This window comes from Acidisarcina polymorpha (assembly GCF_003330725.1).
Classification (GTDB): domain Bacteria; phylum Acidobacteriota; class Terriglobia; order Terriglobales; family Acidobacteriaceae; genus Acidisarcina; species Acidisarcina polymorpha.
Window position 1 is genome coordinate 3,225,382 of the sequence record NZ_CP030840.1, and the last position, 56,326, is coordinate 3,281,707.

General features: G+C 54.8%; 56 protein-coding genes and 2 pseudogenes (1 of these 58 cut by a window edge). 24 read left to right on the plus strand and 34 right to left on the minus strand.

From position 1 onward, the window contains the following. Positions 1–136 carry the final stretch of a TetR/AcrR family transcriptional regulator gene (locus ACPOL_RS13855; protein ID WP_114207575.1) on the plus strand. The gene continues 494 nt to the left of window position 1, outside the view, so the window shows 136 of its 630 coding nt (coding positions 495–630); its start codon lies beyond the left edge, outside the window; it ends in the stop codon at positions 134–136. Positions 137–257: 121 nt separating this feature from the next. Next, a complete protein-coding gene (locus ACPOL_RS13860) occupies positions 258–953 on the plus strand; it encodes a Crp/Fnr family transcriptional regulator (protein WP_114207576.1) in 696 nt (231 codons plus the stop codon). 119 nt (positions 954–1,072) lie between these two features. On the opposite strand, the gene ACPOL_RS13865 is transcribed toward ACPOL_RS13860, so the two are convergent. Then, a complete protein-coding gene (locus tag ACPOL_RS13865) occupies positions 1,073–1,735 on the minus strand; it encodes a TetR/AcrR family transcriptional regulator (RefSeq protein ID WP_114207577.1) in 663 nt (220 codons plus the stop codon). A 200-nt stretch (positions 1,736–1,935) separates the two neighbouring features. Between ACPOL_RS13865 and ACPOL_RS36255 the strand changes: the two genes are divergently transcribed. Continuing rightward, entirely contained in the window at positions 1,936–2,313 is a 378-nt protein-coding gene (locus tag ACPOL_RS36255; protein ID WP_114207578.1) for a winged helix-turn-helix transcriptional regulator, read from the plus strand. Positions 2,314–2,343: 30 nt separating this feature from the next. Here ACPOL_RS36255 and ACPOL_RS36840 read toward each other — a convergent pair whose 3' ends face one another. The 4 genes and pseudogenes from ACPOL_RS36840 to ACPOL_RS13890 all read right to left on the minus strand — a co-directional run bounded on the left by ACPOL_RS36840 (position 2,344) and on the right by ACPOL_RS13890 (position 5,566). Continuing rightward, positions 2,344–2,535, minus strand: a complete 192-nt coding sequence (locus ACPOL_RS36840; protein ID WP_114207579.1) for a sensor histidine kinase — start codon at positions 2,533–2,535, stop codon at positions 2,344–2,346. Continuing rightward, positions 2,511–3,551: pseudogene (locus ACPOL_RS36260) on the minus strand (sensor histidine kinase); the annotation flags it as partial. The pseudogene ACPOL_RS36260 and the gene ACPOL_RS36840, both read right to left, overlap by 25 nt. A 93-nt stretch (positions 3,552–3,644) precedes the next feature. Beyond that, positions 3,645–5,150, minus strand: coding sequence for a DUF7125 family protein (locus tag ACPOL_RS13885; protein ID WP_114207580.1), 1,506 nt, complete (start codon positions 5,148–5,150; stop codon positions 3,645–3,647). Then, complete coding sequence (locus tag ACPOL_RS13890) at positions 5,147–5,566, minus strand: hypothetical protein (RefSeq protein ID WP_114207581.1); 420 nt, start codon at positions 5,564–5,566, stop codon at positions 5,147–5,149. Before ACPOL_RS13890 ends, ACPOL_RS13885 begins: the two co-directional genes overlap by 4 nt. 356 nt (positions 5,567–5,922) lie before the next feature. Between ACPOL_RS13890 and ACPOL_RS13895 the strand changes: the two genes are divergently transcribed. Further along, on the plus strand, positions 5,923–6,603 hold the full coding sequence (locus ACPOL_RS13895) for a hypothetical protein (protein ID WP_114207582.1): 681 nt from the start codon (positions 5,923–5,925) through the stop codon (positions 6,601–6,603). A gap of 1 nt (position 6,604) precedes the next feature. Here the strand turns inward: ACPOL_RS13895 and ACPOL_RS13900 are convergent, their stop codons facing one another. The 7 genes from ACPOL_RS13900 to ACPOL_RS13930 form a co-directional block, all read right to left on the minus strand. Further along, positions 6,605–7,630: an alpha/beta fold hydrolase gene (locus ACPOL_RS13900; RefSeq protein ID WP_114207583.1), complete on the minus strand. Its 1,026-nt coding sequence runs from the start codon at positions 7,628–7,630 to the stop codon at positions 6,605–6,607. 23 nt (positions 7,631–7,653) lie between these two features. After that, entirely contained in the window at positions 7,654–8,613 is a 960-nt protein-coding gene (locus tag ACPOL_RS13905; RefSeq protein WP_114207584.1) for a YncE family protein, read from the minus strand. A gap of 66 nt (positions 8,614–8,679) precedes the next feature. Further along, positions 8,680–9,894 carry a cupin domain-containing protein gene (locus ACPOL_RS13910; protein WP_201759228.1) on the minus strand — a complete coding sequence of 405 codons (1,215 nt, stop codon included), beginning with the start codon at positions 9,892–9,894 and terminating at the stop codon, positions 8,680–8,682. 26 nt (positions 9,895–9,920) lie between these two features. Further along, positions 9,921–10,433: a VOC family protein gene (locus ACPOL_RS13915; RefSeq protein ID WP_161557354.1), complete on the minus strand. Its 513-nt coding sequence runs from the start codon at positions 10,431–10,433 to the stop codon at positions 9,921–9,923. Positions 10,434–10,458: 25 nt separating this feature from the next. After that, a complete protein-coding gene (locus ACPOL_RS13920; RefSeq protein WP_114207586.1) occupies positions 10,459–10,623 on the minus strand; it encodes a DUF1427 family protein in 165 nt (54 codons plus the stop codon). Beyond that, positions 10,620–11,483, minus strand: coding sequence for an alpha/beta fold hydrolase (locus tag ACPOL_RS13925; RefSeq protein WP_114207587.1), 864 nt, complete (start codon positions 11,481–11,483; stop codon positions 10,620–10,622). The genes ACPOL_RS13920 and ACPOL_RS13925 overlap by 4 nt, the downstream gene beginning before the upstream one ends. Before the next feature lie 154 nt (positions 11,484–11,637). Continuing rightward, positions 11,638–12,396: a nuclear transport factor 2 family protein gene (locus ACPOL_RS13930; protein WP_114207588.1), complete on the minus strand. Its 759-nt coding sequence runs from the start codon at positions 12,394–12,396 to the stop codon at positions 11,638–11,640. A 362-nt stretch (positions 12,397–12,758) separates the two neighbouring features. On the opposite strand from ACPOL_RS13930, the gene ACPOL_RS34140 reads away from it, so the two are divergent. Then, positions 12,759–13,400, plus strand: a complete 642-nt coding sequence (locus tag ACPOL_RS34140) for an NADP-dependent oxidoreductase (RefSeq protein ID WP_201759229.1) — start codon at positions 12,759–12,761, stop codon at positions 13,398–13,400. After that, positions 13,375–13,719, plus strand: a complete 345-nt coding sequence (locus ACPOL_RS34145; RefSeq protein ID WP_236657538.1) for a zinc-binding dehydrogenase — start codon at positions 13,375–13,377, stop codon at positions 13,717–13,719. Before ACPOL_RS34140 ends, ACPOL_RS34145 begins: the two co-directional genes overlap by 26 nt. Positions 13,720–13,804: 85 nt before the next feature. Here the strand turns inward: ACPOL_RS34145 and ACPOL_RS13940 are convergent, their stop codons facing one another. The 10 genes from ACPOL_RS13940 to ACPOL_RS13990 all read right to left on the minus strand — a co-directional run bounded on the left by ACPOL_RS13940 (position 13,805) and on the right by ACPOL_RS13990 (position 23,877). Then, entirely contained in the window at positions 13,805–14,716 is a 912-nt protein-coding gene (locus ACPOL_RS13940) for a SphA family protein (protein WP_161557355.1), read from the minus strand. A 126-nt stretch (positions 14,717–14,842) separates the two neighbouring features. Then, a complete protein-coding gene (locus ACPOL_RS13945; RefSeq protein ID WP_150132999.1) occupies positions 14,843–15,274 on the minus strand; it encodes a putative quinol monooxygenase in 432 nt (143 codons plus the stop codon). After that, complete coding sequence (locus tag ACPOL_RS13950; protein ID WP_114207591.1) at positions 15,271–16,212, minus strand: amidohydrolase family protein; 942 nt, start codon at positions 16,210–16,212, stop codon at positions 15,271–15,273. The genes ACPOL_RS13945 and ACPOL_RS13950 overlap by 4 nt, the downstream gene beginning before the upstream one ends. 247 nt (positions 16,213–16,459) lie before the next feature. After that, the gene (locus tag ACPOL_RS13955) at positions 16,460–17,074 is read right to left on the minus strand and encodes a thiamine pyrophosphate-dependent enzyme (RefSeq protein WP_236657466.1); all 615 of its coding nucleotides are present in this window, start codon (positions 17,072–17,074) and stop codon (positions 16,460–16,462) included. A 138-nt stretch (positions 17,075–17,212) separates the two neighbouring features. Further along, the gene (locus ACPOL_RS13960) at positions 17,213–17,821 is read right to left on the minus strand and encodes a M61 family metallopeptidase (RefSeq protein WP_150133000.1); all 609 of its coding nucleotides are present in this window, start codon (positions 17,819–17,821) and stop codon (positions 17,213–17,215) included. 299 nt (positions 17,822–18,120) lie between these two features. After that, positions 18,121–19,200 carry an ABC transporter substrate-binding protein gene (locus tag ACPOL_RS13965; RefSeq protein ID WP_114207593.1) on the minus strand — a complete coding sequence of 360 codons (1,080 nt, stop codon included), beginning with the start codon at positions 19,198–19,200 and terminating at the stop codon, positions 18,121–18,123. 825 nt (positions 19,201–20,025) lie between these two features. Then, positions 20,026–21,765, minus strand: a complete 1,740-nt coding sequence (locus ACPOL_RS13975) for a DUF885 domain-containing protein (RefSeq protein WP_114207595.1) — start codon at positions 21,763–21,765, stop codon at positions 20,026–20,028. 236 nt (positions 21,766–22,001) lie between these two features. Beyond that, the gene (locus tag ACPOL_RS13980) at positions 22,002–22,553 is read right to left on the minus strand and encodes an NADPH-dependent FMN reductase (protein WP_114207596.1); all 552 of its coding nucleotides are present in this window, start codon (positions 22,551–22,553) and stop codon (positions 22,002–22,004) included. Between the two features lie 204 nt (positions 22,554–22,757). Further along, positions 22,758–23,339 carry a KdsC family phosphatase gene (locus tag ACPOL_RS13985; protein WP_114207597.1) on the minus strand — a complete coding sequence of 194 codons (582 nt, stop codon included), beginning with the start codon at positions 23,337–23,339 and terminating at the stop codon, positions 22,758–22,760. 85 nt (positions 23,340–23,424) lie between these two features. Then, positions 23,425–23,877 carry a low affinity iron permease family protein gene (locus tag ACPOL_RS13990; RefSeq protein WP_236657467.1) on the minus strand — a complete coding sequence of 151 codons (453 nt, stop codon included), beginning with the start codon at positions 23,875–23,877 and terminating at the stop codon, positions 23,425–23,427. Positions 23,878–25,158: 1,281 nt separating this feature from the next. Here ACPOL_RS13990 and ACPOL_RS14000 point away from each other — a divergent pair. Continuing rightward, positions 25,159–25,881: a TetR/AcrR family transcriptional regulator gene (locus ACPOL_RS14000; protein WP_161557356.1), complete on the plus strand. Its 723-nt coding sequence runs from the start codon at positions 25,159–25,161 to the stop codon at positions 25,879–25,881. Between the two features lie 21 nt (positions 25,882–25,902). Here the strand turns inward: ACPOL_RS14000 and ACPOL_RS14005 are convergent, their stop codons facing one another. Then, positions 25,903–26,280, minus strand: a complete 378-nt coding sequence (locus ACPOL_RS14005) for a response regulator (protein ID WP_114207600.1) — start codon at positions 26,278–26,280, stop codon at positions 25,903–25,905. Positions 26,281–26,666: 386 nt separating this feature from the next. Continuing rightward, positions 26,667–28,334, minus strand: a complete 1,668-nt coding sequence (locus ACPOL_RS14010; protein ID WP_114207601.1) for an alpha-amylase family protein — start codon at positions 28,332–28,334, stop codon at positions 26,667–26,669. 654 nt (positions 28,335–28,988) lie between these two features. Between ACPOL_RS14010 and ACPOL_RS14015 the strand changes: the two genes are divergently transcribed. Further along, on the plus strand, positions 28,989–30,455 hold the full coding sequence (locus tag ACPOL_RS14015) for an FAD-dependent monooxygenase (RefSeq protein ID WP_114207602.1): 1,467 nt from the start codon (positions 28,989–28,991) through the stop codon (positions 30,453–30,455). Between the two features lie 77 nt (positions 30,456–30,532). Beyond that, entirely contained in the window at positions 30,533–30,802 is a 270-nt protein-coding gene (locus ACPOL_RS14020; protein WP_114207603.1) for a hypothetical protein, read from the plus strand. Positions 30,803–30,975: 173 nt separating this feature from the next. On the opposite strand, the gene ACPOL_RS14025 is transcribed toward ACPOL_RS14020, so the two are convergent. Beyond that, the gene (locus tag ACPOL_RS14025) at positions 30,976–32,064 is read right to left on the minus strand and encodes a carboxypeptidase-like regulatory domain-containing protein (protein ID WP_114207604.1); all 1,089 of its coding nucleotides are present in this window, start codon (positions 32,062–32,064) and stop codon (positions 30,976–30,978) included. 256 nt (positions 32,065–32,320) lie between these two features. Here ACPOL_RS14025 and ACPOL_RS14030 point away from each other — a divergent pair, with 256 nt between their 5' ends. Then, positions 32,321–32,716, plus strand: a complete 396-nt coding sequence (locus tag ACPOL_RS14030; protein ID WP_201759230.1) for a hypothetical protein — start codon at positions 32,321–32,323, stop codon at positions 32,714–32,716. A 373-nt stretch (positions 32,717–33,089) separates the two neighbouring features. Here the strand turns inward: ACPOL_RS14030 and ACPOL_RS14035 are convergent, their stop codons facing one another. Together ACPOL_RS14035 and ACPOL_RS36265 are read right to left on the minus strand one after the other, a co-directional pair. Next, entirely contained in the window at positions 33,090–33,428 is a 339-nt protein-coding gene (locus tag ACPOL_RS14035; protein WP_414633349.1) for an amidohydrolase family protein, read from the minus strand. Positions 33,429–33,435: 7 nt separating this feature from the next. After that, entirely contained in the window at positions 33,436–33,636 is a 201-nt protein-coding gene (locus tag ACPOL_RS36265) for a hypothetical protein (protein WP_414633350.1), read from the minus strand. A 408-nt stretch (positions 33,637–34,044) separates the two neighbouring features. Here ACPOL_RS36265 and ACPOL_RS14045 point away from each other — a divergent pair, with 408 nt between their 5' ends. After that, positions 34,045–34,302, plus strand: coding sequence for an antibiotic biosynthesis monooxygenase (locus ACPOL_RS14045; protein WP_114207606.1), 258 nt, complete (start codon positions 34,045–34,047; stop codon positions 34,300–34,302). A gap of 195 nt (positions 34,303–34,497) precedes the next feature. On the opposite strand, the gene ACPOL_RS14050 is transcribed toward ACPOL_RS14045, so the two are convergent. After that, complete coding sequence (locus tag ACPOL_RS14050; protein ID WP_161557357.1) at positions 34,498–35,154, minus strand: TetR/AcrR family transcriptional regulator; 657 nt, start codon at positions 35,152–35,154, stop codon at positions 34,498–34,500. Between the two features lie 231 nt (positions 35,155–35,385). Here ACPOL_RS14050 and ACPOL_RS14055 point away from each other — a divergent pair, with 231 nt between their 5' ends. From ACPOL_RS14055 to ACPOL_RS14080, 6 genes are all read left to right on the plus strand, one after another. Then, complete coding sequence (locus ACPOL_RS14055; protein WP_114207608.1) at positions 35,386–36,978, plus strand: DHA2 family efflux MFS transporter permease subunit; 1,593 nt, start codon at positions 35,386–35,388, stop codon at positions 36,976–36,978. 12 nt (positions 36,979–36,990) lie between these two features. Continuing rightward, positions 36,991–38,556 (plus strand): TolC family protein, encoded by a 1,566-nt coding sequence (locus tag ACPOL_RS14060; RefSeq protein ID WP_114207609.1) that lies wholly within the window; start codon positions 36,991–36,993, stop codon positions 38,554–38,556. Positions 38,557–38,558: 2 nt separating this feature from the next. Next, entirely contained in the window at positions 38,559–39,860 is a 1,302-nt protein-coding gene (locus ACPOL_RS14065) for an HlyD family secretion protein (RefSeq protein WP_114207610.1), read from the plus strand. Positions 39,861–39,951: 91 nt separating this feature from the next. Beyond that, positions 39,952–40,983 carry an amidohydrolase family protein gene (locus ACPOL_RS14070; protein WP_114207611.1) on the plus strand — a complete coding sequence of 344 codons (1,032 nt, stop codon included), beginning with the start codon at positions 39,952–39,954 and terminating at the stop codon, positions 40,981–40,983. 258 nt (positions 40,984–41,241) lie between these two features. Next, the gene (locus ACPOL_RS36270) at positions 41,242–41,331 is read left to right on the plus strand and encodes an SDR family oxidoreductase (protein ID WP_114207612.1); all 90 of its coding nucleotides are present in this window, start codon (positions 41,242–41,244) and stop codon (positions 41,329–41,331) included. Between the two features lie 53 nt (positions 41,332–41,384). Beyond that, positions 41,385–42,371: a beta propeller repeat protein gene (locus ACPOL_RS14080; RefSeq protein ID WP_114207613.1), complete on the plus strand. Its 987-nt coding sequence runs from the start codon at positions 41,385–41,387 to the stop codon at positions 42,369–42,371. Between the two features lie 63 nt (positions 42,372–42,434). Here ACPOL_RS14080 and ACPOL_RS14085 read toward each other — a convergent pair whose 3' ends face one another. Then, the gene (locus ACPOL_RS14085) at positions 42,435–43,325 is read right to left on the minus strand and encodes a helix-turn-helix transcriptional regulator (protein ID WP_338026793.1); all 891 of its coding nucleotides are present in this window, start codon (positions 43,323–43,325) and stop codon (positions 42,435–42,437) included. Positions 43,326–43,353: 28 nt separating this feature from the next. On the opposite strand from ACPOL_RS14085, the gene ACPOL_RS34765 reads away from it, so the two are divergent. The 6 genes and pseudogenes from ACPOL_RS34765 (at position 43,354) to ACPOL_RS14115 (ending at position 48,790) form a co-directional block, all read left to right on the plus strand. Then, entirely contained in the window at positions 43,354–43,722 is a 369-nt protein-coding gene (locus tag ACPOL_RS34765; RefSeq protein WP_236657468.1) for an NAD-dependent epimerase/dehydratase family protein, read from the plus strand. Beyond that, positions 43,713–44,243 (plus strand): Rossmann-fold NAD(P)-binding domain-containing protein, encoded by a 531-nt coding sequence (locus tag ACPOL_RS34770; RefSeq protein ID WP_236657469.1) that lies wholly within the window; start codon positions 43,713–43,715, stop codon positions 44,241–44,243. The genes ACPOL_RS34765 and ACPOL_RS34770 overlap by 10 nt, the downstream gene beginning before the upstream one ends. Before the next feature lie 678 nt (positions 44,244–44,921). Beyond that, positions 44,922–46,247, plus strand: a complete 1,326-nt coding sequence (ltrA, locus tag ACPOL_RS14100) for a group II intron reverse transcriptase/maturase (RefSeq protein WP_114207509.1) — start codon at positions 44,922–44,924, stop codon at positions 46,245–46,247. Between the two features lie 208 nt (positions 46,248–46,455). After that, positions 46,456–47,476: pseudogene (locus tag ACPOL_RS14105) on the plus strand (IS110 family RNA-guided transposase). A gap of 379 nt (positions 47,477–47,855) precedes the next feature. Further along, on the plus strand, positions 47,856–48,401 hold the full coding sequence (locus ACPOL_RS14110) for an alpha/beta fold hydrolase (protein ID WP_114207615.1): 546 nt from the start codon (positions 47,856–47,858) through the stop codon (positions 48,399–48,401). Between the two features lie 11 nt (positions 48,402–48,412). Further along, positions 48,413–48,790, plus strand: coding sequence for an alpha/beta fold hydrolase (locus ACPOL_RS14115; protein ID WP_114207616.1), 378 nt, complete (start codon positions 48,413–48,415; stop codon positions 48,788–48,790). Positions 48,791–49,417: 627 nt separating this feature from the next. Here ACPOL_RS14115 and tnpB read toward each other — a convergent pair. Further along, positions 49,418–49,735, minus strand: a complete 318-nt coding sequence (gene tnpB, locus ACPOL_RS14125; protein ID WP_114207618.1) for an IS66 family insertion sequence element accessory protein TnpB — start codon at positions 49,733–49,735, stop codon at positions 49,418–49,420. A 290-nt stretch (positions 49,736–50,025) separates the two neighbouring features. Continuing rightward, on the minus strand, positions 50,026–52,419 hold the full coding sequence (locus ACPOL_RS14130; RefSeq protein WP_114207619.1) for a phosphoketolase family protein: 2,394 nt from the start codon (positions 52,417–52,419) through the stop codon (positions 50,026–50,028). A 117-nt stretch (positions 52,420–52,536) separates the two neighbouring features. Here ACPOL_RS14130 and ACPOL_RS14135 point away from each other — a divergent pair, with 117 nt between their 5' ends. Beyond that, positions 52,537–53,115, plus strand: coding sequence for a Dps family protein (locus ACPOL_RS14135; protein ID WP_114207620.1), 579 nt, complete (start codon positions 52,537–52,539; stop codon positions 53,113–53,115). Positions 53,116–53,424: 309 nt separating this feature from the next. Here ACPOL_RS14135 and ACPOL_RS14140 read toward each other — a convergent pair whose 3' ends face one another. From ACPOL_RS14140 to ACPOL_RS14155, 3 genes are all read right to left on the minus strand, one after another. Next, positions 53,425–54,087 (minus strand): DUF6629 family protein, encoded by a 663-nt coding sequence (locus tag ACPOL_RS14140; protein ID WP_114207621.1) that lies wholly within the window; start codon positions 54,085–54,087, stop codon positions 53,425–53,427. Positions 54,088–55,140: 1,053 nt separating this feature from the next. Further along, on the minus strand, positions 55,141–55,383 hold the full coding sequence (locus ACPOL_RS14150; RefSeq protein WP_114207623.1) for a hypothetical protein: 243 nt from the start codon (positions 55,381–55,383) through the stop codon (positions 55,141–55,143). Then, positions 55,364–56,140, minus strand: a complete 777-nt coding sequence (locus ACPOL_RS14155; protein WP_114207624.1) for a hypothetical protein — start codon at positions 56,138–56,140, stop codon at positions 55,364–55,366. Before ACPOL_RS14155 ends, ACPOL_RS14150 begins: the two co-directional genes overlap by 20 nt. Positions 56,141–56,326 lie beyond the last annotated feature (186 nt).

A 56,326-nucleotide genomic window follows, 5' to 3' on the forward strand; every position in this document is an offset into this window, starting at 1 on the left:
GCAGGCCCTCGCCTCCATGACGATGGCTATCGTTCAAGGCATGTCGACGTTGGCAAGGGACGGGGTTGGTCAAAAGGCTTTAATGGACTTGGCGCGAACTGCAATGAATGCGTGGCCAACGGATGAGTCCTCATAAACGGCATTCGGTCTAAGTTTCGTTGGGATCATATGGGTGCCTGGTGGGTCCCGGACTCCTCGGAGAGCCCAATTGACGAGGTCAGATTCTTACCGAAAAATAGTGTTGAAGGAATCTACGTATGCGGGGAGGAGGACATCACAACGAGAACGCAGCGGCGTTTGACGCGGAAGCCTATCTTGCCAGTGTTGGTATTGGCCGTCGAGTCGTTCAACTCAAGAGGAAGCGGGTCTTTTTTTCGCAGGGGGATCCGGCAGATGCTGTGTTCTATATTCGGAAGGGTTCCGCGAAGCTGACGGTTGTTTCGAAGGCCGGTAAAGAAGCAACGATTACGCTGTTGAATGCTGGCGACTTCGTTGGGGAAGAGGCCATCACGGCAGTGCTCGGTCGTCGTCTTGCGACTGCAACGGCAACCACCAACTGTATCGCTCTACGGATTCAGCGTGACGAAATGATCCGCGTTATGCATGAGCAGCACGATTTTTCAGACCTCTTCGTAGCATTTCTGTTGGCACGAAGTATGCGGACCCAGGCCGATCTTGTAGATCAACTCTTCAATTCAAGCGAGAAACGACTGGCGCGAATTCTGCTTTTGATGGCAGAGGTTGGAAGACCTGGGGAACCGGAGATGTTGATCCCTCGGATTTCTCAGGAGACACTCGCGAACTTGATAGGAACAACGCGCTCTCGGGTCAGCTTCTTCATGAACCGCTTTCGGAAGCTGGGCTTCATCACTTACAACGGTCGCATTCATGTGAACAAGTCGCTCCTGAACGTGGTCCTACACGACCACATATCGGGGACCAAATGCCATTAGCGCACCAATCATGGATGCTGCAGAAGAACGGTCTAAGGGTGCCCGCCGGCCCCTCTCTTCAGCGACCTCTAGCGACCGGCACACGAAATAACTCGAATCCGCCTCATTCGGTACAGGCATCAGTCTCGGAGCAGGTAACCGTTGAGAAAGAGATCGATCGTAGCGTCAGCCATGACCCTCGCTTCCGTGGCGGAACCTTTTTTACCAAGGGTCATCCAGGTGCGATGGAAAGAGGAACCCGCGATCATATTGCAAAATAGGAAGCCGGCCGTGACTGGATCGGTGATGCGAAGCTTCTTCTTCACCATCCACCCCTCTAGGAAGCGACCAACGATGCGCGCCGACGCTTGCGGACCCCGTACATACCAAATTTCGGCGGCTTCAGGAAACCGAGCGGCTTCCGAGAAGATCAACCTGTTGAAAAGTTGATGTTGTGGGTCAAACATGGCATCGGTAAAGCCGTACGCAAACGTTCGCAGGCCGTCGATCAACGACAGGCCAGCGGTATCGATGGACTCCAACTCAATCTGGACTTTATCGCATAGATCGGACACAACAGCGATGAAGAGGCCACGTTTGCCGCCGAATTGGCGGTAGATGTGCGTTGTCGAGCCTCCCGCAACAGCGATGATCTCTTCGACGCTGACGTTTTGGTAACCCTTCTGTAGAAAAAGGGTTGTGGCCGCCCGCAGCACCTCGACAGTTCGCAGTTCGCCGCGGCTCTTCACTACGCTTTTAGGGCGACCCGCTGAACGTTCCTCCGAAACAACTTTGCGCGCCATCCAAGTGGGGTCCTCCTCATAAGTTGAACTCAACTCGACCCGGATGTGATAATGTAACTGACGTTACTGTTTCGTGAAGAACTCAAGAACGCCCTCCAATAGCTCCAAGGGGCACTAAGCACCGTGCAACGGACACACCCCCCGCGCAGCTCGCCACTCCCGCAGCTCCGAAGAGGGGCGAGAAATGACCGGCACGTTCTATGGAGAGAAATACTAAACTCGTCGAAACCTCTTGCGCGGAACAGATTTTATTAGGCATTGAATTGCTCCAAGGAAAATGGACGATCCACATCCTTTGCGCAATGCGCGCTCGATCGGTACGCCTAAGCGAATTGAGGCGAGAGATTCCAACCGCGTCCAAGAAGGCTCTCACTTCCAGCTTGCGTTCTCTACAGGCGGCCCATGTCGTCATTCGAAGAGATCTGAGTAGTAACGTCCTCCATGTTGAGTATGAACTCGTTGATTCCATGCGGGCACCTCTTGGCACATTGCTAGATCTGCTCGCTGAATGGGGTGGAGCGTACACCTCACAAGACTCAGCACAGAAGCTCTTGTCAACAGAGACGCCGGAATCGTAGAAGAGCTGAATCCCTAGGTCAAGTTTTGCTCTAAGTGGTTGCATGGGTAGATTGAACCTGCGACCTCTGTTTATGAGATAGATTTTTCGGCAATCCGAAATCTGCTTGATGGGGTAGAACCGGCAAAACCAGTGAAAATGTTGTTCCTTGCGGACCTCTTGTGAGGGAACGCATACTGATGGAGCCGCCATGCTTTTCGAGGATCTGTTTGCAGACCCACAGTCCAAGCCATTTCCCGTAGAACCTTTGGTTGTGAAAAACGGTTGAAAGATCTTATGTCGTACCGCCGCATCGATACCTTGACCATCGTCGGCGATAGTTATGCGGATGCGTAAACTACCGTCTAAGGGATTTCGCGATGAGGAAGCCCGAACCGATAACCTACCGCCCTCGCCAACTGCATCCAGACTGTTGAGCATTAGGTTCGAAATCACTTGCCGTAATTCGCCAAAAACTGCGGTGATTGGAAGGAGATCGTCGCACTGTCTATCCACCACGACCTGCGTAGACACCAACTTTGCTTGCAGAAGGTCGATGACGGAATCCAGCAGTGTGGCAGCGAGAAAAGTGGTGGGTTCGGATGACTCACGATAGAAGCCTAACGTCTGGCGCGTTATGTGTGCGATACGTTTCAACTCCGCATCCGCCATCTTTAAATACCGATGGACTGGCGCCGGTGTGTCGTCGATCGTTTGCGCCAAGAATAATAGGTTCATTACAGCGGCGAGAGGGTTGTTGATCTCATGAGCGAGAACGGCAGCCATGCGTCCAGCCGACGCTAGTTTCTCGCTGACTATCAGGGCCTCTTCGGTTTTCTTTCCCAGAATGATGGCCGCCTGCAGTTGTACGTTCAAAAGCTCCCCTGCTTCCGTTAGCTCATGCTGACGAACTGAGCCCAGGAGTAACGCCTGATTCATGGCGATCGCATCATCGTGCAAGCTTGCCGCTTCGGTCACCTGGACCATAATGCCGAGATGGCTGTGGTCCCGCCCGAGCAGCGGCCACATCGCGTAGGACCAGTAGAGCGGATGAGTACCCTGCTCCTGCCCGATATGACTATCAGCCAACCCTGTCTCGGCAACCCGGTCCATCAGTATGGCGCATTCGTTTGTGCTAGGAGTAAGGCCGCAAAAAGCAGTCCCGACCAGTTCATCCTTTGATTTGCCGGTGAGCAGACAAAAAGCCAGGTTGACGTAGCGGAGGGTGTGTAAGGGACCGCTCAACGCGGCCATGGCCATTGCCGAAGCGTCGGCAAGGGCGCAGCAGAGCGTCGGTAGGTCCACTTCATGCTCGGCATTGTCGATCTGTTCGGTTGCCAACTTAGCTCCGTGTCAAATCTTCTTGTTGAGTAGCAGCTCTTCCGAGCGCAAGACCGAAACCGGTTGTGGGATTCCAGTGATGAGGTCAACATAGTTCTTCAAGCGATCCCCAATGACGATGCCGTCGGTGGTGATCTGATACTTTCGGATTTCCCGGCTGTGGGCGGTTCTGCGCATCTTCACCACCATCATGATCTGGCAGAGTTCACCATCGATCTCTACATAACGCATTCTGATGATGTCGTCGGTGAGGAACGAGATCGAATAGCTGCTGAAGGACAGCTCGGTAAAGGTCTCCGGCATCTCCAGGGTGCTCAGGATCGTTATGCCGATAGCGGTAAGGGCGAAGATCATGCGGTAGAGCGATTCGCGGAAGTCGGTGCGGAAGGAGGGCGCCAGGGCCATCTCGAAGCCGGCCAGGGAATCGATCACCAAACGCTTTGCGCCTGTCCTCTTCACGGCGTCAAGAATCTCCTGCATCATCTCATCCACCGACAAATCCAGAGGCCGGAGGTAAATGACTTCCAGGCTTCCTTTGGTAAGCGGCGTCTGGAGGTCAAGTCCAAATTCAGCGGCGCGTGCGGTGTATTCGTTCGGTCGCTCCTCAAAGACCGCGGCTATGCCCGGTTCGCCCGCGCGTATGCCCGCAGCAAGGAATTGCGTCGCCATCAGCGATTTGCCAGTTCCAGAGGAACCAGCGATCAGCAGGCTGTCCCCCTCCGGAACGCCTCCGCCCATCATCTCGTCCAGTGCCGGTATACCCAGGGAAAGACGCCTTACGGTGCTATATGTCTTTCTCTGGCCAACCAGGCCAAGAGTTCGCGAAAAGGCCTGCAGACCGGCTTCCGTGATACGGAAGGTGTGCAGCCCCGGAACAGAAGCCTGTCCGCGCAACTTCATGACCTGCATCTTGCGAACGACGGAGTTCCGGTCCACTTGCTGGAAGAGCCAGAACAGACCGTCAGCGACGGTGAAGACGGGATTGTCGCGCACCTCCGACTCGGAATACTCGCCAATCAGGAACGTGGTCGCCTCCCAACTGGTGAGCAGAAGCGCCAATTGCTGCACGAACGTTTGGACAGCCATATTCTTGCCTTCGTGCATCTCGCTGCGTAGCACGGTACGGAAGGAGTCCACCACAACGATGCTCGGGTTGGCGGCTTCCACCTGTTTAGAAACCTCTTCCAGTACGCCCTCTAGCCCGCGCTCGACGAGCTCCTGACTCAAGTTCACGAAGCGCACAGCATTGTTAAGCTTGGCTGCGTCAAAGAAGGAGAATTGCTGCTGATATCGCAACATCTTCAGCGCCGGTTCCCCGAGCACGGTGAAGTAAAGCGCAGGCCGCTCGACGGTGGCATTGGCGAAGATGAACTGGTGAGCCAGGGTGGTCTTGCCGCATCCAGGTGCGCCGGCGATGATGTTGAACGAAAACTCAGGCAACCCGCCGCCGAGTATCTCATCGAGCCCAGGTACTCCTGTCGGCAACTGGTTGATCTTGACCCTATTTGGTTCATTCATTTTGATTCATCCTTTTCAACCTTCACTTCGGAGTCGGGCAGGTCTAGCCACACATCATTCACCAGCCGGAGGGTGAGAGACTCGCCGATAAATGTAATCATCAGCCCAATCAAATGCGCAATGAGCACGGAACCCGATTGCTCCGCTTCGCCATTCTGACTCTCCAGCGAACCGTCCGCGTTGACTTGCCACGCGCCGAGCGCTGGAGACTCCTGCTTTGCAAGGGTCAGTGCGCGCGCCAGGAGCGAACGGAACCCCGCTGCCCCAGCCAGCGTGGTTAGAGAACGCCGAAGCTTGTTGCACACGCGAGATACCGCATGAGTGCCCGCATTCAACGTCTCTGCCTCCGCAAGTTCATAAGCTAGAAGCCGTTCGGCGAGTTCGCGTGTTGTAGAAGTATCTGCGCTTCGCATCATCTGTTTTGGACGTCCGGGCCGTCACCCTCCTACCGAGCTTACGCTGTTGCCAACGTACTGATTGGCCAAAGGAGAACGCCTCTATCTGAAAGCTTCTATTTGTTCTTCAAAGGCGAGATCGGCAACTTCCGCCGCCGCTTTTGTGCGATGACCCTGGAAGTAGACGAACACTGACTGCGAAAGCTAGCTGGTCAATAATGCTCGCCTTTCAGCAAACAATCCAATTAGCATTCCCAACAGGGACACATAGGGACCGGATGAAGAGTGAAGGAAGTCTCATCCCTAATGCAACCCGCGAAACCTCAGATAGTGGTTACGATCCTCATCAAACTGGGCTTCGCGTGCAAGGAGAACCGATGAATCCTCCACCACGAATTAGTGAATGGGCCCGCAAGCTGATTGCTTCCGAGATTGATCATGATTCGAACGCCGCACAGACCGAGCTTGCAACACTTCGGGTCTATGAGCGACTTCGCCTCCGGTTCAGAGCCCCGGTGGGAGTGGACGCATTTCAGGCTCTAGCTTCTCGTGCCTTGTCTGTGGCCAAGTCGCAGTTTCCAAGCCTCGGTGCCGTGTGTGTCGCCTCCAATGGCGACTTGCGTGTTCTGGACGAGATTGAAGCGCCGCCAAGACTAGGTGAGGACGGCGAGGTCGGAGTCATTCTAATTTCACAGATGCTTAGACTATTCATATCCCTCCTTGGAGAGCCCGCAACGGTCCGCTTAATAGAAGATGCGCCTCTTAGGATTGAACCCCAGGCGGACCCGGAGACGACAGGAACAAACATCTCGAAGACGGGTACGAACTACTTAGGGCCCTTCAAAGATATTTCTTTAGAGGCTGACCAGTTAAGGCAGGTGAGCGAACGTCTTGAAACACTGACAGACACACACACCGGTATCGACGAGCTAATGAGCGTGGCTGGAAACATCCGTAGCATTGCCTCGGTTTTGGACGTATTTACACTCATCCGAAGCAAAGCTGGCGGCTCACAAGATAGCGTACTTGTTCCACCAACGAACGGCTATCTTAATTGAGCTACGTCGCCTCAGATCGCAGACTGCTCAATGGCTGACTACTCTCGAGAAGATCCCGAACGTAGGTGTTCCATACTTCGGCTTTGGCCAATGTCTTGTGACCGACTGCGCGTGCACCAGCATCGATTAAAACGGCGGATCCCCGTCGAACCCTTTGCATTGTTGCACCGAGATCTGAGAATCCCGAAGCGTTGATCAGGTCATCGGCGAAGTTCACGGCTAGCAGCGGAGCGACGATCTTTTCCAGATCTTCATACGGATCGTAATCGCTGGAAGCAAGAAATTCCCAGACCGCATCGCGTGAGTGTTGCGATTCGTTGGCCTTCTTGGCGACATCCGCCAAGTGCTGGTCTGCCGCCGCCGGGGTTAATAGATTGTGTGCAAGTTCGGCTTGGCCCGAGGTCATCAGCGTGAAAACGTTCCACGCCATCCCGATGCCTTTAGACGATGGATTGGCCGCAACATCATTATAAGAAGGATCGTTCTCAATCAACGCAAGCATCAATCGGCGAAAGAGCAGATTCATTCCGCGAATGCTGCTTGGAAGGCATGCTATAGGCATCAGCGCGTCCATCATGTGCGGAAACGCTATACCCCACATCCAGGTGTTCATTCCGCCCATGCTAGTCCCGAGCACTAACCGCAAATGATGTATACCAAGCAACTCGTTCACGACAAGATGCTGGGCTCGAACGATGTCGGCGTATCCATAATGTGGAAACACTTCCTGCGCGTCGCTAGGCTTACTGGAGTTTCCATGCCCGATCGCATCCGGCAGGACGATAAAGAACTGACTAATATCAAGGGGCTGTCCTGCTCGAAACAGAAAGTCGGCAGTGTCGGCCTCAAGGAACTGTGCGCCGCTACCGGTCGTTCCATGGAGAAGGAGAACGGCGTTGTTCCGCGCCGCGTTGAGCGAGCCGAGGGTCCGGCAGTGCAACCTCACCGTCTTCGATTCCCCACTCTCAAAGTGGAATTGAGGTACTTCCATCTCATGCGCTTGCGCGCATTGCTTCCAGTCAGTCATCGAGCAGCCTCCCTGTCGCTGGTCTAGTAGAACGACAAACTCTCAACACCAGTTCCCGCTTTAAGCGTTTTCATGACCTCAGCCTTTCGCAGGTTAACGACGGTGATGGTGCCATCGTCTTGGTTTGCAATTAGAACCGTGTCTCCATCCGAGTGAAAGGCCATATCCATGGGGCCCTTCCCAAGCTTTAGCTTCTTCTGGTTCTCCAGGTTGCGATCCAGAATGGTGCCCAGCGGCTCCTCGTGGCTCGTCACAACGATGAACTCTCCACTCGGGCTATACCGAACGATTTGAGCAGCCTTTTTGTGGTGCTCAAGCGCTATTACAGTTCGCAGACTGTCCGTTGTGGGATCGACCACATATAAGCGGGGAGACTCGCCATCCACAACCAAAATTGTCCCGCCGTCCGGAGACATCCCCAAGCCGTCCAACTCACTGGGTAGGGCCAGCTTCTTCGGTCCCGCTTGAGAACTCAGATCAAGAATAGCCAGGAAAGCATCTTCCTCCGTCTCGCTGTAGAGCTTCGACCCATCTGGCAGGACCTCGATACGATGGCCCTTATTTGACCCCACCTCAAAAACTTGGACAATGACGCCGGTATCAGGATTCATTTCAACCACTACGCCGCTGTTCTCGCAGATGCAGTAGAGCTGTCCTCGTGAGCCCCAGCGCATACCGTGGGGAGCTTCGTAGGGTGCAACACTGAAATCCCCGACATGGCGTTTCTGGATGAGGTCGATTACAGCAATCAGGTGGCCCGGGTTGGGATTATTACCATGTATGCCGTCGCCGTAAATCGGAATGAATGCACGGGTGTGATCTTCAGAAATCAGTAGTTCATGAACCCGAAGAGCGAAGCCTTTGATCGAGGCGACCACGTTGTAGGAGTCCGGATCAAGAAAAAGGACCTCATTGCCTATCTTGTCCACGGCGATCAATCCGCTGGTACCCGTCGTAAAATTTCGGTCTGAATAGCGCTTCATGCATCCTCTTTTCTCACGTGAACGACGGCTGATTCCGGTATAGACTCCGCACGTCGGACTTACACATCAACCAACGATTTTGTTAGCTGTGGGCGGTATCCCGGCGATCTCTTCAGGCGAAAGCTTTGTATGTGCGGCTGCCACCTGCGCGGGCATCGACCGAAGCCAATTATTCAAAGAAATCTCTTCAAAGAAGGGGCAGGCAAAGAGTTCGAGAAAAACTAGATCTTCTTCGCCGGTGTTCTCGATGCAGTGCCCTGCCATCGCCGGAACAAAGCCGACATCGTTGGCGTGGAAATCCATCGTTCGGGCGTTTTGTTGTGCACCGAAGACTGTCATGCGTCCCGTGCCCTGAATCCAGTACTGCCATTCGCTTACCGTGGGGTGCCAGTGCAATTCGCGCAGGCCACCTGGTTTCAAGGTCACGATGCCGGCAGAAATCTTTGAAGAGGCGGGGAAGTTTCGCGAGTCCACAATCCTTACCTCTCCAAACTGGTTGATGTGGGTCGGCTTCATGTCGCTGGCCTTGAATGAGTAATTCAACTTTGGCAGAGTTGCATGCTTCGAAACTTCGGCAAGGTCTTCCGACAGCGAATTTTTGGGTAGGGCACTCGCGAAAATGTACAAAGGATCTTCTTTGGGAAGCTTCGCCGTCGAGGCTGGCCCTAAGCCGAAGTTCTTCTGCAGGAGCTCGGGTGGAGTATGCTTCAGCCAGTCGGAGAGGAGAAAAGTGCTCTCCTCCGAAAAGCTACCTTCGTTAAAGACCAACAGAAACTCGCAGCCCTCATCACCAAGACCTTGAATGGAATGTGGCAGACCGGCGGGAAAGTTCCAGAGGTCGCCGGCCTGAATATCGTCAATGAACATCGAACCGTCTGCGCCGAAAAGGGTAACGCGCGCGGAGCCGGTAAGCATATAGGCCCATTCGTCGGCTGTATGCCAATGCAGCTCGCGAAAGGCGCCGCTGTCGATACGCATGTCTACACCCGCGATCTCTGTTGAAAGTGGGATCTCGCGTTGGGTCACCTGATGGGTCCATCCGCCTTCTTGAACACGCCGATGTGTCATATCGAAGGAATGCCAAATCGAACCCACGGACCCCTGGTCCGTTGGCGGCGGTCTGTCGCTGTTCGAATTCAATCGAACAAGTCCAAGGTTCTGCGGACCTGGGTCGCTCACGGAGTGATCCTTTTGGGCTTGCGCAGTGTTCAGCGCGGTCGATCCGAATTGGGAGTTCATTGCCTCATCACCTTGTGCAGCGCGAGCTTTCCGAAAGAACATGCGTAATCCTCTCTAAAGAAGCGGGTCTAGCCTTCATCCGCCCAAGAATCGTTCGGTTGGTGAAGGCGGAACGGAGTGTGGTTTTCATACGGGAGTTCATCCGGCCTCCATAGAATCTCCATAAAGGCGCCCCATGGCGTCTTGAAGTACCAGATCTCTTCGCCCTTCTTGACGTCACCCTTGGCCTTGATCGGCCCCTTCAGTAACTCCGCGCCGTTTTCACGCAGGGACCGTGCGGCCGCCTGAAGGTCGTTGACGAAGAACGCTATGTGCCCAGCACCGATATCGATATTGCTCGGGGCGTCTTTGCGCTGAGTTTCTGCAACAAAGACCTGCAGCTCCACGTTCAAGTTGGGTCCGAGTCGAAGCATTGCCACGCTTACGTTGTCGATCGGAACTCCCGTTGGCGTCTCTTCGAAGGGTCCGACCCGCCACAGCAGTAGAGCGCCCAGCGCCTGTTCAAAGAAATGGATAGCGGCGTCTAGATCAGGAACCACCAGACCAACGTGATCTACATGCCGTGCGGAAACGATCCCCATTTGCATAGTTCCTCCTTGTTGCTACTTAGTGAACGTGCATCTTGATCCACGCGTACCCGCCTTCGCCCAGTACCATGCCGAGGAGCCCAAGCAGAGCGATAATGGGCGGCGCGGGGCTCTTGACGCGGCACAGGCTGTAGAGCACGCCGACGGCGCACCCGAGCAGGAAAGAAAACAGATAGGTTTTCATGATTTAGCAGACTCCACGCGCTCGAAGAATTCGAGCAAGCGGCTTGACACCGCTTCGGGTTGCTCCTCCATGACATAGTGGCCGCAATCCTCAATTGCGCCACCTTCAACGTGGACTGCGAGCGCCTCCATCGACTTGCGTAAACGATCTCCCATGGCAATTTGTCCCCCAAGCGCGAGCACTGGCATCCCCAGTTTTGTCTTGGCAAATTCGATATTTTGAAGCGCACTCTTAGCGGCTTCCCGGTAGTAGGCGAAGCCTCGAGTCATTGCCCCGGGTTTGGAGTAGCACTCCACGTAATGGTCGCGCTTGGCCTGCGTAATCCGTTCCGGGTGTTGAGCCTTGTGCTGGATGAGCCACTCGAACAGTTCCCGCTCGCGGCCCTGGGTGAGTACCTCTGGCAGCTCTGGCAACGTGTTGAAGCAGAGTTGCCAGAGTTTTATGTTGACCTCGGGCGGGAGAGGAAAGCTCTGCGGTGGGGTCAGACCTGGGAGAGCGGAATCGAGCAACGTCAGGCTGCGGATGCGCTCGGGAAATTGCGCTGCCCAGGCGTAAGCAATCCAGGCTCCGACATCATGGCTGACGAGGTGAATCGATTGCGGCATGAACGAGCGGACTGCATTTTCGAGCTGCCTGCTGATGCTGCCGGTGTCGTAGCCTTGGGTCGACTCGACAGAGTCACCCAGTCCGGGAGGGCCAACTGCGAGTACATGATGCCTCGCCGCGAGGAAAGGTAGGACTTCGTCATAGGCCCTGGCCGATTCAGGCCAGCCGGGCACCAGGACCACTGGAGTGCCCGAACCGGCAACAAGTGCATGAGATCCATTTCCAAGTGTCATTCGTTGTGAAGTCTGTGTCATATGGAGACCAGCTTTCTTTTGGTTGACTTGCGTCTTCGGTTTATTCCGCTCCGCCAATGCCGGGGTGCCGGCCGGATACCCTTGCGTTGCGCGGTTCTGAGCGACGCATTCGCTGCTCCCCCAGAACTTCGAATTTACAATTGTTCGGTTCGAACTACAGCATGCCGTTCTTGTTTTTCGATTCCTTTTCAGGCGGAATCTCTTCGAGGAATCCCCATCGCTCAGCGATCTTCCCCTCTTCAACTCGATATAGGTCGATGTAGACGCAAGGGGTGCTCTTATGCGATCCCCTGGCGGCTATGAAAACGAAGTCTCCCTGTCCAAGCAAGAACCTGATCTCGTCGATGCTTCTGTGTTTAACGAGTTCTTCCAGGTCACGTTTGAAGTTTTCGACTCCATCGCGAACGCCGGGCTCGTGGCGGATGCAATGATCTCCAGAAAAATACTGAGGAATTTTACTGTGATCGCCAGAGACGTGAATGGTCTCGTAGTATTCCCGGACAATCGACTTGCTCTTGTCGGTGTCCTCGGACAGTTTTACCTCAGTGGGCCCGTCGGTCTGAGTATGTCCGCTGCAGTTGGGTGGAGCGTCCATGGTGGAGAAAGCCCAGTGCTCGACAACCAAGCCGTCCTCAAACCTGAAAATGTCGAAGAAGACGTTCCGTCCGGATCGCTCCCCCTTAGCCTGGGTAACGACATAGGGGCCATCCTGGAATGCCCGCACCACGCTCAGTTGCAGTTGGTCACGCGGCGACTGACTGATGAATTGCACCAGTCCGTCCACACCGTCGGTCGCATACGGATTGTGTTGCACAAATCGCTTGTGGTCGATGCGCTGCGTCGCGAGGTTTACATCCCCGGCGCTGATGCCGCGAAATATCGTCAAAACTTTCTCGATGTCCGTTTCCGCCATTGTCTTATCTCCTTTAGCCAAGGACTGGGGACCCTCGGCGGTGATGGTTTATGTCCCCATGTTGGCAGTATCCGCATTGTGGCCGGACTTCCCCACTAATCCTGCGCTTGTCGGACAGTCAAAGTTGTGCAGTTTCGTACACATCTTGATGATGTTCCGCCTATACCGCACCTGCGGCTGGACCGTTTCGGCGTACATGAATCGAAATGCGTGAAGACCCACGCGAGCATGTGTGTGCAATGGAGCACAGTTTTCGAAATACGGACAGGGAAAGCTGTGCACTGTGCGGCGGAGGCGAGCGGAATGCCAACAAAATTGATGAAGGCGGTTCGGCAACACGAATCCGGCGGGCCTGAGGTACTGTGTTACGAGGACGCACCGATCCAGAGCTGAAGCCGGGTGAGTTGCTTGTCCACGTTCATGCGGTGGGCATGAACCCCCCGGACTGGTATCTGCGCGATGGATATAAGACGCTTCCTCCTGAGTGGCAGCCGAAGGTGTCCTTTCCGCTCATTGTTGGAACGGACGTGTCCGGTGTTGTCGAGGCGGTTGCTGGTAATGTGAACGGCTTCTCCATCAGTGACGAGGTTTACTCCATGGTCCGCTTTCCCAGCGGCTTTGCTGGGGACAGTAAGGCCTATGCCGAGTTCGTCACGGTGTCAGCGTCGGAAGTTGCGCTGAAGCCGGAAGGCATCGACCACGTACATGCTGCTGGAGCGCCGATGTCGTTGCTCACTGCGTGGCAGTACATGATCGAACTCGGGCACGATGTGAAGAACCCGCTTCAGCTGCACAAGCATGAGCCGGTACCACTTGAAGGCAAGACTGTTCTCGTCAACGGGGCCGCAGGCGGCGTGGGTCACTTCGCAGTGCAACTAGCGAAGTGGAAGGGCGCGAGAGTCATCGCAGTAGCGTCCGGCAAGAACGAGAAATTCCTGCCGCGAACTCGGCGCGGACAAATTCATCGACTACACCAAGATCAGGCCCGAAGATGTTGTCCGTGATGTCGATCTCGTGATCGACGCGGTGGGTGGCTCAACCTCAGGCCGTTTCCTGCGCACTCTTAAGCGTGGCGGCGCTCTCTTCCCAATCTTTCCGTTGGGTTTTTCTGGGGCGGAGGAAGCCGAAAGGCTGGGTGTCACGGTCTCAGCGACTCAAGTGAACTCGAGCGGGTCGCAGCTCACGGAACTCGCGCGCCTGCTTGATGCCGGGACGGTTCGCGTCGCGATCGACAGCACTTATCCACTTGCCGAAGCCCGCAAGGCGCACGAAAAGGCCGCGCGTGGGCACACCCAGGGGAAGATAATCCTCACTGTCGCATAAAGACGATCGAAATACCCGCTAGGTCGTGGAAGTTTTAGGCGTACCGAGTACAAACCGGAGGGAAGAATGAAAGTTGCATTCTCTTTTAGTCCGCTCCGCCGATACCTGGGTGCCGGCCGGGTATCCATTGCACGCGCACGACCAGCTTGTTTCCTTGAGGACGATTGAGCGCCCCGAACTCGTGATAACCGTTGACATAGAACATCGTTTGCCCATGATCCCAGACAAGGCCCGGACCGAGCGAACCGACCTGTTCGGGCGATCCGTGTAGTTTGGCACCGTCGAGCTTGGGATCAGTAAATTGTTTCAGGAAGTAACCATTGGCGCCAAGCCAAAGGCCATGAGCCAGCCCAAAGGCAACGGTCGCATTAAAGTGGGCGGCTTGTCCCGCCTGGGTCGAATGAGCCTTGGTTTGGATAGGTGGCGAGTTATTCACTCCGTTGTAGAGATAGTGCGTCCGCCAGCTCGTCTCGATCCTGCGCACGGGGAAATATGTGAAGGCATAATAAGGATGGACGGTAAAGGCATGACTGCTAAGGCTTGTGGGAAGCGTCTGACTGTATTCTCCGACGGGAACTTCGAAGTCTAGAACAAAGCGTTGGTTCAGCAGCGTGGGGCCGAACTTCTGCTGTTTCCATTGCAGAATGAGCGGTGAAAGGGTCAGGTCACCGAAGCCACCAATAGCGCCGGGTGCTCCCCCATTCACGTGAGCAGCGGTAACGATGACTTCGGTGCCATACCACGCACCGAGTAAATGGTGCTTCGTGAGTACAATTCCGTGGGTTAAGCTGCTGATGCTGTTTACAGCAGGTGCTGTGCCGAGAGCCTGGCCCATTCCGTTGGTAGTTAAACCGCTATGGTAGGCATCGCCGATTTGCTCAAGCAGGACACCCGGCCCTCCCAAGGCATCTAGAAAACTCGTGTCGCCAAGATTCACCGTTGGCTCCGGTGGATGCATTTGGGCGAGGCCTGTGCCCGATGAAAGCAGTAGTACCATGAAAACGTTCTTGAGCACAGACTTCAATGCAGACTCGCCTTTCTCTTCTACAGCTTCACCGGCCCTACCGGTCATTCGTTGCGCGTGCCATTCGAGTACTGGGGTTCAAGGACTTCCGGTCGGAGGTTATGGGGCAATCTGTTGCCCGATTCGCTCGTCGAAAGGGCTGGCAAGCGTTGGCAAAAGATCACTGCGAAACCGCTTGTACTGCGCACCATTTCTGAAAGCACTCAGCTCTTCGGCACTACGCCAGACCTCGACAAGCATGAGGTGGTTTGGTCGTCCTTCTTCCCTTACCAAAACCGATTCCATGCAGCCAGGTTCCCGTCTCGCAATCAAGGCTTCTTTGACAAGCAATGACGTCCCGCCAGCTGAGTTAGTTGGATCTAAATCGACGTAAATCACGACGTGAGACTCGACAGTAGATGCCCATGATTTCTGCGCCTGTGAGAAGAGAGGAACCAGCAAAACGACCGGCATGACAGCAGCGATGACGCGCTTCGTCCGCTCACCGCACAAAACCCGAACAAGCAGGAGAGCAGTCGCGGATGTCTTCACGCAACACCTGAGCTGAACCGTGGGATCATGACAGCGGCATTCCTGTTGATAGCCTGAAGCAGATCCGCTTTACCTGCTGCGGATTTGTCAAGGTTGGCGGTGAAGGTTTTACATACCTTTTCGGATGCATATGGGTAGTCTGTGCCAAAGACTATATGTTCGGAAGGAATCACACTAAGGAGACTCGGGAGACCGCTTGGAGCGACAAGAGCCGTGTCGTAGTAGAAGCTTCGAATGTCAGTCATAAAGTCTTCCGCGTCTCGGTCTTTGGATAAAGAGGCACTCAATTCCGCGAATCGAGTCGCGGCAAAGGCAAGATACCCTCCACCATGAGACAGGATGACCTTCGTCGAGGCGAACCGTTTGCGGTGCCCCTTCAAGACCAGATCGAGGGCAGAACGTGTGGTGTCCGCTGGATAGTCAGCAAGGGGACTCGGCGCGCCTGGAAGTACGGGCATTGGTGGGCGTGTGGGATGCAGGAAAACGGTCGCCGAGCGGCGCTCTAACTCTTCCCAGATGGGCTCAAAGCGCGGGTCGGAAATATAGATACCATCGTAATTACTGTGCAGTGTTACGCCGTCGACGTGAAGCTCATCGTAGACTCGCGTTATCTCCGAAAGAGCGGCGTCTGTGTCCGGCAACGGAAGCGTTGCGAAGTAGCCGAATCTCTTCGGGTTTTGCGCCATCAGGTTTGCGCCATAATCATTGACGCGACGAGTCATCTCGGTTCGGTCGTCTCCCTTCCATCCCTCCACACCAGGTGCCGTGAGCGAAAGCACAGAAACAGCTATATCCTCTTCATCCATAAAGCGAAGGAGCTGTTCAGGACTCCATTCAGGAGAACCCCATCCGGATGGATCTCCACCATGTGTCTTAAGTTCTTCTGCCCAGAACGGCGGAATCAGATGAGTGTGAACATCAATTCGTGTGCGCGACATTTGCTTCTCCCAAGGATCAAATTTGCTAACCCGTTCCTATACTGCAACGAGTCCGTACGAACTCGAACTGCCATCATGTTCAGCTGAAACGGGGGGCGGTACTGACCAATGCGATACACATAACGAGACAAACTTAGAAAAGGAGGCATTTTCCAGAGCTTGGACTTGGCCGACCGGAGGGATCGCTACAACACTCGTAACTGTAGATCCCGCCCGGTGCCGCAGCGTATCGGTACTCCGGCTGTCATTACACGATCTGGCGAACCGTATCTTTCGCTGCGGTGAGAGCGATCCTGATGCGGTTTGGCTCACCCTTTGCAAGGGCTTCGGAGAACTTGATTGCTTGATCCGCCTTGATCTTTGCGGGAAGCATCGCGGTGAATTGGTCGACGACCGCCTCGATAATGACGGGGCCAGGCATAGCAAGGGCTTCATCGAACTTCGCGCCCGCCGTCCGTGGATCGTCCATGCGGATTCCCTTTGCGCCAACTGCTTCGGCAAGCGCCACAAAGTCGATCGGGAAGAGATCGCATTGATACTCAGGATTGCCTTGGAAGACCATCTGTTCCCACTTGATTTGGCCAAGCGTATTGTTCTTGATGATCACGAGCTTGATGGGGAGGTTATAAGCGACAGCGGTGATGATCTCCCCCATCAGCATCGTGAACCCACCGTCGCCGATCACGGCGATGACCTGACGATCTGGGAAGGCTATTTGCGCGGCGATGGCGTAAGGCATGCCACAGGCCATGGTGGCGACCCGTTCGTCGCTTGACTCATGATGTTCCACCCCTCCCCCCTTGGTAAAGTCGCTGGCGGCGACCAAGAACGTGTAGTGGTCATAATGTTCAGCCCCGAACAAGGCGTGAGCTTCGGCTTCCAGCTTCGTATACTTAGCGAGAACGTCCGGGGCAACGTCAACGGAGTCTTGGCTGTCTCCCGCTATATCAAGATCCTCCTTCGTTTATTCGCTGAAGAGATGCGGTAGCTCTTGTAGTACTCACCAGTTAAGAGGGGCGAGTCGAGCAATTTGTCCAGCGTGACTTCCTGAAATGTCACCGATTGGTTTATGTTTCTCAAGGTTTGAAGTGCCGAGCCAAAATCTCCAGCCGGCCGGCAATCGAACTTTAGGTATGATCCTAAGCCTGTCTGTGCGAACACCGGCGGGATAAAGGACGACGTGATTCCATCGCAGCATCAACAGCTTTGCTGAGGCGTCGTTATACATCGACATGCCCGCCATGCCGAAGATGTAAGAAAACCCGGCCTGTAAAGTGCTTACACCTGCCGGAATTAGTAAATGAAAACTGTAGCCATCCTTCAAGTCTCGCCTCCAGTGCAGTTCACGTCCAGCCGCTGTGAAGTGGAGGTCGGCGATACCTTCGACTCGCCCAGACGGAGCGTGCTCCCCCGGAGTCCACTTTGGAAAGTAGAGCGTCAAGGGGCCGGCATGTACGGGCAATTCAAGCTCGGCCTTCAACTCACGTGCGGACGCGTTTGTGGCGTCTACAGATAGGACGATCGGAAGGGATTGACGGTAAGATTGCGCCGTCATTGCGGACGACGCTAGCAACGCATACGTTAGGGCGATTAGCTTTGCTCTCTTCAAAGCAGAATCCTTTACTTGTTCACGAATCGGGCTTCCTAATGATGGACCAACAATTCGGATCCTTATATTCACGCTAAATGCATTCATCCTAGTTTCCGGCTGTGTGAGATCGCGCGGATACCGGGCGATCATGCGAGATGTGGCGCGGCATTCGCTTCAGTGCGCATTGTGGTTAGCCTCACATCGCCCTGACACGTGGTTTGTAAAGCATGAGATCAAGCGAAAACGAATAGCCACAGCACAAGACGGCGTATAGGGGGAAGGCCCCAGTCACCGCTTTTTCTTTCGCCGGTATCATCTCAGTTGCCGGGTAAGTTCTTGATGTCGTCAAAGAACAATTCGTGCCAGTTGGTCGGCTTCGTCGAGATGAGCCCGGTCCGGTGCATGAACGTTGCGAAGTCTATGAATTTTTTGGGTGTCATCGTCCACTCGTTTTCCGGATTGCGAATGATCCCTTCTACCTGCGTAGCCGACAAAGCCCTGACGTTCTCGACATGAAGGTAGAAAGCCGCCGCAGCGGCTGGATCATCCCTGATTTCATCAAGAGCCTCTTGAAGTGCGCCGACGAATGCCGCGACTATCTTCGGATTCGCGTCGTGAAACGTGGCGGTTGTCCATACGGCGTTGTGCGTGTGCGGGCCGCCGAGGACCTCGTAGCTGTCGAGGACTTTGTGAATCCTGGGATTCGCTAATTCCTCATACATGAACGGCGCCGAGGCGACATGAGCATCCACGTCCGAGTTGCCGTCGAGGAGTGCCTGCACTGCCTCCGGATGACCGAGGGATACGGTGAGTGGGTCGACCTGGTTGGTGTGGCCGCTCCCAAACACCTTCTCTGCCGCCATCGCCAGCACGACTGCTTCGATCGAAGTGCGCACAGCAGGCAACGCGATCCTATCCTTCGACGTGAAGTCGGCAATCGTCTTCGCTTTTGGGTTCGAGGTAACAAGATAGAGCGGCATCGCGTTTAATGCGGCGACGCCCTTGACTTGGACATTTGGGTCCGTGCGCGTCTTATCCCAGCTTGTCAGTAACTGAGTGACGCCGCCCGATGCGAAAGCGATCTTGCCGGACAACAGCGCGTTGTACATCGGCGCGGAGGTCGGAAAGTGCTGAAACTTCATGGTAGCGTTGATCCCCAGCGCCGCCGCATGTTTCTCCAGTAGTCTGTGCTCTTCCATGATTGTCAACGGCAAATATGAGAGGCCGAGCCCCGTTGACGCGCCGATCACGACAACAATTCTGTGTTGAGCGTTGACTATTGACGCTCTCTCGGGCACGGTCGCGCGGTCGCCAGAACTGTCGTTTTGAGCAAATGCGATGGTAGGCGCGCATGCGGTTGCGACAAGTACGACCCAAACGATTTTTCTCAATGACATATCCAGTTCTCCTGTAACCTTCCGGTGCTATATCGGGCGTACGAATCTACTTTTACGATTGAAGATCACTCGCATTCCAGGCTTGGCTTGAGGGTTCCATCGTCTGCGTTGTCAGTGTGCTGGTAGCGGGCAGGCTGAGGATAGCTCTCGACGCGAATGGGGCAGAGGACAGGCGCGGCCCCATCGCCTAGGCCTTCGCATGAAAGTTCAAAATGAGCAGTGTCGACTGTGGCACTATGGGCAGAAAATAGCCGCTGAGGGGAGGGGCTTGAGAAGGCAAGCTCAACGCCGAAATTTGGAAACGTAATTAGCCTCCCGTCTCGCAACTCCTCAGGAGTTGCCTTCGTATGATCGTCCACATGGCGTGGAAATCCGATGAAGGCGCGACCCGACAGCGTAATCCCAATTGCGGAAGGGACCGGATCTGTGAACGAAGCAACGACCTCAAGAGCTCCGCTTGGTGACAGCCTCGAATCGGCATTTTTCGCTCGTTGTGCAGGCGCGGTTATCGAAGGTTCACCGCACATAGTTGAGCTCAGCAGTACATCAGTCAAGCCAGCGAGCATACTACGGCGATGTAATTTGAGATTGACCATAGCCTCCCACGCCAAATAGCCACCGTTCTGCGAATCGATTGTGAATAGCTTCCGAATTGATCGTCCGGGGCTTCTTGAATGGCAGCGCGATAGCCAATCTCAACGTACTGGCTCCGCGACGGCGGCGTCTAGAACGATTTTGCGCTGACCGCTGTACAGCGCGCCGCAAACATGGAACGTGTTCAAGAGCGCAGCTTCGTCAATCTGTTACGAGGCTGATCGGTCAAAATCACTCGTGGGAGAGCTCTTCGGCTATCCAGGCCTCTAGATGGGCGCGCAGTTCGCCAAGTGGAACAACTCCCTCGTCTAGCACCGCCCGATTGAAGCGACGCAGGTCAAAGCGAGCTCCCAGCTTCAGTTGCGCTTCGGTCCGAAGCGCCTTTATTTCCAGTCCACCAGAATCGTACGAGCTAAGCTGGCCTGGCATCACCGCGATGCGATCAACATAATCGTTGGCCGCGTCCGCAGAGAAATGGCCTGAAGAGACCATGTAGTCCACTGCCTCCTGTCGTGTCCAGTGAAATGCATGGAGACCAGGGTCAACGACCATGCCGCGCGCCGGCCACAACCTCCGCATCACGGAAGCGTCCTCTGTATCGTAGATCTTGGCCTCGTCGCCCATAGCCTCCGCATAACGTGCCCAGCCCTCTGCATAGGCGTCATTGTCGATGAGCTTCGACAGGCGCGTAGATGCTTGCAGTTCACGCGCCAGGGTCTTTTGTAAATAGTGCCCAGGTACTGCTTCATGTACCGTAATGATTTCCGCGTCGGAGCGCGTCTCGGTTTGCCAGTCACCGAGCTTGATCAGAAAAATGGCGGGTTTGCTAGGATCGGGCTGTCCTTGAAAGCGAGATCCGACACCCGCATTTTCTTCGAAAGCTGAGAGCGGCCGAATAACAACGTCTTGTTGTAGCATCCGGGTGATGAGTTTCCCGGCCGTCATGTCCTTTGCTCGTTGCAGGAACTGCTGCGAAAACCCAAGCAGATCTTCTTTCGATCGGAAGTGTTCCGCGGGACTGCTTTTTATCCTTGCCACAATGGTCGGAAGGTCTGCGCTTTGGTACTTCGCCTCTCCGATCTTCGCAATCTCCGCTACATTCTCGCGCACTGTCTTCCGACCCAGATCGAAAATTTGCTGCGGGGTTCGCTCAAGCGTGGTACTGGAGCGAAGAAACGCCTGGTAGCAAACGGCTCCATTAGGCAGATCGGAGATCGCGATGCCTTCCCTGGCCTTAGGCAGATAATCCGCTTGCAAGAAGTCGCGGTACGACTTCAAAGCCGGGTTGATATTGTTCAGGATGAGCTGTCGGAATGCATTTTGAAAGGTGGCATCTGCACTGCGTTTCGCAGGCGAGTAGAAGACCGATTGCTCCGGATTCATGGTCGCTAGGTCATCCATCTGCCGGATCACTCTGCGCACGATGGACTGGGGCGCAGAGTATCCTCGCGCAAGACCTAGCCGAAGGTTGGCAATTTCGACATTCAAATACTCTGGCATGCTGCCCCAACGTTGAAGAGCCTGCTTCCGTTCCTCGGCTGAGCCCACGGGTTGTCTTTCAGCCACCTCCGCGAGTTCGGACTGCCAGCCGTCAAAGTGGTTCACGTTCCAAAGCTCAGTCCTGCATACTCGAAGCTGGAGATCGGACTCCAGGCGCTCACGCAGATTTGCATAAGTTACACGGTCGGGTTGAGTCAATCTAGCGATTGGCAAAGCGAGAAGCGCTTTGAGATCCTCTCGTTCTTCTTGGTCGTGCATCGAAAGCGCCTTGGGGCTTCGGTCGCGAAAGCGGCTGTGGTCACGGGTGGGCAGGCCAGTCGAATACGAGAGTGTCGGATCATATTGCAGTTGCTGATCTACAAAGCGATCGGCGAGTTTGTTTAGCTTCACGACCGTCGTCTGGCAGTGACCATTCGCGGATGCGATCATCATGGCGAGCAGTGCAGCTGTGGCATTCAAACTAAAGTCCATGCACTCACCATATCAAGCAGAAAGATGCCCATCGACGAAACCCTCCCCTCCTTAATTCATCCGAAGCAAGCCACCATGCGACATGAACGCGATGGCCTACTGGCCGCCACCTATGGGAAACAAATCAATTTCGGTTGACGAAAGCAAGTTGAATTGGAGCGAGTCGAAGCTACTTCTAGCAGACGCATACGGTGGAGTTGCCAGACGCTGTGAGCTCGAGTGTATTGCCTGTCGTTTCAGCCGATCTGTTCTTTTATCCAGGCGACATACTTATTCATCCAATTTTGCAGGAATGCCTTGCCATCGGGACCAATATTTCCGGCGCTATCAAACAAGCCGTCTTTGGCATGAATGAATGCTTCCGGCTGACCAAGTGTTGGCACATCCAGGTAGGCGAGAACATTGCGCAAATGCTGTTGCGCCATGGCCGTCCCGATGGAACTGATTGATGCACCCAACAGCCCGGCAGGTTTACCGGCCCATGCGCTCTGGCCATATGGGCGGGAAGCGTGATCGATGGCGTTCTTGAGTACGCCCGGGATAGAGCGGTTGTATTCAGCCGTGACGAAGAGTAGACCTTGGGCATCTGCGATCTCTGCCTTCAGGCGCTTCACAGGGCCGGCCTGGTGTGCATCGTCATCCTGGTTATAGAGCGGCAAGTCACCGATCTCTAGCTGGTTGAATGAGAATTCCGATGGTGCCAGATTCACAATCGCGTTCGCTAATTGGCGATTGAATGAATCCTTGCGGAGACTGCCGACTAGCACAGCGATTCGGTATTGAGTCATGTCGTTGTTCCTTTCGTCTGAGGGTAAAACTTAGCGAAGGCCTATGGCGAACGATTCGCTGCAAAGTGGGAAAATTCCCTGACGGCTTATCGTGAACCTGTTGACGTGCAAGCATCTTCGCCTATTAACTGATGAGCTGCTTCCAGTGCCACGAGCAAAGAGCTCTCGTGCTTCGGAGATAGAACTGCTCCACGCGGTTGTGATCTACGCACGGGCGAGGGGGACGGCTGCATCCCAACGGCCCTGGGCCTTAAGGATGAGTTCAACTACTTCCCGCGCCGTCCCACGTCCTCCAAGAGCAGAGGTAATGTAATGACACTTCGCCTTAAGCTCTTCCGCCCCATCCGCAACACAGACCGCAAGACCTGCTCGCTCAGCAAGAGGGATGTCCGGGAGATCGTCTCCCATATACGCTATTTCCTCATCGCTTACGCCAGCTTTCTGCATGCAATCGAGATAGGCGTCGGTTTTTGTTGCCTGCCCAAGATAGACGTAAGTCACATGAAGTTCTTTCGCGCGCTGGGACACGGCTGGAGACCGACGGCCTGTAATGAAGCCGGTTTTCAGCCCCATAGCGTGGGCCAGGGACAGCCCAGGGCCGTCTTTCGCATTGAAGGCCTTTGTCTCTGATACCGCGGACAGCGTCTGGTCTTCTTCGGATAACGTCGATGTAAGGTAAAGGGCACCGTCTGTCAGAGTTCCGTCTACGTCCATCAGGAAGAGTTTGATCTTGCGAGCACGGTCAAGTATCTCTGCGGACGGGACTATTAGTGATTTTTCAGCCATCTCGGTTAGTGCTCCTTTTCGTGGATTTGGTGTGCGAAACGGCGTTGCTATGGTCAGTCTCGCCTGGTCGAGGTTTGAACAGAGATCACGGTACAATTCTCCCGTCTGTGCGCTCGTGCCGGACGTAGGCAACTCTGACCTTTTCGTAAGTGGCCTGTAGCGCATCCAATTCAAGATCGCTCAGGTTTTCGATATCGATCATCTTATTGCGAGCCTTGTCGATAGCGCGGATCAGCTCGTTGAGCTTGAGGTTGATCGCCTTCGCGTCACGGTTCTGCGTGTTCTGAATCAAGAACACCATCAGAAACGTAACGATGGTTGTGCCCGTATTGATGATGAGTTGCCAAGTGTCTGAGAAGTGGAACAGAGGACCAGTGGCACCCCAGATCACGATGATTGAGCCTGCTCCAGCAAAGGCCCATTTCGAGCCAAGGCAGCTCGAGGTGTGCGCTGCAAGGCGTCCGAACCAATCATTTGTGGTGCGCGACGTAACCTCACGTGGCGTTTCGCTCTTCATCGGTCGCTGAGAATCGCTCATAAGCCTCCTCTATCCGGCGTTACTGAAAGAGTCACGCGTGCGAGTCCGTTCCATCAGGGCTTGAGAGCCGTCCGGACTGCGTCAGCTTCCAATGGTTCAGACACGGCTGTCAGGGCGGAACAGCTTCCGGCCCCTCTTAAACTCGGTCGCGCCCCGGCGCAGATGAATATACCGACGAAGTCGTTGGCGTCGCCGTCTTCGGGGTTCCATGTTTCTTTGCGAAGAACAGAAAATACAACACGAAAAGCACTACCAAGATTAAGGCGGCGATACAAATACCAAAGAAGAACTTGTTGAAGTTTTTTGTTATGAAAGGACTTCCGGCGGCTGGCGGTAGCTTGTCTTTGGGCATTGAGCACTCCTTCGGTTCGCATTCTTCATGTTGTGGAGAAGCGCACAACGCGCTCCACTGCAGATCGCAGATGGGGTCCGAACTCAATGTGCACCACTCGACCTCGATACCGATCCTCGCCCCGCGTCTGCAATCGACCCAATTCATTATCGTACTTGACGTTACGATATGGTGAGCATATAACATACCCCGGAACACGTCTATGCGTGAATCGAGATGAGGTGACCCGTCTCAAAGTACGGGCCCAGTGAGGCGACGTCTAGAACGATCTTGCGCCGACCGCCGAAACTAGCCGATCTAACCGGAAGTTTGTTCAATTTGGGGTGACCACAGCAAACGTCGAAAATCGTACGCTAGCAACCTGTGACAATGCGGGGCGGATTGGCTAGAAGCGCGCTTAGCACCTATCCGCCACGAACAAGAAGAGGATGCTAAATCCTCCATGAATCCATGCCAGAGCGCCACGGTGCTCCGTAGGTTCGCGAGGGACACGCCATCTTTCGTCTGAATGGGAAGACCGTGCAGAAGAGCGGTATAGAACTCCGCCGCTGTTCTGCCGGTGCGTCCCCGGGCGCGTCGCCATCGACCTGTCCCCGCTTTAACCTTGCTTCGATCGCCTGCGCTGTCTCCAGACGAATAGCTCGCAAATCCTCCTGGATGGACCGGCGCTCTTTTCCGACATTGATCGCACTGAGGTCGATCAGGCATCCAGAGGGTGTTCTGGTGTGGTGACCCCAATTTCGCGACTCCGTTACGGAAAGATTTGCAAGGGCTCACGGGGAAGTCAAGACGCGAATCGAGTCCTGGAATAAAGCCAAGAACGAAAGAAAATAGTACCGGCAGATCAAATATGCGGGAATTGCGGGTTCCGGTTCTGCCATACGTACGGGACGCTTGGCGCGGTCCGCCGGAAATCGTAATCTATAGAAGTGAAGAGACCGAAGAAAGCTCTAAAAAGACGTCATGCAGGCCGCCCCGCCGCGAGTGAAACCGATGCGCATAAGGAACTCATCCTCGATGTGGCGACGCAGGTGTTTCTGGACAAAGGTTTTTCAGCCGCCAGCATGGCGGAGATTGCCGAGCGTGCCGGCGCCTCGAAAGGCACGCTGTATGCTCTTTACCCAAGTAAGATGGAGCTTTTCATAGGGCTCTTTCGCCGAAGGCTGGCGGCAAGAATCAGTTCGTCAGATCGCGAGAAGATGGTGCTGCCTGACCGCCCAATCGAGGAGTCCCTCGAGTTGATAGGCATGAAGTTTCTCAGCTGGGTAGGAAGCGAAGAAGGAAGCCGCTGGCAGCGTCTCGTCATGTCCGAGTCTGAGAGGTTTCCTGAACTCGGCCGATTGTTCTGGGACAGCGGGCCTGGGATCGGAGCCAGGAACCTAATCCAATACCTAGATGCGGCGGCTGAAAAGGGATTTATTGAAATTAGAAATGCCGAGGAAGCAGCCAATCACTTCTTGGGGATCACGTTGGGCGTTTTCTATCTCCGTAACAGTTTCGGTTTACCACCAATTGTGACTGGCGACGCACAAACTAGAGCGTGGGTCCGTGGTGCTGTTGCCGTATACCTGGACGGGTATCGGACAAAGCTGCCAACGAGGTCATCCAAGAAGCGTTCTGTCGATGGGCTTTCTTCGCGGAAAGGACTTTGAGAGACACATACCGGCACATCGTCAGGCCTCCGTCATTTCTCGAAGGTTCTTGAGTAGGTCCGTTGGGTGGACGGGCTTAGAAAGAAGACGGAATTGATGTCCTAATCCGCTCGCCTTGATCAGCAGTTCTGCTGCGGAGGCGGCGCCAGAGAAAAGCAGGATCTTGCAGGACGGATACCTCTGCTTGATCTGGACAGCCAAGTCAACGCCAGAAAGCCCCGGCATCATCACATCCGAGATCACGACGTGAGGCATCTCCTCGTCTAATTGTTCTAACAATTCCAAAGGATTCTTGAAAGAGGAGACCGCAAAGCCGTCCTGACGAAGAATGACCTGGAGTGTGCGTGCGATGATAGGCTCGTCATCCACAACGAAGATTCTAATCTCAGCAGTGTTCATCGCGCATCCTCACAGTTTGGTAAGGCGTATAAGCTAGATCGAGATGATATCGTACGTGGTATTACGATAACGTAGATACATAACATGTTCATGGACGCAGCCACGCGGTTTCTAGCGTCTATGGAAGAAAATCGGATTCTTAGGGCGGCGGCCTGCCCTCCCGTGAAGACAATGCGAACGCGTTGTCTTCGCTAACGACCTTCCCGTTACACGTGCATTGGCAGAGCTTAGCAAACGCGTTCGTCGCTTTCGATGAGTTGATCCGATAGATCAGACACTATTCGACGATGCTTCAGTATTAAGTCGAGACTGGGGAAACGTATAGAACGATTTTGCTGTAAACCGTGCCGCACAGACTCGCATGAGCAGAAGGTTTCCCGCGCGGATCAAAAGTCCGAGAGGTGGCGTAAGAAGCCGAGATCCTTCGGACGGAACCAACGATAGCCGTACGGCTCGAGCAGAATACAGTGGTTTGCATCTGCACCAGGGTGGCTATGGTCATCGGAGATCAGGTTGATCAATGGTTTTGGCTCCGCTTCCGGATTCGGATCTGGACGGAAGTTGATCTCGATGGGATCACCTGCCAGGTTGTGAATGGTTAGAAGGGTGCTGTTGCGCCATTTGTAGCGAAGGATCAGGATCTCATTTCGCCCACTGGGCAGAATGTCGAAGTCGCCCCATCCAACCTCAGGCGTTTCCTTCCGCATCCGGATCATGCGTTCCATCCAATTCATCAGGGCGTCCGGATCGCGGCGCTGAGCTGCGACATTTACATGCTCGTAGCCGTACGGGCCGCCGCCGATGACCGGGTTCTTGGGATGCGGATGGTCGGTGAAGCCGCCGTTTACCTCATCGGTCCACTGCATGGGAGTGCGGGCGCAGGTCCGCTCGGGAAGGGCCAGGTTGTCGCCCATTCCGATTTCGTCGCCGTAACGCAGCACGGGCGTGCCGGGCATCGAGAACATCAAGCTGTAGGCAAGTTCAATCCGACGACGATCGCCGTGCAACATCGGCACCAGGCGACGACGGATGCCCCGGCCATAAAGCTGCATGGTCGGGTCGGGCGCAAAAGCCTCGAAGACGGTGGCTCGCTGCTCGTCTGTCAAGCGGCCCAAGTCGAGTTCGTCGTGATTGCGGAGGAAATGGCTCCATTGTGCGCTGGAAGGACGCGGCTTCGTTTCGGTAAGCGCCTCCTGGAGCGGTCGGCTGTCACAACTGGCTAGAGCGTAAAACAGGCGCTGATTGACGGCGAAGTTGAACATCATTTGCAGACGCTCCCCCACATCGCCGAAGTAATTAAGATCGTCGCCGGGTAGCACGTTCGCCTCGGCCAGCACGATAGCATCTCCCTTGCGCCATGAGAGGAATTGGGAGAACACCCGAAGCATGTCGTACTGCTCAATCGGTGTTTCGATTTCAGCGCCCTTGGTTGAGATCACAAACGGAACTGCGTCCATGCGAAATCCTGCGACGCCGAGCTGCATCCAGAAGCCCATGATCTTTAGAATTTCCGCCTGCACCGCGGGGTTGGCGGTGTTCAAATCGGGCTGAAAATCATAGAAGCGATGGAAGAAGTATTCGCCGGATGTTTTGTCCAGGGTCCAGGTGGACTCTTGTACGCCGGGAAAAACCACACCGGACTCCGCGTTTTTCGGCTTGGTCTTCGACCAGACGTACCAGTCGCGATAGGACGAATCTTTGCTTTTGCAAGCTGCTTGAAACCAAGGGTGCTGGTCTGAGGTGTGATTGACGACCAGGTCAATGAGAACTCGAAGACCGTGCTGTTCGCAGGCGTTGGTGAACTCAACAAAATCGCCGAGTGTGCCATAACGGGGATCGACATTGTAGTAATCCGCAATATCATAACCGTCGTCCCTACCCGGCGAAGGTTGGAACGGCATGAGCCAGATGCAAGTGACGCCGAGCCCTTGGAGGTAACTCAACCGGCGCATTAGACCGCGGAAATCCCCGATACCGTCGGCGTTGGTGTCGAGGTAGCTGCCTACGGAGACGCAATAGATAAAGGCATCTTTGTACCAAAGATCAATAGTCATTAAGCGTTGCGGGCGACCCCTCTTGTGAATGTATAACGTCTGCTGAGAACCCAGCCTGGAAATGCATTGTCGAGTACCTTCTCCTGCGAAGTCAGACTCGCATGATGACGACGTGACATGTATGTCGGCATGTCACGTCTGCCGATTCTCAGGTCTTACCAGAGTGTCACGGCGGATATCGTCGGCGTCTGAAATTTCCTCCGCAGCCTTCGAGCATACGTCCCTGTCAAACACGGCCGTGTTTTTGAGGACCAGAGAATCTATGAAGGAAAACAGGGCTTCTTTGACTGCAAGTTCATCCCGGAACCTTTTTGCAGCATGGTCTACAGCAAAATCGTTCTATACGCCGTCGAGCGGGAGATTTGATACTGAAGCACCGTCGAGAACCGTGCGGAGTGAAGGTTCGGCAAGCCGCATGAAAATACAGCATACCTTTACGGGCGGGCTGTAGACCTGTTAAATCCGGAAGCTGTGGATTACAAAGCGAAGAAGTGGGCCCTCCGTTCCTTGGTAATTTCGCTTCCGCTTCCTGCATCAGCCAATCAGGCGGCCTTGGCGGTCGAAAGCACACACATATGCTATCGTAACCGTGAGTACGATAACGGAGACTATAGCACGTGGTGAGTAGGTAACCAGGCAACATAAGGAGCCGGGATGGAACAGGTACTAGTCATAGGCGCGGGGCCAGTGGGTCTTACATGCGCGGCCAAGCTTGCGAGATATGGGGTGCACGTGCGGATCATTGACAGAAGCCCGCACCAATCCACTGAATCTAAAGCTCTCGCCATCTGGAGCCGCACGCTTGAGTTGATGGACCGGATGGGCTGCACACCCGCTTTTCTCGAGAATGGTCTTCATTGTCACGGTGCCTCCTTCCATAACGGCAAGACTGTTCTGGGGCATCACAGGTTTGATAATGTCGCAAGTCCCTACAACTTCGGTCTTATGATCCCCCAAGTCGACACGGAACGACTTCTGATCGAGCACCTTCAGTCTTTTGGGGTCACGGTGGAGCGACAAGTAGAGCTGACCCTCTTCGGGGAGGCGCCGGACCACGTAGAAGCGCGGCTGAAGCATGCTGACGGTCATGAGGAGGCTGTGCAGACGTCATGGTTGATTGGCTGTGACGGTGCGCATAGCACGCTGCGGAATGGATTGGGTTTTTCATTCGAAGGCGTGACCGACCCTAGCGACTGGCTGCTTGCCGACATCCGCCTGGAGGGCGATCATCAAACGCCAAGCGATCAAATCGCAGCGTTCCTGCATCCCGATGGACCGTTTGCTTTGTTTCCAATGGCCAAAGGACGAACGCGGATCATTGCCGGTTTTTCCAAGTCATCGGGGGGCAAATCCAAGCCGAATCCGACATTGCAAGACGTACAAGACTTGACAGATAAGCGCGTAGGACGCGGCTGGCTCGTGACCGATCCCGTCTGGCTGGCCAACTTCTACATCAATGAACGCAAAGTGTCTGAATACTCGAAAGGGCGCATTTTTCTGGCCGGCGACGCCGCTCACATACACAGTCCTGCGGGCGGCCAGGGCATGAACACCGGTATGCAGGACTCAATCAATTTGGCCTGGAAGTTGGCGTTGGTTGTCCGGGAAGAGGCGTCTCCTCGATTGCTCGATACTTACACACCGGAACGGAGCGAGGTCGGCGCAAAGGTCCTGCATAATGCCACACTAATGACGGAACTGGGCACGCTCAAAAGCCCGATTGCACAGGCTACGCGTGATGCGGTCATGCGCTTCATGTTCGGCTTTCACAGCGTACAGGAGCGGGAGGCGACGTCCTTTACCGAAATTGAGCTCGATTACAGCCAAGGCCTCCTGACGGTCGGCGCTCGTGCGGGCGGACGCTTCTCGCCGCGATACTATGATGGTCCGCCTCCGGGAATAGGGAACAAACCTCGTTTTGTTCTGTTCACGTCCGACTATGAGCAGGGAGCGGCATTTGCATCCCGCTTTCCCGGCCTGCTAGACCCGACACCGCGCATATCCCCTGATCGGAAGAGGCTGCTGTTGGTCAGGCCCGATGGCTATGTCGGCCTGTCCGCGACGGACAACGATTGGGCGGCTGCTGAAGAATATCTCCGCCAGCTGGTAATCACAGGGTAGTGAACTGCGGATTCGTCGGGGCTACTTTACGAATCTGGTCATTTTAATTTCGCTCATCTCGAGCATAGGAGAACCCAATGGATTCGAAACCGCAGCTGAGCGTCGGCCAACGATTTGCCTGGGTGTTGGTCGGAGATAGCAGTGTTCATGGTCAAGGTATCGTAGAAAAGATCCGGACCGATCGAGATGAAGGCCTCTCCCCTGAGACGGCGGATTACGCTTCGCTCTGGATCGAAGCGAGGGGAATCAGCGGAACTCGCGGCACCGAAACCTATACGGTCATGTTCAGTTCGGACTCTAAGAGCTACATCGACGGTAAAGAGATCACGGTTTCAAATCCTTCGTGAATCGATAACAACATGCTGATCGACGGCCGCTCGACCTCCCTGAAGAGCGGTTGATTGCTCAAGCCGTTAGTCGACTTTACTCAACGTCATCCGACGGGCATCGCTGGAAGACCGGATGGAGCCTGAACGATAAGGAATGAAAACGAAAGGGAGATCACGTGAAACTCGTCGCGTTAGAGGAACACTACTGTCCGCCAGCGGTCTGCATGAGGATAATAGGCATTCGAGAGAGCGCCGGAAGTCATAGTCCCAAGGAGATACGAATAGTTCGGCATCGACTTTCCGCTATCGCTGCGTGCGACAAAGGCACTGCTCAAGGCGTGATACAAACGCGATTTCGTCGTACCAGTTCCCTGGTAGAAGTAGCGCGGGTCTTGATGAAGCATGGAAGCGAACACCGCGTGGCTTAGAAAATCACTGGAACGTCCATCGCCGAACAATGCCGCCCAACGCTTGCCGTAGCCAGCGGCGCCTTGTCCGTATCCACGAAAGCTATTGTTTGCTTGTTCGATGCCCGCACCTATACTGACCCCGATATAGGTAGACCAATCAAGAGTGTCATGCGCGGCAAGGGAATACTTCTGCTTTGTCGTCATTGGAGCTGCATCAAGAACATAGCTAACGTAGAAAGCGGGCGCAAAACCGAGAATACGCTGTTTCTCTTCTTGCTTAATTTGATCGGCAGCAATCTCATCCGTCGGTCGGACCTCTATCGATGTGCTCGTTGAGGCAATTGACAGCAGTGTTCTCGGGACGTTATAGACCTGCCCAGCCGTCAGAACGATAGGAGCAGAGGTAAACGGACCGAGTCCGTCAGCATTGATCTCGACCGTGTACGAACCGGGTGGGACCGCGGAGAAAACAAAAACACCGTCTGGCTTCGACTTCATCGCGCGGACCTGCACTCCGTCAGTGGTACTTAGCGTTACCTGGGCGCCTGCGACGCTCGCTCCGCTCACATCAAGCACCAGGCCCGAGATGGTTCCTTGCTCTCCTGTTTGAGCTGTGGATGCTGCGCTTTCTCGAACTTGGGGTTGCGGAGCATCCGGCAGATCAGTTATTACCGCCGCAGTTGTAGCTGTTAGTTGTTGAGCATTCGCGGGGATGAAAGAAGCAAGGACGAACAAAGGAAGGCTGTAGAAGACGATCAGGATTCGTAGCCGCCCATTTTCGACGGAAGGAGCGTACGCTTTGATTTGAGCATCACGGTTCGGCTTTGGCAGCGCTAACCTTGATTCCTCATGTTCGTGCAGAGTCTTCATTTCCCGGCGGTAGCCTCCAAGCGGGAGGTATGCGGTCAGACTTCGTGTGTTCGTGTAAGGAAATGTAGGGAGTTGAGTTGGAGAGCCAGTTGAAGTGTCTGTGCTTCTTTACGAATCCATACTATTCCTGACTGCACGCCGGTCTAGGGGAAGCTACGTTAGCTAAATGGAAACCGGTGAACCGTTCAGAACGCTCCGTCAACTGGGTAGCGACGCGACAGAGGCCGTCCCTAACTCAAGGGTCCCGCGGTCAACAGTGAAGCGCCTATCTGCCGCTTCAGCCCGTTATCTGCTTGGCTTCCTCATGACGATCGGTGGCTTCAATGGTTTACTCCATTTTGCCCACCATCCTTTGCCCGTTCCATTGCTTGCGAAGCAATACATGGAGGCCCTGCTCAACTCCCGCTATATGATGGGAGTTGCCTTCGTACAGGGCGTGGCCGGCATACTGCTGCTTGCTAATAGGTTTGTGGCTTTGGCGCTGACGATCTTGGCAGCAATCCTCTTCAATATCTTGCTTTATCACGCCACCCTGGACGCAGCGGGTACCGGGGCAGCCATTGTCGTTTCTTTGCTTTGGATCATTGTGTTTATCACGCACCGTAGTTCCTTTCGAGAACTCTTCACGGGTATTCCGTTGACGCTGCGCTGATCGTCCGATGTTTCGTTGAATCCTCAGCAGGCGCTTTGAGTCAGCGACGGCGGCCCGCGTCGCGTCGAGGGCACCCTCGCGGCTTGCTAGCAGGCATCTCGACTCTATAGCGTTGTCCACGAAGCTTACGTTCTTTAAACTGCTTATATGTAATCGGGTCCTCCGCAAGCTCGGCAGCGGTAACCGTCGCGTGCGAAATTCAACTTCCCCTAGGCCGCCAAAATGTTCCTCAACCCGTTCCTTCGCGGGTTAACCGTTCATATATGAGGATGCTGTTGCTTCCGATATTGCGTGCCGCCGGGATTGAACAACCGGCCCACTTCCGACAAGATCTCATACGTCGAATAACTTTTGCGCGTTGGTATGCGCAATCTTACTTTTCCCCCTGCCTGGTTGGCAGCGTCTCCAGGAAGCGTCGTGCCCCTGCCAGCGTCAAGTGTGAGTAATCGACGGAATACAGAATACGATCCTCTCCAAGCACCTTGCGAATGAACTCAAAGTGGGGCAAATACATCATGCCGCTAGGAGTGACATAAACATGCTGCTTGAAGGTTTCGGAGATTGTCCTAGACAACTCTGAAATCTGACCCGGAATCATGTCATCGAGCCGTTGCAAATAGAACGGGGCCATCCGCCCCCAGTGGCCGCTGATGACCTGCAGGTTTGGAAAGCGATCGAAGGCGCCAGACAGCAGCACTCTCAGCAGTTGCACGCCGGCTTCATTGTGCCAACCCCAGCCGAAGAGCGAGAGTCGTGCGGTAACTTCTTTCTTGAGGCTGCCATAGTAAGGCTGTTGGATCTGTTGAAGTGGATATCCCGGGGTGAATATAAATTGGCACACGAAGCTCATCTAACCAGGCAAGTATAGGATCGAAGCGGTGGTCATCGAAAAAGTCTTTCCCAGGGCGATCCAGCAGCATGGTCCCTACGAACCCCAGCTTCTTGACGGTACGTCCAACTCCTCGACTGCAGCCTCTGGATGTTCCCAGGGCAATGAGGCGAAGGCGGCAAAGCGCGTAGGATTAGCCTTTACCATTATCGCAAGTTTGTCGTTAACCGCTCGCGTAAGTTCGAATGCCTACTCGGGCGGCGCGTTCTGGGGGAATTGCTGCAGAAGAGAATCTGCATGTCGATGCCGTGCTTATCCATTTGCGCGATACGTTCCGCGCCTGCCTCTGCAGCGAGCTTAGAGTCATCGAAATGTCCATTGGCAATGGGCGCTGCTCGTCGCCATCTTCCATCGCACCCCTCTCGCCGGAGCCGAGCTCAGTGAATTCACTAACTATGAGCAAAGAAGACAAAGTGACCATCATTATGGGTTGGGCCATGTGAACGCGTCCGACGACACTGAGTTTCTTGCCCATATCGAAGTAATCGACCCTTGCACGAGACGAGACAGGGGCCTCTTCAATGCCGTCACGCTGGAGGACGCGAGCACCGGCCGCATGCTCGTAGCGGAACGCTGGCAGGATCAGGAATCGTTGACCGCCAATCTGCAAGGACAACAGGCCGTGGCATTTCAGAAGTGGGCGAATAGAATCAGGGTCGACATTTTACAAAATGACGCCTTGAACGAACGACTTTGAAAGACTGCAAGACATCGGCCGGGAAACCCCAAGACAAACAGAATCTTATCCGTGCCGCCAGGTTCGAGCGAAGAGAATGCTTCTGGAAGATGTCGGTAGAGTAACGGGAAGCGGCAAAAGTTCTGCTTTCGAAAGTCGCCCCCGGGTTTCGCTCTAATAACGCAGCAAGCATCCCGTCAACAGCCTCTGCTCGAGTTAGACAATCAGGTGGGCACGAAGAAACCAATCTACAGTCTTTTGCACCCAGACTTGAACAGCCTTCGGATTTGGGAGATAGGCAGGCATTGCAAGATTTCTGCGCAGTGCAATGCTCCCTACCAGAGCCCCAAGGAATTGCTCCGAAGCAAATTCAATGTCTTCCTTTCGCATTTGTCCTTGCTTCGCCAGTCGTTTGAAGTAGGCCCTAAGCAACTCCCGACCAAGACCTGGTCCCTTATCCCAGAACGCGGCAGCGAGCTCTGGAAATTCGCTCGATTCCGCAATTACAACTTGAAGTAAACGTTCCGATTCTGGGTTCATCAAGACTGTCAGAAGACGTTCGCCAAACAGGGTGAGTACCTTATAAGGATCTTTTTCTTCCTCTAAAGCGTGCGCAATCGGGCAAAGCAATCGATCAGATTGTCGTTCGATCAGCGCAGCAAAGAGAGATGCCTTGGATGGGAACCGCTGATAAAAGGTCTCCTTCGAGGCTCCAGCGTTGCGTGCGATCTCTCGGGTACTGGCCTTCGCATATCCATGCTCCATGATCACCTTTGTTGCTGCGTCCAAGATGGCCTCGATGCGGTCATCGACGGCGACACGCTTCGACACCAAACTTGGACACTTACTCCGCATCTCGGCTTTCAGCTTCATACCTCCAGAATACAGGACAGATTCTTTGAGAGCAGGCATGTTGCAATGCCAGCGTACCGCATGGTACGCTGCAAGCATTCGGCGAAATGCGCCGTTACGAGAGGGCCAACCAGCTTTTTGCAACTGCGCTTCAGTTCCTGATCTGAAGGGAACATTGGCTGATCCTTTGTTCGGCGAGAACTCACTTTAGTTGCCTCTAACTTTCTTAGGAGTCAAAGGTGCGCACAAATCATGCCTGAAGATCAAGGAAGGCCGAAACACAATCCGTGGGTGATTGCGGTAACTGTGACGCTAGCGACCATCATGGAGGTACTTGATACTTCCATTGCCAACGTCGCCGTTCCACATATCGCGGGAGGGCTTGGTGCAACACAGGACCAGGCAACCTGGGTGATTACCTCGTATCTTGTGTCGAATGCAGTTGTTCTACCAGCAGCCGCATACTTTTCCTCGATTGTTGGGCGGAAGCGCTTTTACATGAGCTGCGTCGCGCTCTTTGGCATCAGTTCTATTCTCTGTGGGCTCGCACCAAGCCTGCCGCTCCTACTGTTCTTCCGAGTGCTGCAGGGGATAGGAGGTGGCGGCTTGGCGCCATCCGAACAAGCGATCTTAGCTGACACCTTTCCGCCAGAGAAGCGGGGACAAGCCTTCGCTGTTTATGGCTTGGCCGTTGTAACCGCCCCGGTGCTGGGACCGACGCTTGGCGGTTGGATCGTGGATAACTATGACTGGCGTTGGATCTTCTTCATCAACGTTCCAGTAGCCCTCATCTCGCTTTTTCTTACGTCCCGTCTCGTGGAAGATCCGCCTCACGTAACCGAAGAGGTAGAGAAGGTAAAAAAAGAAGGCTTCCGCATGGACAAACTGGGTTTCGGGTTTGTTGCGCTTGCGTTCGGCTGCCTCGAAGTGATCTTGGACAAGGGGCAAGAGGACGACTGGCTGAACTCCGACTTCATTCGCTTCTTTCTTCTACTGACAGTCATCGGGTTTGTGGGCATGATCACATGGGAGCTTTACATTGCCCGCAAAGGTGAGAAGCCTATTATTGATCTGCATCTTTTCGGAAATCGAACCTTCGCGATTGCCTTTATGATGATGCTGCTAGTCGGCTTCGCACTTTATGGCGCGAACATTGCCATGCCGCAGATCTTGCAACAGCTCATGGGATATACAGCCGGCGGGGCCGGGGAGGCGCTTTCCACCGGAGGGCTGGCTACGATTCTGATGATGCCGCTCGTGGGTTTTCTCATGGGCAAGGTTGATCCGAGAAAGCTGGTCGTGTGTGGATACCTCCTGATGGGCTTCGGACTGTTCTACGTGGCCCAGATATATCTTGGTGTCAGTTTTGCATGGGTTGCCAAAGCGAGATTTATACAATCGCTTGGACTTGCCTTCCTCTTTGTGCCTATCTCGACGTTGGCTTACGTCGGAACACGTCCGGAACAAAGCAACGATGTCTCCGGCACGACCAATTTGGCGCGGAATGTTGGAGGTTCAATCGGAACCTCCTTTGTCACAACGTTCGCTGCCCGTTGGGGCCAAACGCATCAGGCGTATCTGGCGCGACACGTCAACGCTGGAAATGTGGCCTGGGTCGGACGCCTGAACGCTTTGACGCAGCAATCAAAGGGTGTACTTTCGTCGACGGCGGACGCTCAGCATAGAGCAATGGCGCAGTTTTATCAGCAGAGCCTTTCTGCGCAAGCAAGCATCCTTGCGTACAAGGACATTACTCACTTTTTCGCGATTGCCATGTTTGTCATGGCGCCTTTGGCGTTACTGATGACGCGCCCACCCAAAGGCACGGCGGCAGCAGCGCATTAGACAAGGACAAGCATGAAAAGAATTGTCAAAACTCGGCGTAGTCTGTTTGTCTTCTTCTTGATGAGCAGCTTGTCTCTGGGCGGTCTCTGTCAGTCTTCCCCTTCCGGTCAGGGTAGTAGCAGCCAGCCAACCAGGGCGCAGCAGGTCCCTCTTTCTGGACGGCAAGCGTCAAGCACAGTGACTTCTCAGCAGACGGCGGTCGGAGGAGGCTCAACTTCCACTGCGAACACGATCAATACCAGCATCAGCGCTCAAGGCAACTATCAATCGAGTGTTCTTGATCCACATGCGACCGGAAACCCATTGGGTCTGACGCTTGGGGACACGATCCGGCGGGGTTTGCAGTTCAACCTGGGAACAATCAACGGAAACAACTCGCTACGACAAGTACGCGCGCAGCGCCTTGCGGCCTTAAGTGTTCTACGTCCAGACCTGACCGCCAGTCTCAGCTATACGGACCAAAAAAGCGATCTACAGGCGATCGGTCTTAGCGCAAGCACGGTCCCTAGCTTCGCAAGCTTGCTGCCGAAGGTCGTTGGTCCATACCACTACTACGATGCGCGTGGAAGCGCCTCACAGAGCCTCTTTGACAGGACGGCGCTCGGGAACTACCGCGCAGCAAAAGAGCTCGAACAGGCTTCGGACCTAAGTCTGAAGGATGCCCGAGAATTGGTAATTCTCGCTGTCAGTGGCGAGTACCTGCGCAATCTCTCTGAGGTGGCTCTCGTCCGATCGCAAGAGGCGCAGGTTCAGTATGCCCAGGCAAGCTACGATCAGGCGCTTGCTCAGGGTCGCGCAGGAACGAAGTCGCGGGTCGATACACAGCGCAGCCTGGTGCAATTGCAGACAGAACAGCAGCGGCTCTCATCCAACCAGGCAGATTTAGCGAAGGAGAAACTGACATTGCTCCGCATGATCGGCGTACCTCTTCGTACCCAAGTAACCTTCCAGGAAGTACTACCCTTTCGGCAGGTAGCGACAATGCCTCTCGAAGAGGCCATCCGAGTAGCGGAATCAGAGCGGAAGGACCTTCAGGCCGATGCCGCACAGGTTCGCGCCGCGGAGCAAGCGCTTCGAGCTTCTCGCGCAGAGCATCTTCCCTCGGCGTCTGTATCCGGTTACTACGCGATCGAAGGCGTGAATCCCAACTCTGGCAATGGCATCTTCAGTGTGGCCGGAAACGTCAACATCCCAATTTTCGATGGAGGCCGAACTCGATCGGACATTGAACAAGCCCAAGCGGCACTGGATGAGCGGCGAGCTGAATACCAGGATCAGGAGCAGGCCGTCGAGCTTGATCTCCGCACCGCGTATCTCAACCTGGATGTCGCTACGGCACAGGTCAAGGTGGCCGAGAGCAATCGTAATCTCGCACTTGACACGTTGAAGCAGTCGCAGGACCGCTTCGCGGAAGGTGTGACCGATTCTGTGGAGGTTGTTCAATCCACCGAGACCCTTGCCGCCGCAGAGCGTGACTATATCAGCAGCCTTTATTCCCACAACGTTGCAAATCTTAGCGTGGCCCGTGCTTTAGGTCAGCTGGAGCAAGTCGCACCAACTCTTCTCGAGGTTCAATAGCGATGGCCGATCAAACACAGGTACAGGACGGACAGGAACAAAAGAGCGATTCCTCAAGCCAGAATAGCTCTGGAGATCAGGGCGAGAATCAGCCTCAGAACAACCAGGAGAATAAGGAGAAGTCCTCGCCCGATCCCGCAAAGAAAAGACGAAACCTCGTTCTCGGAATTGTGGTCGTCGTCGTGTTGCTCGTTGGAGCTTGTTTGTGGTGGCTGCATTCCAGGACCTATGAGACGACCGATGACGCCCAGATTGATGGTCACCTGCATCCGCTTTCGTCGAGGGTAGATGGAACGGTGCTGGCAGTGGGTGCTGAGGATAATCAGAAGGTGAACGCCGGTGATTTATTAGTACAGCTCGATCCGAAGGACTACCAGGTTGCGCTGGATCAGGCACAAGCTTCCTTCGAAGGAGCTAACGCGCAGACGGCGACGCAACGACCTAACGTTCCGATTACTCAATCCTCAAACACCAACACTTTTGAAACAGCAAACGCTTCTGTCGCAAATGCGGAAGCGACTGTGCTAGCTGCTCAACAGGATGAGAAGAGCACAGCTGCGCAACTTCGACAGAGTCAGGCAAATAACGAAAAAGCTCAAACGGACTTGCAACGGTATACTCGGCTGTTGCAGAAGCAGGAAGTCGCGCAATCGGATTACGATCAATATCTGACTACTGCGAGAGCGCAAGCAGCAAGCGTGGATCAGCAGGAAGCGGCTTTGCGATCCTCCACCCAGAAGGTTGCAGAAGCGGAAGCGCAACTGGAACAGCAGCAGAGCAGACTGCGGCAAGCCGTTCGCGATGCTCCGCGTCAGCTACAGATTCGGAAGGCGACCGTTGAATCCCAACAGGCGAGTGCTAACTCGGCGAAGGCACAAGCGGAGACTGCGCGTCTTCGCCTCAGTTACACCCGAATTTACGCACCGGTGTCCGGGATTGTGACCCAACGGAGCGCCGAAGTTGGGGAACAGATCACGACGGGACAACAGCTACTCGTCATCGTTCAGGTGGATAATCTCTGGGTTACAGCAAACTTTCGCGAGACCCAGCTGAAGAAGATTCGTCCTGGACAAAAAGTCAGGATCGAAGTGGACTCCCTCGGAAGAGACTTTGATGGATATGTCGAAGCCATGCCGGCTGCATCGGGAGATCGAACGAGTGTTCTTCCCCCGGAAAACGCGACCGGTAATTTCGTCAAGATCGTGCAGAGATTGCCTGTTCGCATTCGATTCGCGGCAAATCAAGCTGGTCTTGATCTCCTGAGACCTGGCATGTCTGTCGAACCGAAGGTAGACCTACGCTGAATACCCCGTGACATGACCTCGCATTAGGCGGTGATGTATGCCGAAGGCCGTGTGTGCCATGAACCCACAACTTCTGCTTTTGGAGTTATCAATGAAGATCATTTGCGTTGAAGAACACATCATCGATCAGGACCTTGCGAGGGCGGGACAACCAAGACGACAGGCGGACGCACCGTATCTCACAGAAGTTGGTTCCGGCGATAGTGGCGCGATGGAAGATGGCGACGAGCAGCGCCCATTGCCAATGGACATTGCCGTGACGCTGAAGCTCGCTGCAGAGGCAGGCGCGGAACGTATCGCGCAAATGGATAAGCACGGCATCGACATGCAGATTCTCTCCTGCAGCAATCCGCCCCAGGACGCGCCGCCAGAGAAGGCATTAGAGCTTACGCGAGCGGTTAACGACAAACTTGCGGCGATGGTAAGGGCTAATCCGACCCGCTTTGCGGCCTTCGCCTCATTGCCCTGGCAAACTCCAGAGGCTGCAGTCGAGGAGTTGGAACGGATCGTTAAGAAGCTGGGGTTTGTAGGAACCATGCTGCTGGGTCGCCCTGGGAACGACTTTCTGGATAACCCCCGCTTTGAACCGATCCTTGCCAAGTTAGATGAGCTTCGTGTGCCAGTTTACATCCACCCGGGCTATCCGCTTCCTCAGGTGCAGCAGCCCTACTATGGCAGCCTGAAAAAAGAAGTGACTGCACGACTCTCGCTCTTCGGCTGGGGTTGGCACAACGAAGCCGGTGTTCAACTAATCCGAGTCCTGCTATCGGGTGCCTTTGATCGCTATCCCAACCTGCAGGTCATCAGCGGCCACTGGGGGGAGATGGTCCCGTTCTATTTGCAACGGCTCGACGACATGATTCCGCCTCAGATTTCAGGGTTGTCTAGGACAATCTCCGAAACCTTCAAGGAGCATGTTTATGTCACTCCTAGCGGCATGATGTATTTGCCTCACTTTGAGTTCGTTCGCAAGGTGCTTGGAGAGGATCGTATTCTGTATTCCGTCGATTACCCATACTTGACGATGGCAGGGGCACGACGCTTCCTGGAAACGCTGCCAACCAGCCAGTGGGGAAAAGATAAGATTGCGCATACCAACGCGGGAAAGTTGTTCGACATATAGATCGTCGGAAGTGGGCCAGCTATCAAATGCTGGCGGTACGCGTCTAGGATGAAGCAGCTTTCGGGATGTGGATCGCTAAGTCTACAGCCCGATGGTTAGGCAAAACGTTCGGTGGTCGATACGAAGCGCAAAGGCGACGCGACTTGGTTCAAGGGCTAGGAAAGCTCAGAAAGGGCTATTTCGATCTGAGTTCTCCTGGCGCGGTTCTTAGCTGCGTTGCGAAGTGGCGTATCAAACTCTGATATGTCTCGCAGCTGAATGCTCGTATTTCTTGTATCCGACGAAGCCAGCTTCATCACAGGACAAATTCTCCATGTGGATGCCGGCTCCACGAGAACCGGGGTCTAAGCTCGACTCCACTATTCACCAGTTTGGCAGATCAAAATAGGAACGATGCAGCCATGACGACAATTTATCTTGCAACGGTTGGCGGAGTCTCGATCGTAAGAGAAGCCGACGGAATCTGGTCCGGATCGACGCAGTTGAAAGATCAGCCCATTGAGTGTGTTCTGGTGGATGTGCGAAAGCCGAACATTGCTTACTGCGGAACACTTGGTTCAGGCCTCTACAAGACCAAAGATGGAGGATTGAACTGGGTCCCATGCGTAAACCTTGCATCTCGCAAAGTGACCGCATTGGCAATGAATGCGTCCGGCATTCTCTTCGCCGGCACGGAGCCCAGCGAGATCTTCCGTTCGGAGGACGGCGGTGCCACATGGACCGCTTTATCGGCACCGACGCAACTTCCTTCATCAGCCAAGTGGAGCTTTCCGCCACGCCCCCACACCCACCATGTGAGGGCGATTCTGCCCGACCGCAATCATCCCTGTGGCCTGCATGTTGCTGTCGAGGCGGGCGCGCTGGTGCGAAGCTATGACGAGGGCGCGCATTGGCTTGACCGTGTTCCTAGCGCGCCAAAAGATACACATTCGCTCGTAGCCGACCCGCTTGATCCCTGCAAGTTCCTCTCAGCCGCGGGCGATGGGTTCTTCCAGAGTGATGACAAGGGAGAGACATGGAAGCGTTTCGAAGAAGGACTTGAAGAAACCTACTGCTGGAGTCTGGCGATAGCTTCAGGACCTACCACAGTGCAACTCATGTCTGTGGCAACAGGAGCCTACGGCGCGCACTATGAACAGATGTCGAACTCTTTCATGTATCGCCGTGAAGGAGACGGTGCATGGCAGAAGATTTGTCGTGGGTTGCCCGCAGCACACCGTCATCGAGCCGCGGCGATCGCGGAAAATGTAAGCGAGCCAGGGGTGTTCTACCTGTCAACTGAGGGCTTAGTCTTCCGCTCCCTTGATGGAGGCTCGAGTTGGAAGGAGCTGCTGATCAGTTGGGTGAATGGGATGTCGAAGCACGCGGTGCAGATTGCGGCAATCTGACCTGTGCGCTATCGCGCGAGGCGTTTTCAAGATAACGCTGACAGAAGCGATAGGTGGCCTGTCTTATTGTTGGAGCAGATTAGCAATACGTTCCGCCTCGCCTCTGCTGGCTGGAAGGAACACCATCATCGTGAGGTCCTGTCTTCCGTCTACTCCGAAGATGGAAACTTCGAAGTTGATTGTTCCAAGCACCGCATGGCGAAGCTCCTTCATGGCGTGAGCACTGTCCGACACATCGTTTTCTTGCCACATTGCTTTGAACGCCGGGCTGGAGCGCGAAAGTTCATCCACCATTGCGGCCACCTCTGCCATTGCACCTGCCCGCGCCACGTCAGCACGAAAACCCGCAACAGCCATTCGTGCCGCAGCCTCCCAATCGGGATAGAGCGTCTGGGCATTCGGGTCAAGGAAAACCATTCGCAGTGTGTTACGCCCGTAGCCCGTCTCCTCTCCCATGTTTGGCCAGATGACCGCTGCTGCCTGGTTCCACGCGACGACATCCCAGGTCGCGGTCTTTATCAATGCCGGAGCGGGGCTGAGCTTATCCAATACACGCTGGAGTCGTGGTTCGATGCCGTCGGGCTGCTTGTAATGGCTTTCCGGCGCTCTGCCCAGCCCGATCAGAAACAGATGCTCGCGCTCCGCATCAGTCAACAGCAGCGCCTTCGCCAGGTTGTCGAGCACTTCAGCCGACGGTGCTCCACCTCGGCCTTGCTCCAGACACATGTACCATGCCGAGCTGATGTTGGCTCGTTGAGCAACCTCTTCACGTCGCAAGCCGGGCGTTCTGCGGCGTGAAGACTTATATCCAAGAGACGCAGGATCGAGCTTAGCCCGCCGGTCTCTGAGGTATCGTCCGAGAGGGAGGCTGACCCTGTCAGCGGCATCTAGCGTGGTAGCTGTGTTCATAGGATAAACTGTCGTCTTTACTACGATAAAGGATTTAACGATCATAGATCAAGGGTCGTGGAGGACCACAATCATGCGCATATTTGTCACGGGAGCAACAGGATTCATCGGGACGGAGTTAGTAAAGGAACTCATCGAAGCTGGGCACAAGGTGCGCGGGCTGACGCGCAGCGACGCTGGCGCAGAACAGCTGAAAGCAGCCGGAGCCGAGATTCATCGCGGGGATATGCAGAACTTGGACAGCCTTCGCAACGGAGCGACAAGCATGGATGCCGTAATCAACCTGGCGTTCGATCACGATATGTCCAACTTCGCGCGAAATGCGGAGAACGAGATGAAAGCAATCGAAGCGCTAGGTTCGGCTTTGGAGCCCGGGAAAGTCCTGCTGGTGACCTCCGGTGTCGCCATTACAAGTGGCGGTCCGGGCCCCACTTGCGGATAGAGACGGATCCCGCGATCGACTCACCGGAGATCCCGCGCAAGGGGGAACAAACGGCGGGTACGGTCGCCGAGCACGGTATACGCGTAGGGGTATTACGCATGTCGCAGGTGCATGACGCGCAAAAGCAAGGGCTTGTTACCTTTCTGATTCAGATTGCGCGCGAGAAGGGCGTTTCGGCTTATGTGGGGGACGGCGGATTCCGGTGGTCGGCGGTTCCCGTGAAGGACGCGGCGCATCTCTACCGTCTGGCGGTCGAGAAAACGGGGCCAGGCCTGTCCACCTACCACGCGGTGCAGGAAGAAGGCGTTTCGTTGCGGGAGATCGCGGAGACAATCGGCGCAGGACTCAAGGTACCGGTTGTTTCGATCCCTCCGGAGAAAGCTCAGGAGCACTTCGGAACATTCGCGCATTTCGCGACCTTGGACATGCCGGCTTCGAGCGAGTGGACGCGCAAGACTCTAGGATGGGATCCTACCGGGCCCGGCATCATTGAAGACTTGAAGAAAATGAAATATTTCTGAGGTGCCCTCAGGAACATCAGCTCGCCATGATTTGGCTAAGGCGAGCATCAGAGATTTCGCTCTTAGGCTAAGTAAGCCGCATGGCGAGTACCAAATTGGAAAGGGTTTCCCGCTTCAGGCCGGGGCAATCGCAGGAGACCAATTCTCATTTAGCCGGAGCAGCCGTGATACTGGAATGGTCCGTGTGCGCCGTGAAAGGCGTTTATCGGGTGCAAGTCCCGCCCGGGAGCTGGTTCGTTCCGCCCGGTAGCAATCGGAGCAGCGGCAGAGGTAACGAAGCTGCTGAAGCCTCCGGTGGAAGAGGGTCGTAAAGGCGACTCTGCAAGCGTGCAGGCCGTAACGTGAGTGAACGCTGAGCAAGCCTCGAAATCCATGATGCAGGAGCCGACCCGCCGCGGACTTGGGGAAGGCCGATGAGGGGGAAGAGTATGAGCGAACAGCTTCCTTCAACCTGCCGGGGTAGTGGCGACGGCATGTAAGCAAAGGGGACTGAAGGCAACACGGGAAGCCCCAGCGGTGATTGTGGTTGGATCAACTGGCAGCTCGCGAGAGACAGGCCGGGCCGTTTGGGGTGGCGGAGAGGCCTGTAGTACCGATGAAGCCGGGTAATGCCGGTGGAGGGAAGAGGCCTCAGTTGAAGGCGAACGTAATAAACGACGAGGGACAACGGGATTGGTGATGAACCTAACAACCCTGATAAGCGTTCAGAAGTTGCAGATGGCGTTACACGCAAAAGCGAAGGAATCGCCCTACTTTCGTTTCCACGCGTTGTACGACAAGGTGTACCGCGCGGATGTTCTGGTGTATGCCTACAAACGCTGCAAAGCCAATGGCGGGGCAGCGGGAGTGGACAATCAGACATTTGAGGACATCGAGCAGTACGGTGTGGAGCGGAGGTTAGACGAACTGGCGCAAGAACTGAAAAGTCGAACGTATCAACCGCAGCCTGTGCGGCGGGTATACCTACCCAAGCCGGATGGGAAGCAGAGGCCGTTAGGGATACCAACAATCTGGGATCGGGTTGTGCAGACGGCGGCAATGTTGGTGCTCGATCCAATCTTCGAGGCCGACTTGCAACCTGAGCAGTATGCCTATCGGGCAGACCGCAGCGCATTGGACGCAGTGCGGCATGTCCACAAGCTGATCAACACTGGCCATAGAAGGATTGTAGATGCGGATCTCAGCAGCTACTTCGATAGCATTCCACATGCCGATCTTATGAGGTCGGTCGCTCGAAGGATCGTCGACGGAGCGATGTTGCATCTGATCAAGATGTGGCTGGAAGCTCCGGTTGAGGAAACCGATGAACGCGGGAATAAACGTCGGAGCCTGCGCAATCGGGACGAAGGTCGGGGCACTCCACAAGGAGCTCCGATCAGCCCGTTGCTCAGCAATCTGTATATGCGCCGGTTTGTGCTCGGGTGGAAGGAACTTGGGCATGAGGCGCGTTGGGAAGCGTATATCGTGAACTACGCCGATGATCTTGTCATCTGCTGTCGGATGGGGGCGGAACAAGCTCTAGCCACAATGCGGAAGATGATGTCGAAGCTGAAGTTGACGGTGAACGACTCGAAGACGCGGGTCTGCTCTGTGCCGGAAGAGAAGTTTGATTTTCTTGGATACACGTTTGGTCAATGCTACAGCCCCAAAACTGGACGGGCCTATCTTGGCACCGTTCCAGCGCGAAAGCGGGTGCAACGCATCTGCCGGGAGATACGCGAAATGACCGGACGGAGTACAACCTCGTTGGATCCAGCGACAATAGTGACGAAGCTCAATCGCACAATGTGCGGATGGGCGAACTACTTTTGTCTTGGGCCGGTCAGTACAGCCTATCGTGCTGTAGATGGTTACGCGACGATGAGGCTGCGTCTGTGGTTGCGAACGAAACATAAGGCCTCTGGACGTGCAAACGGGATGTTTCCGGATACATATCTTCATGGAGCCTTGGGTCTCGTTCGTCTGGACAAACGGACACGCAACTTTCCGTGGGCGAAAGCGTGAGTCTTCTCCGAGAGCCGGATGCGGGAGATCCGCCTGTCCGGTTCGATGAGCGGGATGTGGAAACGGAGCAAGGTGAACCTAGTGAGGCACCGGCAGACGAAAGAGCCGGAAACAGATAGGGATCACCTAAACCACCGCGCCACATCTCGACTCTACCGCCTTCCAAAGGCTTTTATGAAAAGCTAGGAGCCAGGAAAGGGGGGTTCTCATGAAAGCACACGTTTGCGGTATCGATTTGGGTAAGACAGTCTTCACCTGATTGGGCTGAGCAAGGAAGGCCAGATCGTCATCAAGAAGCGCTTTAGCCGGAAGCAGCTGATCACCTTCACCGTGAACATGCCCTCCTGCTTGATCGGGATGGAAGCTTGTGCAGGTGCCCACTTTCTCGCACGAGTTCTCCAACAACAAGGCCACGAGGTGAAGCTCATGCCTGCCGAGTACGTGCGGCCCTTTGTAAAGTCGAACAAGAATGACTATGTTGACGCTGAGGCGATTGCCGAAGCCGTGCAGCGGCCGACGATGCGCTTTGTCCCGATCAAAAGTGAAGCGCAGCTGGATCTCCAGGCTCTCCACCGCGTGCGAGACCGCTAGATGGGTCGAAGGACAGCACTCATCACCAGGTCCGCGGATTTCTCATGGAACACGGCATTACGGTTCCCGCAGGGCCAGCTCACCTGAAGAAACAGATTCCTTCTCTTCTCGAAGACGCTGCGAACCTTCTGTCGGCACGTATGCGAGCACTTCTTGTCGAACTCAGAGATGAATGGAAAAAGCTCGAAGAGCAAATCGAGGGAATCGATCAGGAGTTGGCCCAAACGGCAACGAAAGAAGACAACTGCCGGCGCCTCCTCACGATCCCGGGGATCGGGCCGCTGACCGCAACTGCACTGAGCGCTGCAATCGGTAATGGGACAGCGTTTCACCAGAGCCGAGATCTCGCGGCGTGGCTCGGCCTGGTTCCCCGTCAGCACTCGACCGGAGGGAAATCAAGGCTCCTGGGGATTAGCAAACGCGGCAATCCCTATCTAAGAAAACTCTTCATCCACGGCGGTCGTGCGGTAGTCGCGCGGGTCAACCGTGGCAACCACCAATTTGGCAGTTGGCTCACTCGCCTCGAGGCCCGATCCCCGCGCAATGTTGTCGTGGTTGCCATGGCAAACAAGCTTGCACGGATTGCCTGGGCAGTACTGACGACAGGACATGTCTACTCTGCGGCTGCTTGCACGTAGAAAAGATTGACATCTCCTTAAAACGTCCACTTTGCACGAGATGACGACTCAAGTTCTCACCAGGTTTGCACGCAGATTCGCCGATGGCAAAACAGGTCTCACCGGCCCACCTCGAACCTTAAGTACCCTACGGTCTGCTGCTAAGACCGTCCTGATAGTTAGGAGAAGGCGGGCGCGGATTCCATCATGGCTCGGAGCAGACACATCGCTCCATCAGAAGCCGAATAGATAGAAGCAGACCGCTCTTGTCATCCAACGATTTTTTGCTTGCAATCAGGCGACGGACCATGCATAGGGTACTAACGTTTAGCAGGATTGATCCGCGGGTGAATCATCTTAAGGGTTCATTGGACTTTTAGGTGGGTTAGAATACCGGGTCATGTCGCGCACGGACGAAGAACTGATCCTTCCTGATGGTCGACGACTCAGCTATGCGGAGTATGGCGATTCTAATGGCTTGCCAGTGCTTTACTTTCACGGCTCGCCCTCATCTTGTCTTGAACCTGCAATGTTTGGAGATGAACTGGCTGCAACCGGTCTCCGTATCATTGCGCCGGACCGACCGGGGATTGGCCGTTCTGACTGGCAAGCGTCCCGGACGTTTACCGATTGGGCGAAAGATACCGCTTACCTCGCTGATCATTTAGGTTGGCAGCGCTTCGCTCTGCTGGGCAACTCTGGCGGTGGACCCTATGTTGCTGCCTGCGCGGCTTTGTTGCCTGAAAGAGTCACCGTTGCTGTCGTCGTTTCAGGAGCATGGCGAATGGATGCGACTGAGGTTAAAGCCAACCTCCCGTTTGTGAATCGGCTGTTCTGGATTATGGCGCGCCGCTTTCCTCCGGGTCTAAAACTGATGTTATCGACCATGCGGAATCAGAGTCAGAGACCGTCCCGAAACCCGAAACTGTTTCGCAGAGCGACCTGAAGAAGCTGCAAATGATGTTGCCTCCTCCAGACGTTGAAGCGCTTTCACTCCCGGGCCGTCTCAAGGCAACGTCCGCTAGTGTTGCAGAAGCCTTGCGCCAAGGGACAACTGGGGCTGCTTGGGACGCACGTATGTTCGTTCGCCCCTTCGGTTTCGACCACACCAGCATTCGTGTGCCGTTTCGGGCGTTGCATGGTGCATTGGATCGTAGTGTGCCGGTGGCTCTGGTGAAGGCATACATCGCTGAAATTCCCGGGGCTGCGCTAAGGATATGGCCCAACGACGGACACGTGTCTGCTCCATGCAACCACATCGCTGAAATTGCCGATGCCCTCAAAGATAGCTCGTCGGATTGGGGCGATTTTCACCCGTCGCAGAATCTGTCCTGATAAATGGGATGAGCGGTATAGTATCCGGCTCACCACGCTGAGGTCAGTCCTCAGGATCGTGGTGAATGCTGTGCTGCGCATAGCGGTTCCTTCGAACAGCTCATGAGCTCGGGCGTAAGCACCTCGCGCAGTGCGTTCAAAGCGTCGGCTTCTAGGTGCGGCCGATACCCCTGTACACAATCCCACGAGCTGGAGTCGCGCTCGAAGACTTCGACAACTGACTGCACCTCCGCCTGCGCGGTTGCGCTCTCTTCGAGTTCAAGCTCAAACTGTTCTAACCGGATGATGATCTTTCGCTTTTCGTCCCAAAGATCATGTGTCGGAACTTATCGACCATAAGCTTGAGGTGTTCGATGTGTTCGCTACGCGAACGCAACCCATCGGCTTGTTGAGAGAGCATGTGGCGATGTGCATCAAATTCAGCTTCGAGCAATCGAAGCTCTAGATCACGCGCTTTGATCAGGGCTGTGAGCGTTGCCTGATGTTCAAGGACCAAAGCCACTAATCGCTCGCGATCCAGACTATCGAGATCACCAACGGAGGGCTGATCCATGTGCGAAGTATGCCATCACGAATGCGAAATGCATCCAGAAAAGGCGCATGAACACAGGAGAATCAGCATAATCATCACATTGCAATTTCGGGTGTCCATGTCCTCTCCACTCTTCTCCAATCGATGCCTTCAAGCAGCATCGACAACTGCGCGCGTGAGGGTGAAACAGTGCCACTGCGGGCCTTCGGCCACACAAAGCTTCCCTTCTCCAGACGCTTGGCGAGAAGACGCAAACCGTCGCCATCAAACCGCAGGCATTTGACGATGTCGCCTCCCCGACCGCGGAAAATAAAGACGTGACCTGAGTACGGCTGCTGCTCCAACACAGTCTGCAAATGCGCACTCAGCCCGGGAAAGCCGCGGCGCATACCGGTCACGCCTGTGCCAGCCATATCCTAGGTAGTGTCCTAATTTGATTTGGTCATTCTTTCCCATATTCTGCGTATAGTCTGCGATACCAAAACTCCCATGCTGAACCACAAGGCCGCATCTGCCAGAGAATGTCTGCAAGGTTGCATAAATCACGCCTCCACGAATCCAAATTAGGACACTACCGTTTCCCGAGCAAGCTGGACAGGGTGGGGTTTGAGAGTGTAAGACGAAAATCGAATCTTAGACTTTCCTACTGTTTTAGTAATGCGGCAAAGGTCTTCCGCTTTTTGTCGCGCTTGCTGAGCTCGCTCTATTGGGTAGGCCAGGTCCAGTTGGTGATCTCTGGTTTATCGATGCCCTCGCTGTACGCGTGACTCAGGCTCTCAGTGATCTGATCACGCAGCCATTCCTTCACCGAAGCACCGGTCTTCTGTAGCTCGGGAACGCGATCGATCACATCCATACACAGGTGGAAGCGATCGATAGTATTCAGAATTGCCAGTTCCATGGGCGTGTCAATGTTGCCTTTTTCGCGATAGCCATGCACGTGCATATTCTCGTGGTTTCGACGTTTGTAGCAGAGCTTGTGTATAAGTGTCGGATAGCCATGGAAGTTGAAGATAACGGGCTTATCAACCGTAAAGAGCGTGTCGAAGTCGGCGTCGGTCAATCCATGAGGATGTGCGGCAGCAGGCATCAGCTTGAAGAGGTCCACAACATTCACAAAACGTACCTTCAAATCCGGGAACTTGTCGCGGAGGATCGCTGCTGCAGCCACGGCTTCCATCGTTGGAATATCGCCCGCGCACGCAAGCACCACATCTGGCTCGACACCTTTATCGGTGCTCGCCCAGTCCCAGAGGCCTATTCCCTTGGTGCAGTGCTTTACTGCGGCCTCCATGTCGAGAAAGACAAGGTGGGGTTGCTTGTCGGCCACAATCACATTAACGTAATCCCGCGAACGCAAACAGTGGTCTGCCACCGAAAGCAGACAGTTTGCATCGGGTGGAAGGTAGATTCCCGTGACCTCAGGACTTTTGTTGGTAACGACGTCAAGAAAGCCGGGATCCTGGTGTGAAAAGCCGTTGTGATCCTGGCGCCAGACCAAAGAGCTGATGAGTAAATTGACGGAGGGCACAGAGGCGCGCCAGCCGAGTTCCTTCTTCGATTTCTCCAACCATTTTGCGTGTTGGTTGAACATGGAATCGATAATGTGGATGAAGGCTTCGTAGGAATTAAGGAGGCCGTGGCGGCCGGTCAGCGTATATCCCTCGAGGCACCCCTCAAGTGTGTGCTCGGATAGCATCTCCATCACACGGCCATCCAGTGCAATCTCCGTACCGTCCACATCCTCCGGCAAATAGGTCTCTAGCCAAACCTTCTTCGAGGCGGCATAGACACCGTCGAGCTTGTTCGAGGCGGTCTCATCTGGTCCAAAAACTCGGAAGTTTGTCATGTTGCGTCTCATGACCTCGCAAAGGAAGGTCGCGAGTGTGCCCGTGGGAGATTCGTACGTTGCTGCTGGCGACGCGATTTGAACTCCATAGTTCTCGAAAGACGGGAGGTCCAACGGCTGCATAAGGTTACCGCCGTTCGCGTGCGGATTGGCGCTGATGCGGCGATCTCCTTTCGGAGCCATTGCTTGCAGTTCCGGAATCAGCGTGCCGCCTTCGTCGAACAGTTCTTCCGGCCTGTAACTGCGTAACCAGCCTTCCACCAAGGCCAGCGATGTGGGATCAGTTTGTGGATCGAGCACTGGGACCTGATGAGCGCGCCAGAAATTTTCAACTTTATGACCGTGTACTTTTTTCGGTCCGGTCCAGCCCTTGGGAGAACGTAGCACGATCATGGGCCAGCGAGGTCGTTCCACGTGCGTGGCTCCCGCCTTACGTGCCTTGCTTTGGATCTCGCGGATGGCGAGAACGCACTCTTCCATTACCGCTGCCATAGCTTGATGCATCTCCATGGGATCTGAACCCTCGACAAAGTGCGGCACGTAGCCGAAACCTAAGAAGGTATGCTCCAGTTCTTCGTCGCTCATGCGTCCAAGAATGGTGGGGTTCGCAATCTTATACCCATTCAGATGAAGGATCGGCAGCACGGCGCCGTCGCGAGCGGGATTGAGGAATTTATTGCCGTGCCACGATGTCGCCAAGGGACCGGTCTCCGCCTCGCCATCTCCTACCATCACAGCTACGATCAGGTCCGGGTTGTCAAACGCCGCCCCGAAGCCATGCGAAAGACTGTAGCCGAGCTCACCACCCTCGTGAATAGAGCCCGGGGTCTCCGGCGTGCAATGGCTGCCGAGGGCTCCTGGAAAACTGAACATCTGAAATAGCCGAAGCATACCGGCTTCGTTATAACTGCGATCCGGATAAATCTCCGAGTAGTGTCCTTCGAGAAATCCGTTGGCGAGAGTAGCCGGGGCTCCGTGGCCTGGGCCGGCAATGTACAACACGCTGAGATCGTATTTCTTTATGAGCCGGTTCAAGTGGACCCAGGTGAAGGATTGTCCCGGATCGGAACCCCAATGGCCCAACAGTCGCCGTTTGATGTGTTCCGGCCGCAGCGGCTCACGCAGTAAGGGATTAGCCCGAAGATAAATCATGCCCGCCGACATGTAGTTGCAAGCTCGCCAGTAGGCGTCCATCTTGCGGATTTCGTCGGGATCGAGGGGATGTAGGTTCTGCGAATTGGCCACCATTCGGCAAGACTAAGTGAAGCGCAGCTATCAAGCAAGAACGAAGCAACCCGCTCACACATAAATGTACTCAAAATTACTATTATCGTGTTCAGACGGACGAGGAGACGAGGAACCCTTATGCCCACATTGACGAGTAAGGAACAGCGACTCAACACGAACGGAGCCAAGAAGACTGTGGTCCCAACATCGTTTCCAGCACCAGCGAACCTAGCGACACCGACAGACCTCACCCCCGATGATGTGAGCGCAGTCACAGCAGCAGTGAATCCGCTGATTGCTGACTCTTTCGCGCTCTATACAAAAACAAAGAATTTCCACTGGCATCTGTCTGGTGTCCATTTTCGCGACTTCCATCTTCTTTTCGACACGCAGGCTGACGAGATTCTGGAATCCATCGACATCCTGGCGGAGCGGGTTCGTCGGATCGGTGGCACGACGATTCGCAGCATTACCCATGTAAGCCAGTTGCAGACAATTCAAGATGACAATGACGACTTCGTCGAGCCTTTGACTATGATTCAACGGCTGCGGGACGATAACCGTCATATCGCGCAGATGCAACGCGCGGCCATAAAGGTGTGTAACGACCACAATGATTCAGCAACCAGCAATCAGCTTGAATCGATTTTGGATGAAACAGAGAAGCGCACCTGGTTCCTGTATGAGATTAGCTTGGGTGCCGTAGGCGGAGTTTAGTGTTGAACGACAAGCCTCGGGAGCAACCCCGAGTAGACAAGCTTCCTCGCGCTTAAATGGCCGTTGACTCAACTGCTAAATACCTGTGCACGGCGTAGACAGCTTCAGGCGTCGAAGGAGTTCGGGATGGAAAGCACATCGGTTACGTAAGGAATCTTCGACCCCACACCACGGTTCCCTCGCGACCAGCAGCAGCGAAGACAAATTGCAACCGCGCTCACAAGGCCTTTCAGTCCCTTTTTTCAAGGAACACTAGCCGAGGCATGAAGCTACAATCGCTGGGGCATCTCGGGAGCGGAAGGCACCAGCCTAAATTGCTTCGGAATACGAGTACGGCCGAGCCGTCCTGCTGCTGCGAAGACCAAACCATAGGAGAACGCTCGCGATCGCCGCATAGGCGCACCAGACCGACGTGAAAGCGTAGCGCTTCACGGCCAGGGTGATGAGCAGGATGATCATGTTGGCGATGCCGAACAGTAGCATGGGACGAATCCGAGAGAAGAATAACGCTCCACATGTAACGATGACGTAAAGAATGGCCACGGCTGTCTCATTTGTCGCAGGATTGATGTACACAATGCTGTTATTTCTGACGTACACCTGCGTAGAAAAGGCAGAGAGTGCCCACAAGGTGTAGATGGTAAGGGCACCCCCAAGAACGGCAAAGGGAAGCATTGCACGACGACGCGGGGCTGTGGGCTCGAAGAGAAGAACTCCGAGCGGAAGTAGAAAAGGCAACAGACCTTGAGCGTAGAGCATGAACGCGGCGCCGGCATCGTGGGCGACTGCTGGCGACATTCGACCATCGAGACCAAGCCAGACGAAGCCCTCGGTGAACTGATGGATCGCAAAAAGAAGTGGCAGTGAGGCGAAGAGAAGTTCTCTGGGATGTCTCACTTCCTTGATCGTCGCCACGCCGATGGCGCCGAGCGCGGCGCTACCCACGAAATTAGCGGCTGCTGAAAAGCACATGTATTGCGGTCCTTTTCATTTTTGATTTCCAACACTTCTGCAATCGGCCTACCGACCCCTCTGACGCTTGGTGGCAGATGGACCGGACGATTGGATCGCTATCAGGAACAAGCCGCACCAACAGCCTTCAGAATGGCTGTATAAGCCTGTGGCTGTGGCAATCCGCTATCCTGTTGCACCTCCAAAACGACCACTCACAACGCCTGCGAGAGCCGATAAACTCTTCTCTTCGACAACCTTTGTTGAAGCAGAAGCCGGCATCTTGCGCTTATCGTAATTGCTAGTACTATATCCCATTGGAAGGTTTCCACGCTATCGAAGCCCGTTCGAAAGCTGATGCGGTGGTGTTGCCAAAATCGTAATAGCGAGTACGATATATTGTTAGATGTTCATGACGGACCTGGGCTTGCAAAGAGAGTTGGTGCGGTGCACGTCTACGTTCGATATCTATCATTAGCCGTTTCTGCGATTTTTCGGAGAACGGTTTGGATATGCCTCGAACAACCTTCATCTCCCATGGACGATACCCAGACGCCATGGACATGGAAATACGCAAGAAGACGGCCTGCGAAAAAGCCAAAGGCTTGTTTATGCAATGACTCAAAGTTCAAAGATGACGAGAGATTACAGAAGAAGGCTCTTGCCACCTAGGGAGATGGCTTTGGACCAGAGCAAAATTGAGCCCGGTGAATGAGTGGGTGTGCACAAGTGTCGAAGTGCGGTTTCACGCGTAACCTCAACAAGCTCGATCTTCAAGACGCGACAACTGGCATCGCGCATTGTCCTCGATGCGAGTCATCCGCGGAGGTCACTGAAGGAGACGACACTTGCAAGAACGGGCCAAAGTCGAGAACAGTCAGTGGGAGAGCGTACACAAATGCCCTAGGTGCGGTTTCACGCGCAACCTGAACATGCTGAATCTGCGGGAAGTGACTACTGGAATCGCATCTTGCCCTCGGTGTGAGCTATCCGCGCAGGTCGATCTGCAAATTATCCCTCGGAGTGAATCCAACGGGTAGCATGAGGGCAAGCCACGATGTCGGCTTCGAGCTTTCAAAGGTTCCAACTGTCGATCGGTTCTCGCCAGATCGTCATCCGATCAACAAACCGCTGACCTTGCTTTTTAATCCACTGTTCCGACAACAAGAATATCGGAATAGAAATGGCGATCAGCAGCACCGCACAGAGCACATTAGTCGCAATTTCACCTGGCGTGGTCCGGAGCGTAGAGAGGCTTCCTCCGCAGCATTTGCAAACCCTCTCTGTAGCTGCTTCTTCATCTTTCTGATTGTTCATCCAACTCTTCCAGGTCTTCGAGACTCGGGCCGAACTCCGCTTCATCCTGATCATCTTCGTCCTCCTCATCTTCCACCGCGTCACTGTTTCCCGCGTTCGCAGCGGCAAACGCAGCCCTCTCCCGCTTGTCGCGACGAACATCCAGCAGTTGTTCTCCAATCGTGTGCTTCGGCGAAAAGCAGTACTGAAGGTATGCTTCAAACAGGGCTTGATTACGAATGCCGCGTTTCAGCAGGTCCTGTTGATGCAGCTTGTAGAGCTTGGTCAGAGCTTCCGGCGTGATGATGTAGAAGTGTCGTTTTCCCCGATCCCCAACGCTCGCCTCGAGCCACCCTTGTTCTATCCAGTGGACAATCTCGCTTTTGCGAACGCGAAGAATGGTAGCCAAAGTCTCAACAGAGAACAGGTCGCAACGAATATCCCGCAGGCTGAGGTGATTCCGCCGCAACATGTTGCGAACCGCCTTCGGAGTGCGATTAAGCTTCTTGGCAACCTGCTCGACCGTGCCTTTAACGAGCTCCTCTCGGACCAAGTCGAATTCAGGGTCAGTCCATCGTCGGTAATCTGGCTTTTGTTTAATGCCGTACTGAATCACGAAGCGCCAGCAGGTTTCTTTCGGACGACCCGTGTGTCGTTGAATGCGGATGACCAGTTGCTCGAGCTTGTTACCGGTAAGGACCTTGGCCTCGGCAGCCATTTCCTTTGCCTTGCGGCTCCAATCGGGAAAGCTCTCAGCGGAATTGTGGATGGTTGCCATAGGAGTCCTTCGTCACCCAAACCGCTCTCAGATCGGCGTTCGTCTGCTGCCAACGGATAGAATCGGCCATAAGCACCGGCTGTGAGGAAGGGGGGTGAATCGAAGCTTCGTGGCGTGGGGACATGAGACTCCTCCAGGGGGGATGGCGAAGGGCCGAGCATTACTCTGTTTCGGAACGCCTCCACC

Excerpts from the sequence above, each read along its gene's own strand:
- ACPOL_RS13890 (WP_114207581.1), bottom strand. The coding sequence starts at position 5,566 with ATGATGCGAAGCGCAGATACTTCTACAACACGCGAACTCGCCGAACGG.
- ACPOL_RS36265 (WP_414633350.1), bottom strand. The coding sequence starts at position 33,636 with ATGCTGCTGGATCGCCCTGGGAAAGACTTTTTCGATGACCACCGCTTC.
- ACPOL_RS14070 (WP_114207611.1), top strand. The coding sequence starts at position 39,952 with ATGAAGATCATTTGCGTTGAAGAACACATCATCGATCAGGACCTTGCG.
- ACPOL_RS14060 (WP_114207609.1), top strand. The coding sequence starts at position 36,991 with ATGAAAAGAATTGTCAAAACTCGGCGTAGTCTGTTTGTCTTCTTCTTG.
- ACPOL_RS14110 (WP_114207615.1), top strand. The coding sequence starts at position 47,856 with ATGTCGCGCACGGACGAAGAACTGATCCTTCCTGATGGTCGACGACTC.
- ACPOL_RS36270 (WP_114207612.1), top strand. The coding sequence starts at position 41,242 with ATGCTCGTATTTCTTGTATCCGACGAAGCCAGCTTCATCACAGGACAA.
- ACPOL_RS13930 (WP_114207588.1), bottom strand. The coding sequence starts at position 12,396 with ATGGCGGAAACGGACATCGAGAAAGTTTTGACGATATTTCGCGGCATC.
- ACPOL_RS13865 (WP_114207577.1), bottom strand. The coding sequence starts at position 1,735 with ATGGCGCGCAAAGTTGTTTCGGAGGAACGTTCAGCGGGTCGCCCTAAA.
- ACPOL_RS14025 (WP_114207604.1), bottom strand. The coding sequence starts at position 32,064 with ATGAAGACTCTGCACGAACATGAGGAATCAAGGTTAGCGCTGCCAAAG.
- tnpB (WP_114207618.1), bottom strand. The coding sequence starts at position 49,735 with ATGGCTGGCACAGGCGTGACCGGTATGCGCCGCGGCTTTCCCGGGCTG.
- ACPOL_RS14115 (WP_114207616.1), top strand. The coding sequence starts at position 48,413 with ATGATGTTGCCTCCTCCAGACGTTGAAGCGCTTTCACTCCCGGGCCGT.
- ACPOL_RS14050 (WP_161557357.1), bottom strand. The coding sequence starts at position 35,154 with ATGAAGCTGAAAGCCGAGATGCGGAGTAAGTGTCCAAGTTTGGTGTCG.
- ACPOL_RS14085 (WP_338026793.1), bottom strand. The coding sequence starts at position 43,325 with ATGATCGTTAAATCCTTTATCGTAGTAAAGACGACAGTTTATCCTATG.
- ACPOL_RS14020 (WP_114207603.1), top strand. The coding sequence starts at position 30,533 with ATGGATTCGAAACCGCAGCTGAGCGTCGGCCAACGATTTGCCTGGGTG.
- ACPOL_RS14010 (WP_114207601.1), bottom strand. The coding sequence starts at position 28,334 with ATGACTATTGATCTTTGGTACAAAGATGCCTTTATCTATTGCGTCTCC.
- ACPOL_RS14080 (WP_114207613.1), top strand. The coding sequence starts at position 41,385 with ATGACGACAATTTATCTTGCAACGGTTGGCGGAGTCTCGATCGTAAGA.
- ACPOL_RS14150 (WP_114207623.1), bottom strand. The coding sequence starts at position 55,383 with ATGAACAATCAGAAAGATGAAGAAGCAGCTACAGAGAGGGTTTGCAAA.
- ACPOL_RS13980 (WP_114207596.1), bottom strand. The coding sequence starts at position 22,553 with ATGACTCAATACCGAATCGCTGTGCTAGTCGGCAGTCTCCGCAAGGAT.
- ACPOL_RS13985 (WP_114207597.1), bottom strand. The coding sequence starts at position 23,339 with ATGGCTGAAAAATCACTAATAGTCCCGTCCGCAGAGATACTTGACCGT.
- ACPOL_RS14130 (WP_114207619.1), bottom strand. The coding sequence starts at position 52,419 with ATGGTGGCCAATTCGCAGAACCTACATCCCCTCGATCCCGACGAAATC.
- ACPOL_RS14155 (WP_114207624.1), bottom strand. The coding sequence starts at position 56,140 with ATGGCAACCATCCACAATTCCGCTGAGAGCTTTCCCGATTGGAGCCGC.
- ltrA (WP_114207509.1), top strand. The coding sequence starts at position 44,922 with ATGAACCTAACAACCCTGATAAGCGTTCAGAAGTTGCAGATGGCGTTA.
- ACPOL_RS13975 (WP_114207595.1), bottom strand. The coding sequence starts at position 21,765 with ATGGACTTTAGTTTGAATGCCACAGCTGCACTGCTCGCCATGATGATC.
- ACPOL_RS14140 (WP_114207621.1), bottom strand. The coding sequence starts at position 54,087 with ATGTGCTTTTCAGCAGCCGCTAATTTCGTGGGTAGCGCCGCGCTCGGC.
- ACPOL_RS13940 (WP_161557355.1), bottom strand. The coding sequence starts at position 14,716 with ATGGTACTACTGCTTTCATCGGGCACAGGCCTCGCCCAAATGCATCCA.
- ACPOL_RS14015 (WP_114207602.1), top strand. The coding sequence starts at position 28,989 with ATGGAACAGGTACTAGTCATAGGCGCGGGGCCAGTGGGTCTTACATGC.
- ACPOL_RS14005 (WP_114207600.1), bottom strand. The coding sequence starts at position 26,280 with ATGAACACTGCTGAGATTAGAATCTTCGTTGTGGATGACGAGCCTATC.
- ACPOL_RS14055 (WP_114207608.1), top strand. The coding sequence starts at position 35,386 with ATGCCTGAAGATCAAGGAAGGCCGAAACACAATCCGTGGGTGATTGCG.
- ACPOL_RS13915 (WP_161557354.1), bottom strand. The coding sequence starts at position 10,433 with ATGGGGATCGTTTCCGCACGGCATGTAGATCACGTTGGTCTGGTGGTT.
- ACPOL_RS13925 (WP_114207587.1), bottom strand. The coding sequence starts at position 11,483 with ATGACACAGACTTCACAACGAATGACACTTGGAAATGGATCTCATGCA.
- ACPOL_RS13920 (WP_114207586.1), bottom strand. The coding sequence starts at position 10,623 with ATGAAAACCTATCTGTTTTCTTTCCTGCTCGGGTGCGCCGTCGGCGTG.
- ACPOL_RS13895 (WP_114207582.1), top strand. The coding sequence starts at position 5,923 with ATGAATCCTCCACCACGAATTAGTGAATGGGCCCGCAAGCTGATTGCT.
- ACPOL_RS13860 (WP_114207576.1), top strand. The coding sequence starts at position 258 with ATGCGGGGAGGAGGACATCACAACGAGAACGCAGCGGCGTTTGACGCG.
- ACPOL_RS13885 (WP_114207580.1), bottom strand. The coding sequence starts at position 5,150 with ATGAATGAACCAAATAGGGTCAAGATCAACCAGTTGCCGACAGGAGTA.
- ACPOL_RS14065 (WP_114207610.1), top strand. The coding sequence starts at position 38,559 with ATGGCCGATCAAACACAGGTACAGGACGGACAGGAACAAAAGAGCGAT.
- ACPOL_RS13950 (WP_114207591.1), bottom strand. The coding sequence starts at position 16,212 with ATGTCGCGCACACGAATTGATGTTCACACTCATCTGATTCCGCCGTTC.
- ACPOL_RS13905 (WP_114207584.1), bottom strand. The coding sequence starts at position 8,613 with ATGAAGCGCTATTCAGACCGAAATTTTACGACGGGTACCAGCGGATTG.
- ACPOL_RS13990 (WP_236657467.1), bottom strand. The coding sequence starts at position 23,877 with ATGAGCGATTCTCAGCGACCGATGAAGAGCGAAACGCCACGTGAGGTT.
- ACPOL_RS13965 (WP_114207593.1), bottom strand. The coding sequence starts at position 19,200 with ATGTCATTGAGAAAAATCGTTTGGGTCGTACTTGTCGCAACCGCATGC.
- ACPOL_RS14135 (WP_114207620.1), top strand. The coding sequence starts at position 52,537 with ATGCCCACATTGACGAGTAAGGAACAGCGACTCAACACGAACGGAGCC.
- ACPOL_RS13910 (WP_201759228.1), bottom strand. The coding sequence starts at position 9,894 with ATGTTCTTTCGGAAAGCTCGCGCTGCACAAGGTGATGAGGCAATGAAC.
- ACPOL_RS13900 (WP_114207583.1), bottom strand. The coding sequence starts at position 7,630 with ATGACTGACTGGAAGCAATGCGCGCAAGCGCATGAGATGGAAGTACCT.
- ACPOL_RS36255 (WP_114207578.1), top strand. The coding sequence starts at position 1,936 with ATGGAGAGAAATACTAAACTCGTCGAAACCTCTTGCGCGGAACAGATT.
- ACPOL_RS34765 (WP_236657468.1), top strand. The coding sequence starts at position 43,354 with ATGCGCATATTTGTCACGGGAGCAACAGGATTCATCGGGACGGAGTTA.